Consider the following 49336-nt stretch of genomic DNA (forward strand, 5'->3'; position numbering starts at 1 on the left):
CCGAGGCGGATCTGCCCCGACTGTTCGACGTGGCGTTCCGGGGCGAGCCGGCGCGGACGCCACGCCCGGGCAACGGCGGCGTCGAGGGCTCGGGCGGGCTGGGACTGGCGATCGTGCGCGGGCTGATTGACGCGCACGGCGGTCGGGTAGACGTACAGAACATCACCGATGGCTGCCGGTTCGTGGTCCGGCTGCCGGCGGCGGGAACCTGACGCATCGATCCCGCGTCATATTCATTTCCATACATGTAAAACTTTTTCTGGGACGGTAATGGTCATGCCGAATCAGCCGAATGACCGGTACCAGCAGGACACCGAGCGCAGCTGGCAGGCCGTCGAGGGCGCCGGACGGTTCCCGGCGCAGCCCCGGTACCGGGAGAACCGCGCAGCGGCGACCCTCTCCTGGGCCGAACTGAACGCGCTGCCGGCCGGCGCCGCGAACCGGCGCGACCTCAACACCCGCTGACCCGGCGGGGAAACCGACGACACACCCGGGCAAGCCACCACCGGTCTTCGCACATGTGTCGGGTAGCGTCTTCTGGTCCGAAATCCCGGTCCACGACAGGAGAAAACCGACGCATGGGCAAGAAGACGATCCACGTCTCCGACTTCAGCGGCCAGGTGCTGCGCCCCGACGACGAGGTGGTCAAGGTCGTCGTACTGGAGCACCCGGACCTGGTGGCCGGGCCCGTGCAACTGGACGCCACCCCCGTCGAGGTGGAGAACATCGACGACGCGGCGTTGGACGTGGCGGTGGTGGAGATCCACGACCGGCACGCCGGCGGCGAACCGCGCCGGGTGGTGCTCACCGCCAGCGAGTTCGACGCCATGGCCACCGACGTGCCGATGGCACAGCTGCTGCGCACCGCCGAGCGGGTGAAGCCGCCGAAGGTGCGCCGCGGCGCCGAGAAGCTCGACTACGGCACCATCGAGCACGCCGGCAGGCCGCACCGGGGCAAGGTCACCGACGAGGAGGCCCGGCTGGTGCGCGAGCACCTCGACGAGGTCAACAAGCGGCTCGCCGACGCCGGTCTGCGCCAGGTCGACCCGGCCGACCCGGAGCACGCCGCCCGGTACGGCTTCCCCGCCGTCGACTGACCATCAGTCGGCCGGGCACGCGCCCCGTGGCGGGTGCCCGGCCCGACGGGCTCAGGCCATCTTCCGGGCGATCTCGGCGAGCGCCTCGGCGAGCGCCTCCTCCATCGTGCCCTTGTCCAGGCCGAGGCGGGTGAGCGGACCGTCGCCGCCCTCCTCCTCGATCAGGGCGAGCAGAATGTGCTCCGTACCGATGTAGTTGTGCCCGAGTCGCAGCGCCTCCCGGAAGGTCAGCTCCAGTGCCTTCTTGCCCCGCGCGTCGTACGGGATCAGGTCCGGGACCTGCTCGACCCGCGCCGGCAGCGTCGCGACGATCGCCTCCCGGAAGCTCTCCAGGGACATCCCCCGCGCCTCGATCAGCTTGGGGGCGAGCGCTTCCGGGTCGACCAGCAGACCCAGCGCCAGGTGTCCCGGACCGATCTCGGCGTTGCCGGCCGCCCGTGCCTCCTTCTGCGAGGCCATCACGACGTTGCGAGCCCGGGGGGTGAACCGGCCGAAGCCGGCACTCGGGTCCAGCGCCGCGGCCGTCTCCGCCTTGGCGGCGGAGCGCTTCTGCGCGGCCTGCTTGCTGACGCCCATGCTGCGGCCGATCTCCGTCCACGAGGCGCCGGAGCGGCGCGCCTGGTCCACGAAGTGGCCGATCAGGTGGTCGGCGACGTCGCCCAGATGGTCGGCGACCAGGACGGCGTCGGCGAGTTGGTCCAGCGCGTCGGTGTGCGCCTTCTTGATGCCCTCGATCAGGTCGTCGAGACGCACCGGGTGGGTCATCTTCAAAGGTTCGGTCATGCGTCAACCATAGGTTGACGAAACCTTGCCGTCAACCACTGGTTGACGGCAAGCCCCGGGCCACAGTTGCGGCCGGCCCCGCCCCGGTGGCGACGGGACCCGGACGTGGCGCACCGGTTCGATGTGGACACGCGAAAGCTGAATCCGGGTCGCGGCCCGGGCCGCCCGCTGCACCGACCCCCGTCACCCGTATGCCACCCTGGGAGCCCACGGACCCGACCACCGCCGATCAAGCGCGTGATCCCGCCCGGGAGGCAGCATGGCCAGACGCGTCTACCTGCACATCGGTGCCCCGAAGACGGGTAGCACCTACGTACAGCATGTGCTCTGGAACAACAGGAGTGGCTTGAAGCGGGCCGGCATCCTGCTGCCGGGGACCGCCAAGGCCCATGACCAGGCGATGACCGACCTGCGTCAGGTGTACTGGCGGGACGCCGACGTGCGCTGGACGTGGGACCGGCTGGCCACGAAGGCCCGCGCGTGGCCCGGTGACGTGATCATCAGCAACGAGGGGCTCGGCGCGGCCACCCGGGAGCAGGCGACCCGCGCGGTGGAGAGCCTGCAACCCGCCGAGGTCCACGTCATCGTGGCGGGACGCGATCTGTGGCGCACCTTCCCTTCGACGTGGCAGCAGAGCATCCGGGCCCGCAGCGCCTGGCGCTTCCAGGACTTCATCCGAGCCGTCGAGCTCGGGAAGTTCGACACCTTCTGGGACAACTACACCCCCGCCCGGATGCTTCGCCGGTGGGGCGACCTGGTCCCTGCCGAGCGACGGCACCTGGTGACGGTCCCTCGTCCCGGCGCCCCGCACGACGTCCTGTGGCACCGCTTCGCCGGCATCATGAACATCCCGGACGGGCTGTGCGAACTCGAGGCCCCCACCTCGAATCCCTCGCTCGGCGCCGCCGAAGCCGAGGTACTCCGACGCGTCAACCAGGCGTTGGGAGACAGGTACCCGCTCCGGACGCCGTACCAGAAGGTCGTCCAGCGTCACCTGGTCGACGCGGTGCTGAGGCAGCGTGAGAACGGGATCAAATTCGGCGTCGGCCTGGACAAGGCCGAGTGGGTGAGCGATCTCGCCGAACAGCAGATCAAGGAACTCCAGGACTACCCCTGCCAGATCGTGGGCAATCTCGACGAGCTCCGGCCGGCCGGCATGAAGCAGAGCCGCACCCCCGACGAGCTCGACGACGGTCAGATCCTCGAGACGGCGATCGAAACGATCGTCGCCATGCTCGGGCACGCCGAGTCCCTCAGCCAGAAGGCGGACCGCCGGTACGAGGAGGTCCTGTCGCGACTGAGGACCCGGGCGGGTGGGGGCGTCGAACGCAGGCTTCGGCACATCACCCGGCGCAACCGTTAGCCCGCTCCACCACGGACGCGGCGGGGGTGGGCACGCCACCCGCACCCCCGGCACACTGTGGTGACCACAGAGGAAGCTCCGACCCGGTGCAGAAACCACCGGGCCGGAGCCGTTGTCGCTGGTGCGCCGCGGCCGGCGGAGCGTAGGCGCCGGCCGTCGCTCGCCGACCACCCATCGGCGGACTTTCCAGCAGGGCGGCCAGCGACGCCGACCCGACCGACGACGTCTTGGTGTAGCTGGTGTCTCCTCCGTTTCGAGGCGTTCGGCCTCAAGACACCGGCGCGCCGGTCGCCATGACGGCGCGGGACGCTGATCACTGGCCGAGCACGCCACCACCGCCCGGGCATCGGTGTGCCACGCTGCGCGAACGCGGGTGGCACACCGATGCGCCACCGTCACCAGGGGCTGTGGTGGCCGAGGTTCACTGCCAGAGCAGCGACTTCGATCGCGAAGAACACGGCCCAGCCGACGAGCTTGCGCGAGCCCACCCGCAGGTGGGCGATGAGCGCGCCGATGAAGTAGAGGACGAGGCCGACCGCGGCCAGGTCGCCCAGCCATGGCAGGGCGAACCCGGCCAGCAGCCCCAGGGACCCCGCGGCGAGCAGGCTGCCCGAACCGGCCCCCACGACAGCGGCAGCCGCTTCATCCGCATCTGGGCCTTGGGATAGTCGTGGCCGATCAGGTACGTGACGGCGGCGCTGCCGGTGAAGACGGCGGCGAGGATGGTCACCGTGACATAGGCGATGGACATGGCTTCTCTCTCCTCGGGAACCCTGATCGTTGGTGATGTGCGTCGGCGGCGGGAGTCGCCGGGCGAGGAAACGCCACGTCGTCCAGCGCGTGCCGACCCGGTCAGCCGCGTACGTCGAGCGGGAAGTGCAGCGAGAGATGCGGCGACAGGGCGCGGAGGAAGTCTCCGGCGTCGAAGGCCGCGCCCGCGGAGGCGACGCCGGTGGTCCTGGTCCGGCCGGTGAGGATGCGGTCGACGGCCTCCACCGCGAGCGGCGCACTGATGGCGTAGATGTCCTGACCGGCGGCGACAACGCGGCGCTCCGTGCCGCCGGAACGGACGAGGACGTCGACGACGAAGGTCTGCGCGGAGCGGCCGCGCTCGTCGACGGCGGTCGGTGCGGACGCGCCCGGAGCGGAGAGCTCCTCGGCCGCCTTGGCGGTCATGTAGGTGCGGACCTCCGGGATGGCCAGGTGGCTGGGAATGGTGACGACGTCGGCCATGGTGAACTCTCCGATCACGCTCTGCGGGCCGAGCGGGGCCGGGAAGGGCCACTCCAGGGTCGGCAGAGCGTCGTCGTGGTATTCCAGCTGCCCGCCGGTGTAGCGGACCCGGCGGCCACTGCGTCGCTGCCCCGACACGACGCCGGAAGCGACCGTTCCGGCAGTGGGGTGCCAGCTGCTGAGGCCGTAGGCGACGTGTGCCTCGTCCGCCGCCGGCCAGTCGCCCATCGCGGCGGTGACCAGCAGGTCGCCGAGGCCGCCGTAGAAGGCCATCGCCGGGACCACCACGGTGCCCGCGGCGCGGGCGCGCTCCGCGAAGTGCGCGAACGTGTCGAGGTTCGCCTCGATCTCGGCCGCCACGTCGACATACGGGATGCCGGCGCGCACCGCCGCCTCGACGAGCGGGGCTGCGGTCGAGGCGAAGGGCCCGGCGCAGTTGATCACAGCGGCGGCGCCGTCCAGCGCGCGGTCGAGCGAGGCCGGATCGTCGACCGACGCCTGCCGCGTCTCGAGCCCCGGGTGAGCCCGCTCCAGCGTCAGCAGCTTGTCCGGGTCGCGACCGAGGGCCAGCGGGACGTATCCGCGCTCGCGCAGTTCCGCGACCACGAACCGCCCGGTGTGCCCGTAGGCGCCGAACACCGCTGCGTTCCGATCCGTTGCCATGCCTGCTCCTGAGTGCTGGAAGTGATCCACTGGGAAGATCCTGTCCCCGTCGACCCGGCGGTGCCAGTGTCCGGAACGACATGACCCGTACAATTCTCGACATGAGTTCTGCCCCGCGCTCCGTCGCGGTCGCCGCTACCGACGGGATGCTGCACTTCGAGCTGGCCCTGGCCTATGAGGTCTTCGGCTCCGCACCGGCCGCCCTGCCGGGCCCCTGGTACGACGTCACGGTGTGCGGCACGCACACCGTGAGAGTCGGCCGGTTCCTGCTGGAGCCGGACTGCGGGCTCGACCGACTGGTGCACGCCGGCACCGTGATCGTCCCGGCCCTCGCGGACGTCGACCAGGAGCCGCCGGCCGACCTGGTCGAGGCGGTACACGCGGCCCACGAGGCGGGCGCGCGGGTGGTCTCCCTGTGTACCGGCGTGTTCGTGCTCGCCGCCGCCGGCCTGCTGGACGGGCTCAGCGCGACCACGCACTGGGCCCACACCGGGCAACTGGCCGCACGCTATCCGCGGGTGAACGTCGATCCGGACGTGCTCTACGTCGACAACGGACGTGTACTCACGGCCGCGGGGAAAGCTGCGGCGATGGACCTGTGCCTGCATCTGGTCCGACGCGACCACGGCTCGGTGATCGCCAACGTCGTCGCCCGCCGCCTGGTCGTGCCGCCCCACCGCGCTGGTGGCCAGGCCCAGTTCGTCACCACACCGGTACCCGACCAGGACGGCCATCCCCTGGCCGAGCTGCTCCCCTGGGTGATGCGGCGACTGGACCAGCCGCTCACCGTCGAGGACCTGGCCCGCCACGCGAACATGAGCTCGCGCCACCTGGCGCGCCACTTCCGCTCGGTAACCGGCACCACCCCGCTGCAGTGGCTGCTGACGCAACGGATCCGCCGCGCGCAGGAGCTGCTGGAGACCACGGACGACAGCGTCGACACCATCGCCTCGGCCGCGGGCATGGGCACGGCGACGACGCTGCGCCGCCACTTCCACCGCACGGTCGGCGTACCGCCGGACGCCTACCGCCGGACGTTCCGGGGTGAGGCTGTGCCGGGACCACGCAGCACCACCGAGCCGACCTCGCGTCTCGTCGGCTCGACGTAGAGGCGGGGAGCGAGCCACCACACCGCACCAGGATCCAGGCCGCCGCCGGAACACGGAAAAGGCCCCGACCCGGCGTGGAACGCCAGGCCAGGGCCTTCATTGCTGGTGCGCCGCCAGGGACTCGAACCCCGAACCCGCGGATTAAGAGTCCGCTGCTCTGCCAGTTGAGCTAGCGGCGCTCGCTGGCAACGGGGAGGAACATTAACACGCGTCCGACCGTGCCGGCCGGGCAGGGCGGTCGTCGGCCGGGGTCGGGGTGGGGTCATGGCCACAGCACGGCATCAGGCATCCGGCTGGTGTCAGCTGGCGTCGAGGAACTGGTCGAGGGTCATCGCGGCGTTGATCAGTGCGAGGTGGCTGAACGCCTGGGGAAAGTTGCCGTTCTGGTGGCCGGTGGGTGCGATCTCCTCCGAGTAGAGGCCGACGGTGCTGCCGTAGGTGAGCATCTTCTCGAAGGTCAGCCTGGCGTCGTCGAGACGTCCGCAGTGTGCGAGGGCCTGGACGTACCAGAAGGTGCAGAGGGTGAAGGTGCTCTCGGCGCCGGCCAGGCCGTCGGGTGAGGCGCTCGGGCTGTACCGGTAGACGAGGCTGTCGGAGACGAGTTCCGCGTCTATGGCCTGCAACGTCGACAGGTACATCGGGCCCTGTGGTGACACGAATCCGGAGCCGGCCATGGCGAGCAGCGACGCGTCCAAAAGGTCGGTCTCGTAGTGCTGCACGAAGGTGCCGCGTCCGGGGTGGAAGCCACGCGCCATGATCTGCTCGTAGACGCGGTTGCGGGCGCTTGCCCACCGCGTGGTGTCGGCGGGTCGCCCATATCGGTCCGCGAGGCGGATGGCCCGGTCGAAGGCCATCCAGGAACTCATGCGCCCGGAGGTGAAGTTCCGGCGTTCGCCGCGAATTTCCCAGATCCCGTCCTCGGGCTGGTCCCAGTTGTCGCAGAGCCAGTCGATCATTCGCACCACGCGCAGCCACGCCCGGTGAGTCATCTCCACGCCGTAATCGACGGCGAGGTAGTACCCATTGAGCAGCTCGCCGTAGATGTCGAGCTGCAGTTGACCGGCGGCGGCGTTGCCTATCCGCACCGGTGCTGATCCGCGGTATCCCTCGAGGTGGTCCAGCACCTCCTCGGTGAGATCCGGTGAGCCGTCGACGCGGTACATGATCTGTAGTGGTGGGCCCTCTTCCCTGGCGTTTCGAAGTCGGTCGCCGAGCCACCGCCCGTACTGGACAGCTTCGTCGGTGAAGCCCAGTCGGAGCAGCGCGCTCATCGAAAGGGACGCGTCGCGGATCCAGCAGTAGCGGTAGTCCCAGTTGCGTGGACCGCCGACCTGCTCCGGCAACCCGGCGGTGGGGGCGGCGATCACCGCGCCGGTCGGTGCGTACGTCATGAGTTTGAGCGTCATCGCGGACCGCTCGACCGTCTCTCGCCAGCGGCCGGTGTACCGGGAGCGACCGATCCAGCGTCGCCAGAAGTCGCGGGTCTGCACGAACAGGTCGCGCACCTCCTCCGTCGAGATGGGGCGCGGCGGATCAGGCGACCCGGTTTCGAGGACCACCCCGCCGTAGTCGCCCTCGTGGAAGGTGCCGAAGATGCAGACGCCTCCCTCGCCGTGGCGGATCTCCGGGCCGACCTTGGTTTCGCCGAAACCGACGTGATTGAGGGTGAGGGTGAGGCCGGGACTGCGAAAGACCTCTCCATCCGGGTACGTGTCAAGCTCGTGCGGATCCCGCCCGTAGTTGAACCGGGGTCGGCATTCGGAGCGGAACCGCATGGTGCCTCGAACGATCCGGACCATGCGGATCAGGCGGTGGCAATCGGTCGGGCGCTCTCCCGCGACGGGCATGAAGTCCATGAGCTCACCCACCCCGTCGGCGCTGAGGAAGCGGGTGATCAGGATCGGCGTGCCGGGAAGATACAGCTGCTTGCTGTCGTATTCGACGCCCTCAGGAGAGATCTTGAAGTAGCCGCCCTTCCGCCGATCGAGCAGACCACCGAACACGCTCGGCGAATCGAACCGCGGAGCACAGAACCAGTCCACCGTCCCGTCCGTGGACACCAGCGCCGCGGTCTGCAGGTCGCCGATCAAGCCGTGGTCTTCCACCGCAGGGTACGAGTCCACCTGACCTGGCTCCCCCGTCCTCATCTCACCGACGGCTGCGCTTGCCCCTGAGCAGGTGGGGTAAACGTCGGGACGCTGACGGGTGGTCCGGGTGGTGACGCTCCGAACCGAAGTGGTCGCTGTCCCGAAGCTGGTCTACGTCGCGGGTTCGGATCCCACACCCTCCGCCGGTCAGCGTCCGAAAACGCCTCGCGCGGCGATGACGGCGGGGTCAGCATGAGGGATGCTCGCCGTCACCGAACCACTGTCGACACCTCGACTGCTGCTGCGCCCGTTCCGGCCGGATGACGCCGACGACCTGTACGAGATGCGCACCTGTCCCGACGTGCTCCGTCACCTCTACTGGCCGGCCGCCAGCCGAAACGAGGTCCGGGAGGTGATCAACGCCCGCCTCACCATGAACACGCTCGCCGCGGAGAACGACTACCTCGTCCTGGCGGTGGAGCGGCGGGACACCGGCCGGATGATCGGCGAAGTCGATCTGTGCTGGACGAGTGTGGAGCACCGGCATGCCGAGTTCGGCGCGATCCTGCATCCGGCCGGGCAGGGGCACGGCTACGCGCGAGAAGCGTCAGAGGCATTGCTCGGCCTGGCCTTTGACCGGCTGGGGCTGCACCGGGTCACCGCGCGCACCGATGCCCGTAACGCGGCGGCCGTACGCGGGCTGCGCCGGCTCGGGCTGCGGCAGGAGGGCCACCTGCGCCAGTGCGTGCGCTTCGACGGGAAATGGCACGACGAGCTGATCTTCGCGATTCTCGCCGAGGAGTGGGCTGCCGGTCGCCGGGGGACGGTTGTGGGCGCCTTCGGCGACGGGCCGAACGGTGAGCCCGGTTCGCCGAAGGGCGCACAGGAGGCATGAAAGGGCGCAGGATTCCGCGCGCACCCGGAAGGACCCGTTTCGATGACCCTGGAACGACCCCGATCGCCCCGGCACCGTACGGCCTGCTGCGGGGCGGCACGCGCACGGGAGCGCCGGGTGCCGGATACGGCGACCGGGACGGCTGGTTTCCCTTCGGTCTCACCTGGGGCCAAGAAAGAAGCTGCGCGCCCTTCCCTGAGGGAAGAACGCGCAGCTTCTTGCTGGTGCGCCGCCAGGGACTCGAACCCCGAACCCGCGGATTAAGAGTCCGCTGCTCTGCCAGTTGAGCTAGCGGCGCTCGTCGGCAACGGGGAGAAGATTAGCACGCCTGCGGACCGGCCCTCCAATCAGATCCCGGGCTCCTCCCTTCGGCCAGGCTTAGCGGACAAGCAATCACAAACCTCCCAGCACGGGCCGGGAGTGACGACGGTGATACGGCACCATGTCCGCCAGGCACGCGAGAACGGGGTGGGGATGGGCAGGTTCGCGCGGGCCGGGGCGATGGTGGTCGTCCTGGTCCTGACGGCGCCGCTGGCACTGACCGGATGCGGGGACGACGACCGGCAGAAGCCGACGTTCGTGGACGCGGCGGCACCGGCCGCGACCGCGTCGGCGGTCGCGACGGGCGTACCGGAAGGCCCCCCGTCGCCGCTGGAGGTGAGCCCCGCCGACGGGGCGGGCCGCCGCCCGGTCAGCACCGAGATCAGCGCGAAGATCCCCGGCGGCGGGAAGGTGTCGGAGGTCGTCCTGACGGCCGCGAACGGCAAGGCGGTCGAGGGCCGGCCGCGCCGGGACGGCTCGTCCTGGGTGCCGTCCGCCCCGCTGAAGTACGACACCCGCTACACCGCCACGGTCACCGGGACCGGCCCGGACGGCCGGACCTACGAGGGCAGCAGCACCTTCACCACGATGGCAAAGCCGAAGTCGATGATCGGTTCGGGCCTCTACCTGTTCAGCGACCGGACGTACGGGGTGGCGATGCCCGTGGTGGCCGAGTTCTCCCCGGGCATCCCGAAGAAGGATCGCGCCGCGGTGCAGAAGCGGATGTTCGTGCGGACGGACCCGCCGCAGCCGGGTGCCTGGCACTGGCTCGCCAACGGCACGCAGGCCTACTACCGCGCACCGGAGTACTGGCAGCCGGGCACCACCATCACGGTGCGGTTGGCGCTGGCCGGCATCCCGCTGAGCAACGGCCGCTACGGCAACGTCGACCGGACCGCGGCCGCGAAGATCGGCCGCGCCTTCGAGATGAAGGTCGACAACGCGACCAAGCGGATGACGGTGTACGAGAACGGCGCGCTGGTCCGCACCATGCCGGTCAGCCTCGGCAAGAAGAGCACCCCCTCCTCCAGCGGCACCATGGTGGTGATGGAGAAGAAGGAGTCGACGGTCTTCGACACCCGGGACGAGCCGGACCCCGACAACCAGTACGTCACGGAGATCGACTTCGCCCAGCGGCTGACCTGGGGCGGCGAGTACATCCACGCGGCCCCCTGGTCGGTGGGCGCCCAGGGGAACCGGAACGTCTCGCACGGTTGCGTGAACGTCTCGACGGCGAACGCGAAGTGGCTGTTCGCCCGGACCATGATCGGCGATCCGGTCACCGTCCGGGGCACCGAGCGGAAGCTGGCCCCGGGCAACGGCTGGACGGCATGGAGCATGAGCTGGCCGGAGTTCGTCGCCGGCAGTGCGCTGCCGGTACCCGACGGTGGCGACGCGGCGGCCCTCTGAGATCAACGGCTCACGACCCGGAGGTGATCTCGGTCACCGCCCGCCGCCGGAAGAGACGCGAGCCCCACTCACAAAGCGCGTCACGGTACCAGAATCGTTACATCGCGGGTGGGGTGTTTCGGTTCACTTCAAGCAACGGGTATCCGTACCGGTGCGTCTTTAGTGAACGATGGGACCAGGGACCACGACTGCGAGGGAATGATGCGAGCTAGCCAGGACGAGCTGATCCGGTCGGGCACCGCCCGGAGCGGCCGGCGACGCCGCGGGTTCGCGGCCGCCGTGCTCGCCGCCGCGCTGGCCCTGACCGCCGGCTGCACCAGCGACGGCGGGGACAAGGGGCCGAGCTGGGAGGGGGGCGGGGACAGCGGTCCGAAGGCGGCCGCGACCATCACCGAGCCCGCAGCCGACGCCAAGGACGTGCCGGCCTCCACCGCCATCTCCTTCACCACGAAGGAGGCGCAGGAGTCCGCCGTCGAGCTCAAGGACTCCGCGGGCAAGGACGTCGAGGGCGAGCTCCAGGCCGACGGGAAGACGTGGCTCCCCGACGGCGCCCTGGAGTACGGCGAGACGTACACCGCGACGGTGACCGCGACCGGTGACGACGGGAAGCCGGCGACGGCGACCAGCACCTTCACCACCATGGCCAAGCCCGGCAAGCAGGTGCGGATCAGCAGCTTCCTGGGTGACAACCAGGTGGTCGGTGTGGGCATGCCGCTGATCGTGAGGTTCAGCCGGGCGATCCCGGAGGACTACCGCGACGACGTGCAGCGCCGGATGACGGTCACCGCCAAGCCGGCCCAGGAGGGCATCTGGCACTGGGTGAGCCCGACCGAGGTGCGCTACCGGCCGAAGGAGTTCTGGCAGGCCGACAGCACCGTGACGTACCGGGTGCAGGCGGGCGGACTGCCGCTCGGCGACGGCTGGTACGGCCGCTCCGACATCACCGTCGACATCAAGATCGGTCCGTCTTTCGTGATGACCGTGGAGAACCGCACCAAGACGATGACGGTCACCAAGGACGGCCAGGTCGTCAAGAAGATCCTGGTGAGCCTCGGCAAGAAGACCACCCCGTCGTCCAGTGGGACCATGGTGGTGATCGAGAAGCTCCGCAAGACGGTCTTCGACACCCTGGAGGAGTTGGGCCCGGAGGACGGCTACCGCACCGACATCGACTTCGCCCAGCGGCTCACCTGGGGCGGCGAGTTCATCCACGCGGCGCCCTGGTCCGAGGGCGTGCAGGGCAAGGTCAACGTCTCGCACGGCTGCGTGAACGTCTCGATGAAGGACGGCGCCTGGCTCTTCGCGAACACCCGGATCGGCGACCCGATCACTGTCAAGGGCACCGAGCGCAAGCTGCAGAACGGCAACGGCTGGACCGACTGGAACATGAGCTGGGACGAGTACGTCAAGGGCAGCGCCCTGCCGTACGAGCCGCAGCAGGCCGGCGACGACGCCAGCCCGGACGCGGAGCCGAGCACCGAGCCGACCCCCTGATCCACGCTCCCTGGTCGTGACGGCCCCTCCCTCGGGAGGGGCCGCGGCGTTCCCGGGGCCGGAAACGCCGGAAGCCCCTCCCGAGGGAGGGGCTTCGTGACTGGGGTGACTGATGGGAATTGAACCCACGACAACCGGGACCACAACCCGGTGCTCTGCCAACTGAGCTACAGCCACCACGCTCTCCGCGCCGGCCAGCCGGGCGGGGTGCGGACTAATAATAGCCACACCACCGCCGACCCCGTCCAGCGGGTTCCGGCCCGGCCGCCGGGCGGGGCTCAGAGCTGTGCGGCGATCGCCTTGGCGCTGTCCACGTCCGGACCGGGCAGCGGGACGAAGATGGTCCGCCGGTAGTACTCCAGCTCCCGGATGCTCTCCCGGATGTCGGCCAGGGCGCGGTGGGCCAGCCCCTTCTGCGGCTGCCCGAAGTACACCCGCGGGTACCAGCGACGGCAGAGCTCCTTGATCGAGGAGACGTCGATCATCCGGTAGTGCAGGTGCGCGTCGAGGCGGAGCATGTCGCGGGCGATGAAGCCCCGGTCGGTGGCGATCGAGTTGCCGCACAGCGGCGCGGTACGCGGGTCCTTGACGTGGCTGGTGACATAGTCGAGGACCATGTCCTCGGCCTCGGCGAGGGTGACCGTGGAGCGGCGCACCTCCTCGGTCAGCCCGGACTTCGCGTGCATGGTCCGCACGATCTCCGGCATCCCGTCCAGCGCCGCGTCGTCGGCGTGGATGACCACGTCGACGCCCTCCCCCAGCACGTTCAGGTCGGGGTCGGTGACGAGCGCGGCGACCTCGATCAGCGCGTCACGCCCGAGGTCCAGCCCGGTCATCTCACAGTCGATCCAGACGAGAAGATCAGCCACCGGACCAGACTACGCGTCGCCGACCCGCCCGCGCCTCGGCACTGTCGCCGACGTGGACCGCTAGGGTTTCCCCGTGCCAGCCGAACCCGTCGCACCGCCCGCCGTCACCGACGACGACCCGGGCGGCCGCACGGCCCGCCGGCTCGTCACGGTGGTGGCGATCGCGGCGGTGCTACCCGCGCTCTACTGGCCGGGCCGGGTCCACAACTTCTTCGACCTGAAGATCTACATGCGGGCGATGGACTGGTGGTCCGCCGGCCACCCGCTCTACGACTACGTGCAGCCGGACCGGGTGCAGGGCGCGCTCTATTTCACCTACCCGCCGTTCGCGGCGCTGCTGCTGCGACCGTTCGCCCTGCTGCCGCTGGGCGCCACCGTGGTGATCTTCACGGCGTTGACCCTGCTGGGCGTGCTGGTCACGACGCGGTGGCTGGTGACGCCGGTGATCGAGCGGCACGACCTGCCCCGGCTGTTCACCCTCACCGTCGCCGTGCTGCTGGTCTTCGCGGTGGAGAGCACCCGGGAGACCATCACCTTCGGCCAGATCAACATGCTGCTGGTGGTGCTGATCCTGGCCGACCTCCTGTTCGCCGTACCCGGGGGGCGGCGCTGGGCCGGGGTGGGCGTGGGGCTGGCGACGGCGCTCAAGCTCTTCCCCGGCATCTTCATCCTCTACCTGCTGGCCACCCGGCGCTGGCGGGCGGCGATCGTCGCCTCCGCGACCGCGACGGCGGCGACCCTGCTGTCCGCGGCGGTGGCACCCCGCGACTCGTGGCGGTTCTGGACCCACGAGCTGTGGGCGACCGACCGGGTGGGGCGGACCGACTACACCGGGAACCAGTCACTGTTCGGCCTGCTCAGCCGGATCACCGCCCCGGAGAAGCCCAGCCAGTTGCCCTGGCTGCTGCTGGTCCTGGCGATCACCGGGTACGGGCTGTGGCGGGCGGCCCGCGCGGCGAACGCCGGCGACGAGTTGGCCGGGATCACCCTGACCGGTCTGGTCGGCGGCCTGGTCAGCCCGATCACCTGGACCCACCACCTGTACTGGTTCATCCCGGCAGTGGTCGTGCTGGTCGACACCGCGCTGGACACGGGCCCGGGCACGGTGCCGGGTGGCCGGCGCCGCCGCTGGCTGCTGACCCTCGCGGCCGGCACCGCCTTCGTGATCATTTACGGGGTGGTGACCTTTCTGGACTGGGGGATCGCCCCGACGCGTACCGACAGCCTCGGCCCGTTCGTCGCCCGCAACGCGTACGTGCTGCTCAGCCTTCTGCTGCTGGCGGCGCTGCCGTCCCGACGGGTCCGGCGGGCGCAGCCCGACGCAGCCTGAAACTTGCACCAAATGGACAGACGTCGCGAGCAGCAGCCTTCGGCGCTAATCTGGTCTCAACTACCTCAAGTTTCTCCCAGGTAGCACCGATTCCCCCGGTGACGGTGGCCCTCCGCGTCGGCAGCGCGGAGGGCCACCGCCGTTCCGGGCGGGACCAGGCGCCGACCGTCCGCCCGGGACGGTCCATCCCCGACGGCCGGGGCGGTCGCCGGCCGGGCCCGCGCCGGTCAGTCCGGCAGGTCGGCCAGGGTCTCCGGGCGGCGGCTCGGCACCGGGCCGATGGCCGCCCGCGGCCGCTCGGCATGCCCCGACCCCACCGCGACCAGTTGCCGCTCGGCCAGGTCCACGCGGTCTTCCCGGGAGCCCAGCCCGCTCAGCGAGCTGACCCCGAGCCGCCCGGCGAGCACCGGAACCTGGTCGGGCTCGACGACGAAGACCACCTCCCGCGGGCGGACCGGCCGCAGCAGCAGCACCACGGCGAGCACCAGCAGCAGCATCCCGCCGGCCAGCAGCGCCCACGCCACCCCGGGGAACCAGCCGGCACGCAGTTCGGCGCGCAGGTCCAGGGCCAGGTCGGGCCGCCCGTCCGGCCGCATCACCACCAGGCTCAGCGGGCGACCGGCCAACTCGGCCGGGTTCCACTCGAGCATGCCGATCCCCTCGCGTACCCAGAAGTCCTGCTCCAGCGGGGCGGTGGCGACGCCGGCGGTGGCCGGGCCGGCCGGCTCCACCCGCACGGGCAGCGGGCCGCGGGCCAGCGCGACGCGGCGGACGGTGGCGTGCGGCACGGCGGCCAGCCAGCGTCCCACCTGGTCGGTCGGGGCCAGGCCGAGGAAGGCCGGGCCATCGGCGGTCCGCGCGGTCAGCCGCAGCCGGGCCTGGCCGGCGCGGGCGAACGGGGCCTCCTCGCGGAGCAGGCGGTCCACGTCGCTGACCAGCACGGCCTGACCCGGGGTGCGGACCGTCTCGAAGCGGGCGCCGAACCCGCCGTCCGGGTCGGCGTGCCGGGCGGCCAGCCAGAGACCGGTGCCGGCGAGCAGCACCGGAATCCCCACGGCCAACAGCAGCATGCCGGCGATCGTCCGCACGAAACGCATCCGCGTCGTCCCCTTCGGTAGCCAAATTACCCGGCCGACCTTACCGACGCCGGCCGCACAATCGCCGGATATCCACGGCAGGCACCGCAAGGACCGTAAAAAGCCCGCCGGCCCGCCGGACGATCCGACGGGCCGGCGGCGACGGGGCGGGTCAGGGCTTCGGCGTCGGCTCCCGCCGGGTACGCAGGAAGGCCAGCCCGCCGAGGATCAGACCGGCCAGGCCGGCGATCAGGCCGGCGACCCCGAAGGCGGTCGCCGTGCCCGAGCCGGAGTCGTCGTCCCCGTCGGACGCGGCGGCCGGGGCGCTCGCGGCCGGCGAGGCGGACGCCGACGCGGCGGTCAGGGTGAGCACCGGGGCGGGGTTCTCCGGCTCCTCCTGGCCCGGCGTCGGCTCCTCGATCCAGCGCGACACGTTGCCGTCCGAGTAGGTCTGGAGCACCTTGAACACCATCTTGTCGGCCTGCGGCAGCGGGCCCATGGAGACCGGGAACTCCTGGAACTCGCCCGGCTTGACCCCGCCGCCGGCGGCCGCGGTCCAGGTCAGCTTCGACACCGCCTCGGTGAGCTGGCTGCCGTGCACCTCGATCGGCGGATCGACCTTGCGCTTCTCCACCTGCACCGTCCATCCGGCGACCGGCATGGTGGAGACCGAGCCGACCGGGGCGTTCTCCGGCAGCACCACCTCGATCTTGGTGGTCGACGCGGTGTCGCTCTCGTTCGGCACCCGGAACGCGAAGCGGCCGTAGCCGCCCTGGGTGGCCTCCTCCGGGTTGACCGTGACGTGCGCCGACGCGGCCCCGGCGAGGCCGAGCACCGCCGTGGCGACGGCGGTGAGGGTGAGCGCGGCGGTGGTTGCGGAACGCCGGATACGGATCATGGGTCGGGATGCCTTCCGTTACTTGATCGGCACGGTGGCGGTCACCGTGGCCTGGTCGATGTCCGACGTGCGGACGGTGATGCGCAGCTGCCACTGCCCCGCCGCCGGCAGGTTGATCTCCCCGGTGGCGTGGTTGTCGCTGAGCGGCAGCAGCGGGGCCTCGATCGGCTCGATCCCGGCCGACGGCAGCGCGGCGGTGACCTTCCACTCCTTGACCGGCTGCGGCCGGTTGTCCTTGGTGTACGCGTAGAGGTGCACCGAGTTGTTGCCGCGTTCGGCCGGGTCCACCTCCACCTGCAACGAGTAGAGGGGGCTGTTGAGCGTGGCGGAGAAGTAGCCGTCGGGCGCGCCGGCCACCTCGGCGGAGGCGGTCCGGGCCGGCGTGGTCTGCACCAGGGTCGCCGAGAGGCCGAGCACCACCGCGGTGATCACCAGCTCGACCAGCACCGCCCGGCGCATCGTGCCCGGCCGGCCGGCGGCGGTCCGCCCGCGCACGAGCGACCGGGAGTACGCGGCCACCGCGATCACGAGCGCGAACAGCACGATCTTGGCGAGCAGCAGCCGCCCGTAGGTGGTGTCGACCAATGCCTTCGGCGTGGCCACCTCGATCAGCCCCTGCACGGTGCCGGCGAGCAGCAGCGCCGCCACGGCCAGGGCCGCCCAGCGGGACCAGATCGGCAGGATCGCGTCCAGCTCACGCTCGTCGGCCCGGCGCAACAGGAAGGCCGCGAGCATCACCAGGCCGCCCAGCCAGACCGCCATGCTGCCGAGGTGCACCGCGTCCACCACCACCGAGACCGCCGGCGCCGGCGAGGCCGACGGGTGACCCGCGAGGGGCCAGGTGAACAGCGCCGCGCCGCCGAGCACGGCCAGGATGATCCCGTCGGTGCGGCCGATCGGCCCGGCGAAGAGCGGCCGGAGCAGGAACGCCGCCGCCGCGAGCAGGCCCAGCCGGACCAGGTGCGTCGTCCCGTACGCGCTGCCGAGCACGTCGCCGAGGCCCGAGCCGGTCACGTCGAACAGGCCGCCGCCGTTGGTGTACGGCACCTGCAACCACAGGTCGGCGAGGGTGGCGAAGGCCAGCAGGCCCAGCCCCGACCAGGCCAGCCGGGCCGGGCCGCGCCGGGGCAGGCGGCGCGGCCAGAGCGCGGCCAGCACCAGCGCCGGGCCGATCAGCAGCAGCAGCCCGAGGTAGCCGAGGTAGTTGGCCACCTTGACCGCGTTGTCCACCACCGGGTTGAGTCGGGAGTCCGTGCCGGAGTCGGTCGGCGGGGTGGACGGGGCGCCGACGGAGAAGGTGAACGCGCCCGGGACCGGGTGGCTGTCGGCCGAGATCACCCGGTAGGTGACCAGGTAGGTGCCGCGGGCGGTGGCGTCCACCGGGATGGTCAGCACCGCACCCTTGACGCTGGGCTCGCCCCGGTCCGCGCGCGACCCGTCGGGGGCGATCACCCGGATCTTGCCGGACACCGCCCGAACCCCCTCGCTGAAGGTCAACACCACCTCGGACGGCCCGCTGGACACCACGGACGAGGCGGTCGGGCTGGTGCTCAGCAGCACCGCGTGGGCGCTGGCCGGGGTGGCCGGGGCGAGCAGCAGCGCGACGAGCGTGACCAGCAGGCCGGCGGCGGCGCCCAGCCGGGCGGCCCAGCGGCGGTCGGCGGCGGCGCGCCGGTCGGCCCGGCGACGATCGGCGGCGGCATGCCGGTCGGCCCGGCGACGATCGGCGGCGGCCCCGGGCCGGCGGCGTACGGCAGCAGTCATGAGCATCATGCTTCCCGACCGCCCGACGGCCGGCGAACCCGCCTCATCCCCGTCCTGCGGCGAACGTCACGCGCCGGCCGCCGGCCGGCCGCCCGCCGCTGCGTCCCCACGCCGGCAACAGGCCCGCCCACACCGGGGCGGCCCGGCCGCCCGGCCCGGCGAGCACGGCGGAAGCCGGGTCGGCGACGTCCTCCACCCGCGCCCGGGCGAGCCGGGTCACCCGGGCGGCCGGGGCCGGCCGGAAGCGGCGACCCGCGCCGGACGAGGCGTACCCGTCCAGGGCCCCGGCCGGCGCCGGTCGCTCCTGCCCCACCAGAGCCGCGGAGCGCGCCACGCGTACGTCGCACGTCATGAGCGGGTAGTCGGAAGGCGGGCCGGGAAAGTTCCCGGCGTGGGCCGGACCACGGAAAGGGCCGAAGGGCCCTGTCCCACCCAGGTACGCCGCGTAACCTCGTCTGTCGTGATCCCCGGCCCGCGCGACACCACCGCCGACCGCCGTCCGGCGGCGCCCGACGCCGCGCGGGACCGGGTGACCGACTGGGCGCTGGCCGCCCGGGCCGGCGATCCGGGGGCACAGGCCGCCTTCGTCCGGGGCACCCAGGCAGAGGTGTGGCGCTTCGCCGCCGCGCTGGTCGACCCGGACAGCGCCGACGACCTCACCCAGGAGACGTACCTGCGGGCGTTCCGCGCGCTGCCCGGGTTCGAGGGGCGCTCCAGCGCACGTACCTGGCTGCTCGGCATCGCCCGGCGGGCCTGCGCCGACCACCTGCGCACGGTGGTCCGTCGGCGGCGGCTGGACGAGCGGCTCGCCGCGCACGCGGCCACCGACCGGCCGTACCCCGACCCGGCCGGACAGCTCGGTGCGGCCGACCTGGTCCGCCGGCTCCCCGCGGAGCGGCGCGGCGCGTTCGTGCTCACCCAACTGCTCGGCCTGTCGTACGCCGAGGCCGCCGCAGTGGAGGGGGTGCCGGTGGGCACCATCCGCTCCCGCGTCGCGCGGGCCCGCGGCGACCTGGTCGACGCCGTCGGCGACGCACTGGCCGGATGACCATGGAACCGTCGGCGGCTCCCCAACGACAAACAACCGTGAGCACAGTTCGCACCCGGGCCACCCGCTGGACGATCCTCCGGCCGTGGCTCGGCACCGCCGCCCGGCTCGGGCTGGCCGCCGTGTGGTTGATCGCCGGCGGCTCCAAGGTCGGTGACCTGGGCGCCGCCGGCCGGGCGGTCAACGCCTACCAGGTGATGCCGTACGACGTGGCCGCCGTGATCGGGGCCGCGCTGCCCTTCGTGGAGCTGGCGCTCGGCGTGCTCCTGCTGGTCGGGCTGGCCACCCGGTTGGCCGCCGGCATCTCCACGGCACTGCTGGTGATCTTCATCACCGGCATCGCCTCGGCCTGGGGACGTGGCCTGGCCATCGACTGCGGGTGCTTCGGCAGCGGCGGCCAACTCGCCGCCGGCCAAGCCCCGAGCTATCTCCCGGAGATCCTCCGGGACCTGGGATTCCTGGTACTGGCCGGGTTCCTGCTGATCTGGCCCCGCACCCCGTTCTCCGTGGACGGCTGGCTGGCGGGCGAACCACCCGTGGAGGGCGAGGATGAGTAGTCGCAAGGGGCAGAAGAACGCGGCCCGGGTGGTCCGGGAGCAGATCGCCCGGGAGAAGCGACGCAAGCGGACCCTCTGGACCTCCGTCGCCGCGGTGCTGGTGCTGCTCATCGCCGGCGGCATCGGCTGGGCCGTCTACTCCAGCCAGAAGCCGACGAGCTTCACCGCCCCACCCGGCGCCAACGCCGACGGCACGGGCATCGTCGAGGGCAGCGGACCGGTCACCATCGACCTGTACGAGGACTACCAGTGCCCGGTCTGCAAGCAGTTCCAGGAGGTCAGCGGCGCAACCATCAAGCAACTGGTCAGCGACGGCAAGGCAAAGGTCGTCTTCCACCCGGTCGTCTTCCTGAACCGCTTCTCCACCACCGAGTACTCCACCCGCTCCGCGGCGGCCGCCGGCTGCGCCGCCAAGGGCGGCAAGTTCCCCGAGTTCACCGACCAGCTCTTCGCCAAGCAGCCGCCGGAGAACAGCGCCGGGCTGAGCAACGCCGAGCTGATCGACATCGGCGCGGGTGTCGGGCTGAACAAGGACGACTTCGGCTCCTGCGTCAACGACGGCACGTACAAGTCGTGGACCGAGCACGTGACCGACGAGGCAAGCAAGGCCGGCGTCACCGGCACCCCGACCGTGAAGGTCAACGGCAAGGAGATCCAGGACAAGACCCCCGACGGGATCAAGGCGGCGGTGGAGGCTGCCGGCAAGTGATCCAGGTAGCACTGCGGCGGGCGGGGCTGATGGTCACCGCCGCGCTCGCCGCCCTGCTCGCCTCGGCCGGCCCGGCCCTGGCACACGGCGCGGACGCGCCAGACGGCACCGACTACCGGGCCGAGGTCACCGCGCTCACCCCGCCCCGGCCCGGGCTCACCGCGCGGATCGTCGAGGCGGGGGCCCGGCTGGAGGTCACCAACCGCAGCGGTCGGGACGTCGAGGTACTCGGCTACTCCGGGGAGCCGTACCTGCGGATCGGGCCCGGTGGGGTGTACGAGAACACCCGTTCACCCGCCACCTACCTGAACCGGACCATCACCGGGGACACCCAGCTCTCCCCCGAGGCCGACCCGGCGGCGACGCCGGTCTGGCGCAAGCTCTCGGACGACCGGTCGGCCCGCTGGCACGACCAGCGGACCCGGTGGCTGGAATCCGACCCGCCCGCCCAGGTCACCGCGGACCCGACCCGGCAGCAGCGGATCCGCGACTGGGTGGTGCCGCTGCGCGACGGCGACCGGACGATCGAGGTGCACGGCACCCTGGACTGGGTGCCGCCGCCGGACGCGTACCCCTGGTGGCTGGCCGCCGCGCTCGGCTCCCTGCTCCTCGGCGCGGCCGGCGTCGTCCCCGCCGGCACCGTGGCCGGGGCACGGGCGCTGCGCGGGGTCGGCGCCCTGCTCGCCCTCGGCGGCCTGGCCGCCGTCACGTTCACCGTCGGGCGGGCGCTGGACGCCGGCGCCGAGGGCGTCGGCGGGCTGCTACTGGGCCTGCTCAGCGGCCAGACGTGGGCGCTGCTCACCGGGCTCGGCGCGATCGCCGCGGGCGGGTACGCGCTGGCCCGCCGCCCGGCCGCCGACTTCGCGCTCGCCCTCGCCGGGGCCTGCCTGGCGCTCTTCGCCGGGGCGGCGAACCTGGCCGTGCTGTCCCGCTCGGTGGTGCCGACGCCCTGGCCAGCCGGGCTCGCCCGGGTCCTGGTGACCCTGGTCCTGGCCACCGGGACCGGCGCGGCAGCCGCCGGCCTCCTCCGCCTGCACACCGCCGCCCGCAGTACCCGCCGCCCGATGGCGCCGGCGCCCCACCCCGCCACCCCCGTCCCCCGCTGACTCCCTCGGGGCCAGCCCCGCCGGGCGCACAGCCGGCCATGATCGCCCTCCATCCCGGATGTAGTGCCCTCCTGATCGCTTGCTGACCACCAGATCCAGGATCGAGCACGATCTTGCGAAGTAATCCGGCGGCCGGCGGCGGACGTGGACCGACCAGCGGCCCGGGTCAGGGGCGGGGAGAGGTGTCGGGGTGTTATCGGATGACTGTGCATAAGCGTGCAACAGATTATTTTAGTGGTGTTATGATCTTCGGGTGAATTTGACTGAGTGGGCGCGGGCGCAGGGGATTAGTCCTCACACGGCGTATCGCTGGTTTCGTAACAGGACGCTTCCCGTGCCCGCTCAGCGTGTTGGGCCGCGCACCATACTGGTGAACGTCGAAGCGAACACCGCTGTGGAAGGTGTCGGTGGGCTGGGCTTGTATGCCCGTGTGTCCTCACACGATAAGAAGTCTGACCTGGAGCGCCAGGTCGCCCGGCTGTCGGCCTGGGCTGTGAAGGCCGGCCACCGCGTCGTGCGTATTGAGGCGGAGATCGGCTCCGGGATGGACGGCAGCCGCAGTAAGGCCCGTCGCCTCCTCGCCGATCCGGACGTGACCACCGTGGTGGTGGAGCACAAGGACCGCCTTGGGTGGATGAATGTGGAGTTGGTTGAGGCCGCTTTGTCGGCGCATGGCCGCCGCTTGGTCGTCCTTGATGATGGCGAGGTTGCCGACGATCTGGTGCGGGACATGGTGGAGGTGCTGACCGCATTCTGCGCTCGCCGGTATGGCCGCCGCTCGGCTCGCAACCGGGCGCAAAAGGCGCTGGAAGCCGCCCAGCATGGCTGACCTGCGCCCGATCGGTGCGCCGTTCGTCGCGCTCGGCCCGTCCGGTGTCGCGATCCGCGACCGGCTCAAGGGCCTCACCGGTGAGGATGAGAAGGTTCTGCGGCTGGTCGGTGATCATCTCGGCGCGCTCGCCGGGAGGGATCTCAAGGCTCGTTGCGTGACCGGTCTGGACCACGACACCGACGCGTGGGCCGGGCGGAAACGTGCCCTGACCCGGGAGTCGTCCTCCCGTTGGGCCGGGTCGATCACGAAGGCCACGCACGATCAGTGGGCGCTGTCGCGTCGCGCTCAGCTTGCCCACATCCAGGGACTCGAAGCCGGCATCAAGACGATCGCGCACCGTCTGTCGCTGCCGCTCTGCGAGAAGGGCAGCGGGCGGGCTCCGGGCGGTTACCGCACCGCACAGGAGTGGTTCGCCAAATCCCGGCGCCTGCATGTGCTCCAGGACCGGCTTGAGCGTGAGCGCGACGACCGCGCCGCGGGCCGGGTCCGTGTCGTGCGGGGTGGGAAGCGGCTGCTGCGCAACCGTCACAACCTCGACGCCGCCCGGCTCAGCGAGGCCCAGTGGCGGCAGCGGTGGCAGGCGCAACGGCGGTTCCTGCAGGCCGACGGCGAGTCGGGGAAGCGGTACGGGAACGAGACGATCCGCGTCACCTGCGACGGCGCGGTGTCGGTCAAGCTCCCGGCCCCGCTGGCGCACCTGGCCAACGCGGAGCACGGCCGGTACGTGCTCGCCGCGAAGGTGTCGTTCCCGCACCGCGGCGATGCCTGGCGTGACCGCGTCACTGCCAACCGGGCAGTGGCGTACCGCATCCACGAAGACGTGGAAAGGTGCCGCTGGTACCTGACCGCCTCGTGGACGATCCCGCCGTCCCGGACCACACCGCTGGCCACTGCCAGGCTGAACGGGATCATCGGTGTGGATACGAACGCCGACCATCTCGCCGCCTGGCGCCTGGACAAGCACGGCAATCCAGTGGGTGTCCCGCGCCGCTTCTTCTACGACCTGTCCAGCAACGCCGACCATCGCGACGCGCAGGTGCGACACGCCCTGATCCGGCTTCTGCACTGGGCCAAGAGGCACGAGCTGAGCATCGCGATCGAAGACCTCGACTTCGCAGCACAGACGACGCGGGAGAAGCACGGCCACCGCAAGCAGTTCCGCAAGCTCATCTCCGGCATGCCAGTGGCCAAGCTACGGTCCCGACTCCTCGCCATGACGGCCGAGTTGGGCATCACCGTCGTCGCTGTCGATCCCGCCTACACCTCCCAATGGGGCGCCCAGCATTGGCAGCGCCCACTGACCAGCACCAACCGCAAGACCACCCGTCACGACGCCGCCAGCGTCGCGATTGGACGACGCGCCCTCGGGCACCCGATCCGGCGACGGACGGCACCGCCCCACGACGACCAGAGCGAACGTCGCGGGCATCGGACCGCCCAGACCGGACCTGGCACCCGCAGGCGTGAGGGAACCCGCCCCCACATTCCCGGACCACGGACACGATCCGATGGCGCCGGATGCGGAGCGAACGCGGGGGACCAGTGTGCCCAACACCGTTCGGGGCACGCGGCTGAGCCTGCACAACCCATCCTCAGCCTTTAGGGACGGTGGAAGCCGTAGGGGAGTTCCAGGCGGTGCCGCGCCAACAGTTCCTCGTCGGCCAGCAGGTCGAGGGTGGGGGCGTCGGCGACGATCCGGCCGGCGTCGAGGATCACCGAGCGGGGGCAGAGCTCCGCCGCGTACGGCAGGTCGTGGGTGACCATCAGCAGGGTCACCGGGAGGTCCCGGAGGATCTCCGCCAGCTCCCGCCGCGCCGCCGGGTCCAGGTTCGACGACGGCTCGTCGAGGACCAGGATCTCCGGGTGCATGGCGAGCACGGTGGCCACCGCCACCCGGCGGCGCTGGCCGAACGACAGGTGGTGCGGGGCCCGGTCCCGGTGCTCGCTCATCCCCACCGCGGCGAGGGCCTCATCGACCCGGGCGGCCAGCTCCGCCCCGCGCAGCCCCAGGTTCGCCGGGCCGAACGCGACATCCTCGGCGACCGTGGGCAGGAAGAGCTGGTCGTCGGGATCCTGGAAGACGATGCCCACCCGGCGACGGACCTCGGCGAGGGTTTCCCGGTCCCGGCTGACCGTCAGGCCACCCACGCTGACCGTCCCCCCGGTCGCGGTCAGGATGCCGTTGAGGTGCAGCACCAGGGTGGTCTTGCCGGCGCCGTTCGGCCCGAGCAGCGCCACCCGGTCGCCGCGCGGCACCGTCAGATCCACCTCGTGCAGGGCGACGTGACCGTCCGGGTACGCGTACCGGACGCCACGGACGTCCAGGGAGGGCGGTTGCTGCACGTACCCGATCATGTCAGCACGACCGAGACGGCGGCGATGGTGCCCGCGATCGCCGGCACCGTCGCGGCGACCGCCCACTGCCCGGCGGTGGCCGCGCCCACACCCTGCCGGACCGCCGGCATCCGCCCGGTGTAGCCGCGCGACACCATCGCCAGGTAGACCCGCTCGCCCCGCTCGAAGGCCCGCAGGAACAGCGCCCCCACCCCGGCCGCGAAACCGCGCAGCTGCCAGAGGAACCGCGGGTCGTCGCCCCGGGACACCCGGGCCACCCGCATCCGCCGGGCCTCGCCCACCAGCACGTCCAGGTAACGCAGCATGAAAGTGGCGATCTGGGTGAGGACCTGCGGGCAGTGCAGCCGGTCCAGGCCGACGATCAGGTCACGCGTCGTCGTGGTCGCCGCCAGCAGGAGCGACGCGAGTACGCCGAGCGTGCCCTTGGCCAGGATGTTCCACGCGCCGTGCAGCCCGTCCACGGAGAGGCTCAGCCCGGCCAGCTCGATTCGGTCCCCGGTGCCGAGGAACGGCAGCGCGAACGCGAACAGCACGAACGGCAGCTCGATCAACGCCCGGCCGAGCAGCCAGCGCGGGCCGACCCGGGCCAGCGCGGCCACGGCGGCGACCAGCCCGGCGTACCCGCCGAACGCCCAGTACGCCTCGCGCGGGGTGGCGACCACCGCGACGGTGAACAGCACCATCGCCGCGATCTTCACCTCGGGTGGAAGGCAATGCACCGGGGAGGTGGACTCCCGGTAGAGGACGTGCGCGTGCCCGGCACCCATCGGTCGCGTACCCCCTCAGCCGGCGCTGCCGGCACGCGCCACCGGCTGGTCGTCGGCGCCCGGGCCGGCCGGTTCGTCAGCCGCCGGGGCGGCCGTGTCGTCGTCCGCCGGACCGGACGACGCCGGGCCGCCGCGGCGGCGGGCCAGCCAGAAGAGGCCGCCGCCGAGGGCGAAGGTGAGCAGCACGCCGAGCACTCCGGAGAGCCCCGTGGAGAGGAACCCGTTGCCGACCCCCCGGACGCCGTAGCCCGCCAGCGGGCTGTCGGACAGCTCATGGTTCCGGGTCTGCTGGGCCGGGCAGCTGCCGCCGGTGATCTCCCCCCCGGCGTTCACCGTGCAGCCCTGCAACAGGGACGAGTCCAGCCCGTCCGGGTGCGGGGAGGCGTAGTTGCTGGCCACACCGGCGAGCAGCAGGGCGGCCAGCAGGCCGCCCAGGACGAACGGCCAGGAACGCCGGCTCATCGGGCACCTCCGGGGACCGGGACGGCGGGTGCCGGCGCGGCCGGCTTCCTCAGGGCGCGCAGCGCGTACACCAGGTCGGGGCGGACCTTCGCGACGGTGACCACGGTGGTCGCGGTGATCAGGCCCTCACCGATGCCGATCAGCACGTGGAAGCCGGCCATCGTGCCGGCCAGCCCGGCCAGGTTGCCGCCGAGGTCGGTGGTGCCGCCCAGCCAGTACTCCAGGACGAAGCCCTGGCTGGCGACCACCACGCTGACCAGCGCGGCGACGAAGGCGGTGACGGCGAGGCCGGCGTTGGTGCGCGGCAGCGCCCGCAGCAGCAACGCGATCAGCAGGTACGCGGCGGCGGTGCCGATGATCGCCATGTTGGTGATGTTCAGGCCGAGCATGGCGACCCCGCCGTCCCCGAAGACCAGAGCCTGCACGACCAGCACCACGGCGACGCAGAGCGTCCCGACCCAGGGGCCGACCAGCAGCGCGGCGAGCGCGCCGCCGAGCAGGTGGCCGCTGACCCCGGCGGTGAAGATCGGGAAGTTGAGCATCTGCACGGCGAAGATGAACGCGGCCACCAGGCCCGCCATCGGCGCCAGCCGGTCGTCCAGGTCGCGGCGCCCGCGCAGCACACAGAAGGTGAGCACGGCGAGCGCGAGCGCCGCGAAGATCGCGGCGACGGGACCGTCGATGATCCCGTTCGAGATGTGCATCGCCAGGGTTTCCACTCGCTGAGCCTATTTGCGGCCGACCGTTGTTGCCAATCCCTTGCAACAAGGCATGGTGATCATCACGAGGGCGGCGCGTCGCCACCCGACCGACCGGACCCGGCGGCGGTATCGTCACCGCCATGACCGACCGCCTCAAGACCGGCGACCCCGCCCCCGAGTTCACCCTCCCGACCGACAGCGGCGGGACACTCTCCCTGGCCGACCTGCGCGGCCGCAAGGTCATCCTGTACGCGTACCCGGCCGCCATGACACCCGGCTGCACCAAGCAGGCCTGCGACTTCCGCGACTCCCTCGCCTCGCTCCAGGCCGCCGGCTACGAGGTGGTGGGCATCTCGCCCGACAAGCCGGAGAAGCTGGCCAAGTTCCGCGACCGGGACGCCATCACCTTCCCGCTGGTCGCCGACACCGACAAGGCGGTGCTGAGCGCGTACGGCGCGTACGGCGAGAAGCAGCTGTACGGGAAGACCGTCACCGGCGTGATCCGCTCCACCTTCGTCATCGACGAGGACGGGAAGGTCGAGCGGGCGCTCTACAACGTCAAGGCCACCGGCCACGTCGCCAAGCTGCGCCGGGACCTCGGACTCGACTGAACCTGCCGCACACCGCCCGTGATCGGTCATCGAACGTCCTGCTGATCCTCAAGGAAGCTGGCCTCACCACCCCGGAGGCTCGACGCTCTAGACTCAGCAGGTCCGCGGGAGTGGCGTAATGGCAGGCGCGATAGGTTTAGGTCCTATTGTCCGAAAGGACGTGGGGGTTCGACTCCCCTCTCCCGCACCGACGGCGTTGTCGTGAGGATCACGAAGGCGGGTGCACGCCACGCCACTCCCCCGAAGATGACGGGCGTGGACCTGCGCTTCATTCTCGACCCCGAGCTGACCCCGGCCCTGCGCGAGCAGCTCGTCGATCTGTGGGTGGCCGTCACCAACGCCGGCGGCGCGGTCGGCTTCGTAGCTCCGGTGAGCGCGGCCGAGGTCCGGCCGGTCGCCGAGCGGACCTTCACCGACGTCACCGACGGCCCGGACCGGCTGCTGGTCGGCTACGCGGGGGACCGCCCGGTGGCGGTGCTCGTCCTCGCGGACAACCGCTTCCGCCTGAAGTCCCACTGGGGCACGCTGAAGCGGGTCATGGTCCACCCGAACACCCAGGGCCGGGGTTACGGCCGCGACCTGATGCGCGAAGCGGCGCGGCGCGCGCCGGATCTGGGCTGGTCGGCGCTGCACGTCACGGTCCGGGGCGGCCAGGGGTTGGAGGCGTTCTACCGCCGGCTCGGCTACCGCGAGGTCGGGCGGCTGCCGGCGGCGCTGCGGATCGGCCCGGGCGACGACCGGGACGAGGTCTTCTTGTGGCTGGACCTGGCCGACGCGGGGGCCTGATTGGCCGACGACCGGCCCCGGCACCGCTGGTCCCCGGGCCGGTCAGCCGCCACCGGCGCGTACCGCCTCGGCAGTGGCCGGCGCGACGGCGGCGTCCAAGACGGCGGGTCCGGGGGCGCTGCCGGCGGTCCTGCCGGTCGATGCTGCCGGAGCGGCGGCGGACCCGACAAGCGCGCTGAGCGAAAGCCAAGGGTTCAGGACTCGCGGGCCCGGAGCAGGCCGACGGCGACGGCGGTGAAGGAGGACACCTGCCCGGCCAGTTCCGGCCGCTCCCGGAGCATGTCCTCCAGCCGGACCCGCCACAGGCCGGTCTCGACCGGCACCCGGGCGTCACCGGCGCGGCGCAGCCGGTCGCGAGTCTCGGTGAGGGCGTCCCGGGCGGAGGCTCCGAGGATGCCGCCGAGCTCCTGCCGGATCCAGGCGAAGAGCTGCTCGTCGGGGATCGCTTCGACGATCACCCGGGCGGTGTCCCAGGCGACCCGGGGGTGATGGATCACTGTCATCGCGACTCCTTCAGTGACGTGCCGCTTCGGTCATCATCAATCCTGAGGTCGACCGGGCACAAGGCCGTCACCAGGCGACGCCGATCCCGTCCCCCGGGTACCAGTGGCGGACGGGGGTCTCGCGGTAGGCGAGGAACCGCCGTCCGGTCCGTTCGGCGTGCTCGGCGAGGACGTTGGTCTTGGTGACGTTGTCGGTGAGCAGCATCGCGCCGGGGGCGAGCCTGGCCTCGATCTCCTCGAACTCGCGCTGCTCGTGGACCCGGCTGTGGTCGCTGTCGTGCAGGAAGAGGTCGACGGGCCGGTCGAGCGCGTTGATCGAGGCGACCGAGTCGCCGATGACCAGGTCGACCACGTCGGCCCAGGGGGTGGCGCGGGCGAGGTAGCCCGCCTCGGGGTTGATGTCCAGGGAGGTGAGCCGGCCGGGGTGCCCCTCGGCGGCGTTGCGGAGCAGGGCGGCGGCCAAAACGCAGCTGCCGAGCCCCTTGTCGACGCCGGTCTCGACGACATGGGCGGGCTTGCGGGCGCGGACGATGGCGTACCAGCCGACCCGGCGGGCGTAGCGGACCTGCCGGTCGGCGAGGCCGCGCCGGGATGCTGCGGCGGTGGCGGCCTCGATGTGCCGGCGCAACTCGTCGTCGCCCTCCAGCTCGGCGAACCAGCCCCGGACCTGCCGGACCGGTACGTCGCAGGACACGCTGACGAACCAGGCGAGGTGCTGGCGGCTCAGTCCGGTCAGGTCGTACGTGTAGTTGTGATGTTCGCGGGAGGTGAACAGCCAGCGGGCGGAGGTGCGCAGCACCTTGGCGTCGTGCCGGGCGACGCTGGCGAGCCGCTTCGGGAAGGCGGCGACCGGTGCCAACGGGGTGCGGGCCACGGCCCGCCGGAGCTTCGTTGCGTCCACGTGCGTGGTTGTACCAGCTCAGGGTTACCAACGGCGAGAAAAGTCTCCGATGCACCGTCCGGGTGGCCGGGGCTGACCACCCGGACGAGGGTCCCCGCGTCGGAACAGGAATCAGTAGCATCGCGACCATGTCAGATCGCCCTCAGCTCGCCGGCCCCGACGCCCGCTTCCCGGCATCCGAAGTGGAGCCGGACGGGGTGGAGGAGAACGCCGAACCGGCTCCCCGACGCCGCCGCGGCCGCCGTATCGCACTGATCATGCTGCTCGTGGCGGTGCTGCTCGCCGGTGGTGGGCTTCTCGCGGGCGGGCTCTACTATCGGTCGGTCAACAACTCCATCGCGCGGGTTGACGCCTTCAACGACGTGCCCGAAGAGTCGCGTCCGCAGGTCGTGGCCAAGGGCGCCATGAACATCATGATCCTGGGCAGCGACTCCCGCGACCCGGAGAACACCGGTGGCTCGCGCAGCGACACGATCATCCTGGCCCACCTGCCCAAGGACCGGTCGAGCGCCCAGCTCATCTCGATCCCCCGGGACACCTGGGTGCCGGTGCCGCGGTCAAAGGAGGGCCGGGGCGGCCGGGACGCCAAGATCAACGCGGCGTACGCATGGGGCGGCGTGCCGCTGATGGTGCAGACCGTGGAGAAGTTCACCGGCGTCCGCATCGACCATGTGACGATGGTCGACTTCTCCGGCTTCAAGGAGATCGTCGACGCCCTGGGCGGCATCGAGATCGACGTCGAGCAGAGCTTCACCTCGACCCACTCACTGAACCCGGACGGCCGGCGGGAGTTCGTCAAGGGTCGGCAGACGATGGACGGGGCCGCAGCGCTGGACTACGCCCGCGAGCGGTACGCCTTCGCCAACGGCGACTTCACCCGGATCAAGCACCAGCAGCAGGTCATCAAGGCAATCCTCGACAAGGCGGCCTCCGGCGGCACGCTGAGCAGCCCCACCAAGCTGAACTCGTTCGTCAAGGCCACCGCGACCTCGGTGGCGGTGGACAAGTCGATGTCCCTCGTGGACCTCGCGATGGAGCTGCGCCACCTGCGCAGTGGCAACCTCGGCTTCTACACCTGCCCGGTGAAGGGAACCGGCAGGGTGGGCACCGAGAGCGTGGTGTTCGCGGACACGGCGAAGGCCAAGGGACTCTTCGACGCGGTCCGTCGCGACTCGGTCCAGGAAATCCTTTCCGCCGAAAAGTAGGACCCCATATTGTCGTGCTGGTTCTGGTGGCACGGCTGACCCGGTCGTATCCTTCGATCGCCCGGGGCCTGCGTGATACGGGCCCCGGGCTGCCACGGGGGAGGATCGACCATGTCAGGCCAATCGGCGACAAGGGACCCTGCTGCGGTGTCAGCACCGCTCGCGGGTCCGCCGCGACCGGGTACGACGTCGCCGAGGGAGGCGACCGGCGGGGACGAGATGCTCGGGGTGCTCCCCGTCCGGCTGCCCGGCGAGCCCACGACCGCCGCCTCGCTACGGCCCGGCCTCGACACCACCGCGGTGCTGCCGTACGCGAGTTCCCGGGCCTCTCAGCGGACCCGCTGGCTACGGGCCTGGATGATGGCCGTTCCGGTCGACCTCGCCGCACTGCTGACCCCGCTGCTGGTGACCCAGAACTACTGGCGTGGAACCCTGGCCAACGCCGCTCTCACAGTGGCCGTCTTCGCCACCGGTGGGCTCTACCGGGCCCGCCGTCATCTGAGCATCCTGGACGAATTGCCGAGCCTTGGCGGCCGGCTGCTGGCCAGTGGCGCGGTCGTGGCCATCATCGCGGCCTACCGGCATGACTCGGTGCCATACGTCAGCGGCTTCATGCACGGGCTCGCGCTCTCCGCGGCGCTGGTGATCATCGGCCGGGGCGTGACCCGTAAACTCACCATCTTCGCCAGGAAGCGTCGGTGGCTAGAGCACAACGCCATCGTCGTCGGCGGCGGCCCAATCGGCGCGGAGCTGGCCCGGCTGCTGCGCCGTTACCCGCAGTACGGGCTGCGGTTCGTCGGCTGCGTCGACACGGCGTCCCGGCCGGAGGCCGGCGGCCTGCCGCTGATCGGCACTCTCGACGATCTGGAGCATTTGCTCCGGCTGCTGGAGTGCGACGTCCTGGTCATCGCCGACCCGAACTGTCGAGAGTCGACGTTGATGGAGGTGCTGCTCCGGCCGGGCAGCTCGCGCTGCGACCTGTGGGCAGTGCCCCGCCTCTGGGGCTCCCGGTCCCAGGGTGGCTACCCGGATCACGTCGGCGCCATCCCGATCGTGCACATCGGCGACACCACGCTGACGGGGCCGCGGTGGGCCATCAAGCGCGCCTCCGACGTGGTCCTCGCCGGGTCGGCGCTGCTCCTGCTGAGCCCGCTGCTGCTGCTCTGCGTGACCGCGACGTTCCTCGACGGCGGCCGGGGCGTCTTCTTCCATCAGGAGCGGATCGGCCGGTACGGCAAGCCGTTCCAGGTCATCAAGTTCCGGTCGATGCGCCCGGCGGACGAGCACGAGTCGCAGACGAACTGGTCCATCGCGCACGACCGGCGGGTCGGGCCGATCGGGCGGTTCATGCGCCGTACGTCGCTGGACGAGCTGCCCCAGCTCTGGAACATCCTGCGCGGCGAAATGAGCGTGGTCGGGCCGCGGCCGGAGCGGCCGTACTTCGTGGAGAAGTTCTCCGCCGAGTACCCGAACTACGCGATGCGTCACCGGGTGCCGGTCGGACTGACCGGGCTCGCGCAGGTCAGCGGGCTGCGCGGTGACACGCCGATCTCCGACCGGGCCCGGTTCGACAACTACTACGTCGAGAACTGGTCGCTCTGGCTGGACATCAAGGTGGTCCTGCGCACGGTCGCGGAGGTCTTCCGCGGCGGGGGTGGCTGACCGGGCAACGTGGACGGAGCTAGTTGTCCCCCTAACCGACGTCGGTCCTCGGGGCGTGGGTCCGCACCGACTCACCGCACGCTACGGCACGTAACACCCGGGCGTGCCCGGCGAGGGACTCGGCCGGAGAGAATAGACGGATCGCCTCGTCGCGCAGACGCTGGCGGGCAGCCGCCCACGCCGCACGGTCACGGACCATCGACGACATGGCTGCGACCAGCTCTGGGCGGTTCCCCTGCGGCCGGTACCGAAGGCCGTTGATCACCTGCCAGTCGAGCTCGGCGTTCCCGGCCGGGTTCGCCACCAGATGACCCCGCCGGCCGCCGCTCAACTGCTCGCGAGCGCCACCGACGTCGGTGAGAACGACAGGTACGCCCGCCGCGAGGGCCTCCATCGACGCCAGCGACCAGCCCTCGAAGAAGGAGTCGAGGACAAAGGCATCCGCGGCCGCCAGCAGCGCCGACGGGTTGGCGCAGTGTCCACGCAGGTGGATCCGGTCGGCGCCGGGCAAGGACGCGGCGATCTGACGGGTCTGCTCGTAGTACAACAGGTCGTCGTCGGCACGGCCCGCCATCAACAGGTGCGCCTCCGGATGCTGCGCCGCCACGTCGCCGAAGGCGGTCACCAGGCCGAAAGTGTTCTTCTGCAGGCAGTACCGTGCCAGGGAGACGAACAGGAACTCGTCCGTCAGCCCCAGCGCCGCCCGGGCCCGGTCTCGGTCGATGAGCAGGACACGCGATCCGTCCACGCCGTTCGGCACGGTTACGACGCGGTCGCCGGGATAGGTCTGGATACGCGCGAGGTACTGCTGCCGGACGAGGTCGCTGACCGCGACCTGCGCGGAGACCCGCTGTGCCCGCTGGCGCTCCGGCACCCAGGAATCGGGATGGTAGAAGCGGTGCATGTCGTGCAGCGTCTCCACCCACGGCACCCCGAGTTCGGTGGCCACGTCGAGCATCCAGTCGCGGGCGTTGTGCGCGCTGATCACGTCGGGCCGCCACGAGCGCAGCCACGCCGCGGCGTTCTCCGGTGTCAGCTGCTGGGTCGCGACGCCTTCGGCCGCGAGGATCGAGCCGAGCCGCCCCCCCTCGCCCTCCTGTCCGGGCAGGCGCGTGTCCGCGTAGACGACCACGGTCTCGAAGCGGTGGGCGGGAAGCCGGCGGGCGAGGAACGCCGCGACCTCCTCCGCGCCGCCGACGTCGAGAACACCCACGGCGACTGCACAACGCACCGGCGGGAGCTCGGTGACCTCGGCGGTGGACGCGGGTTCCACCGGACCGGTGTCAACGGTGACCGGTTGGAGTGCCTCCAGGTCACCGCCGGCTCGCCCGGGAACCAGCGGGACGGACCAGTCCTCGCTCGGTCCCGACGTGTCGGTGCCGGGCCTGGCGAGTTGCCGGAGGGTGCGTCCGGCCAGCCGGCGGAGCGGCGCCGGGACGACGTGCGCCTGACGCTGGGCCCAGAGGGTGAACCGCAGCGCACGTGGCGTTGTGTCGGTCATTCAAGTCCCCTTCGCTAGGCCCCGGACGGGGATCCGCCCCGCGCGGGCGGATGTGTCCGCAGGCAGCACGGTCCCAGCCGGCCGCGTCGGGCCAGCGCTGATGCGCAAAGCCGTCGGGACCAGGGCGTCAGCAACACGACGGTCAGGGCCTCGCATCGGCCGGCGACAGGGGCCCGGTTTCGTTCCGCGACGCCGGTGACCCGCTCGACCGGGTGCGCCGATCGACCTGGTTCAAATCCAGGAAGTGCGCAACGATCCCCGCCGCGATGCCGACCACCAGCGGCCACCGGCTCGTCTCGGACAGGAACGGCGCGGTCATCACACACAGCGGTGTGATGAGGCAGAAGGCGGCGGCGGACCGGACAGTGCGGTCACCGGCGGGATCGCGGATCGCTCTCAACGCCAGCAGCGCGACGGCCGAGAGGAAGAGAACCACGAGCAGCGGGGCCAAGGGGCCATACCGCAGCCATTCCTGCAGCAGTTCGTTGTGCACGTACACACGCTCGGCGTTCTGGGCGGCCATCCCGGGAATTTGGGGCGCGAGGGGCCCCACCCCGGTCCAGGGGTTCGCCTGTACCTGCTCCCATCCGAGGCGGAGGTCGCTGAGGTGTCCACTCGTCGACTCCGCCTGGTGCATGGCGCTCTCCTGCGTCGGCACGGAACGGCTGGGATCGGCTGCCGCGCTCGCCGGCCCGCCCGGTCCGCTGCTCGCAGTCGGCTTGGTGCTCGCGCTCGGCTTTGCATTCGCGCTCGGCTTGCCGCTCGCAGTCGATGCACCGGTCGCAGTCGGCTTGGCGCTCGCGCTCGGCGCACCGCCAGCACTCGGCTTGGCGCTCGCGCTGGGCTCGGCGCTACCGATCGCGAAGCTGCCCACGCTGCGAAGGCCGAGATCCGCGGCGAAGCCTGGCGCGGCGAGCACCACGACTGCCACGACGACGGCCGCGAATGCCAACTGCAGGGTCACCGGTCGCCATCGCCGCCAGGTGAGCACGACGACGACGACGAGGGCAGCCAGGGCCGCCAGCCAGACGCTACGGCGAAAGCTGATCAGGACAAGCAGTGGTGCGGCGGCGACCACGCTCAGGTGCCGCCAGTCCCAACGCCACTCCTTGTCCCCGAGCACACCGATGAGCACCGCCGCAGCGATCGCGGGCAGCGCCGAGTCGTAGTACACAAAGTAGGAGCTGAGCCGATCATCAGCGGCTTCGCCGAGGGGAATGGCGACGGCCGCCGCGACCACCAGCGCGACCAGCGCCACGCCGACCGCCACGGTGAGCGGTCTCCATTCGCGGCGGAGTCGCCGCAGGCTCACGCCGACGACAAGGCCCAGAACCAGCATGACGAAGGGCCGGGCGTTCTGGTTGACGGCGGAAACGACCGACTGCCCGTGGAGCAGACCGACGCCGCTGCTCACCAGGACAAGAGCGACAGCGAGCCCGAGCAGGGTGCCGCTGGCCGAGCGGAGACGGGGACGCTCGCCCGGCCACCACTGCGCGGCGGCTGCGAGCGCCGCGGTCGCGGCGAGCGGCAGGACGACTGGGATCTTCCCCGTGCCGAAGTAGGCCTGGTACCCCAGGGTGGTCAACTCACCGAAGCGCCCGTTCGGCTTGATCTCCTGCGCGAGCACCGCCACGAGCACGATGCCGGTCACCGGAAGACGAAGCACCAGTAGCGGCACTGCGATCGCGAAGAGGATCCCGACGGGCGACGGCACAGTCCAGGCGAAATACGCGGCCGCCAACGCCGCGGCCACCCAGGTGGCCCACACGAGCGGCCGCGGCGCGGTGCTGGTGGGCGGCAGGGCGGCGCGAGGCAGCCAGGCAGGAACGCGGACCGGAGGCTGCCGCTGTTCCGCTTCAACGCCGGGACCCGGTCGGTCAAAGGATTGTCGAGGAGGACCGGCCTCCTTCGCGTCGGTGCCCGAACCAGTCACAGTTCCTCTGGAACCCATCGCTGCCTTTGCCCCGAGATGGGGTTCCGACCAGTCCTCGCTGACCGGAACCCCGCCGACAAGAACGCCGAACCGGTTGCCGTGACAGTCGGGGAATGACCACAGCGAAAGCAACCCTGTGACCAGGACGGCCGTGCAATGTGGTAGGTCGAACATCACGGCGCGACGGTAGTCGCGGCACACAGTATCAGGAAAGACCACCAGGGGCGCTAGCCCCGAGCCAGGGCCGATGGGGTGAACTGGGGATGTGGTCCGACGGACACGGGAGCGCAGATGATGTTGTCGCTTTCGGATGGATAGCACTGCTGGTGCCCACTTTGCGTCGTCGCAGTCGGTGGTCATCACCCGGTAGGGTCATCCGCGATCACCCCCGGAGCCGCAGATGATCGCCCGCCGTACTCTCCTCGCTGCCGCCAGCAGCATGGTCCTTGCCGGTGACGGCCCGCGCCTCGCGCGAACCCTGCTGTTACCGCCGCCGTCCGGTGGCGACGACACAGCCGCGCTCAACGCCGCCCTCCTCGCCGGTGCAGGCACCCTGGTCCGAGGGCCGCGCGGCGCCAGCTATCACGTCAGCGCCCCCCTGGTGGTGCACAGCGGCACCACCCTGACCATGTCGGGGTGCACGGTGACCCTGGCGGCCGGCAGCGCCTGCAACCTCCTCGTGAACAGGGCGGTCACCGGCGGCGGCCGGGATCGGGACATCACCGTCATTGGCGGCACCTGGGTCCGCGCGGAGGGGGTCGGCGGCGCCGGCCCCGATCTGCACACTCTGCGGTGGCGACGCGTGGACAACCTGGCACTCACCGGGCTGGCGGTGGAGACCACCGGTGACAAGTACGCCATCTCCCTCGGCGATGTCACCGACACCACCGTCACCCGGATCAGCCTCGCCGTGCAATCCGACGGGGTCCACCTCCAGGGGCCGGCCGCGCGGACCAGGATCTCCGGGATCCGGGGGTCAACGGGCGACGACACCGTCGCCATCACCCCTCGAGACTGGCAGGCCTACGACGACGTCTCCGGGCCGGTGACCGACACCGTCATCGAAGACATCAGCGCGGCCTCCCTGGCGGCGCTGGTCAAGGTGCTCGGGGGGTCACCGGAGACAACGGCGGCACGTACCACGGTCCGGGGGGTCACCGGCATCGCCGGCAACAACGTCGTCTGGATCGGCGACGACATCGCCGACTGGCGCACCGCCGGCGGCCGGGTCGACGACCTGCTGGTGGAGCAGATCAGGGCCGCCACGCTGCCCGGACGGGGCGGGGTGGTGCGGATCAGCGGCTCGTCCGTGGGGCGCATCCACCTCCGCGGGCTGGCGTTCGAGGGTCCCGGCGCGAACCTTCCCCTGGTGCAGGTCACCCCGTCGTCCGCTCCCGCCTCCGTCGACGCCCTCACCATCGAAGACGCCGACGTCGCGCGGCTCGGCACCGCGCCCCTGCTGTCGGTGGACGGCAGGGCGAGGATCCGCCGGCTGCGGATGGACCGGGTGACGGTGGGCGGCACGGTGCCCGGAGCCGTCGTGGCGCGCATCGCCGGCGTCGTGGACGAATTGACCGTCCGGACGGTCGACATGCGGGCGACCGGCGACAGCTACCTGCTCGAACTGCCGAAGTGGGCGGCGGACGCCGCAGTACGGCAGGCAAAGCTGTCCGGGGTGCGGGCCGTCGGCAGCCGCGGCGGTCTGATCACCGCGCCGGCAGCCACCCAGCGGCTGCCGCGGTTGACCGTCGACGATGTGCGGACGGTCGGGGTGGCGTGGCTGGCCGACCTCAACACCGAGACGGAGCTGCGGTTGTCGAACGTCAGCATCGACGGCACCACCGGCGGCTTCGCGAACGTGCACGGGTCGGGCGCGGTGGTGGTGCGCGGCGACGGGCTAACGTCCGCGACGGGCTCGCGTGGCGTGGCGATCGCCTCCGGCGGTTCGGTGGTCTCGTACGCGCCGGAACTTGCGGTCGACGTCAGCAAGCTCGCCCGGGTGGACGGCAGTCGGGCCACGAACACCAACGCCCGGCTGCCGTGCGGGACAGGGCCGGTGGTGTGTACCGGGTTGGTCTGGCAGCACCTGCGGACCGGCGCGACCTACTGACGTCGCCAGCTCTACAGGGCCTTGCGCGACAGCACCCGCTTGAGGTCCACCGGAGTGATCGCGCGCGAGGCCAGCGCCGCCGCACCGAACATGCCGGCGGCCAGCACCGCCTCGACCGGCCACGGCAACCGGAGCAGCCAGAGCACGAGGATCGTGGCGGCACCGAGGACCACGACGCCCGCGACCTGCCGTACCGGCAGTCGGGACGACATCGCCCGGGCGGCCAGCAGGCAGGTCGTGACGCCGATCACGAACTCCGTCGCGGCGGCGACCGCCGCTGCCCCGGTGGCTCCCCACCGGGCACAGGCCCAGAACTGTGCCGCGAGGTTGACCACCGCCACAGAGACGGTCAACACCGCAATCGGGCGTACGACGCCCAGCGCGGAGCAGATCGTCGTGCCGACGTAGCCGAGGGTGACGCCGACGAAGGCCACGGCGAGCAGGATCAAGGGCGTGACCGCCGGGCCGAAGTCGTCGCCGTAGAGGTAGTCGACGAGGGCGGGGGCGAGCGCGATCAGCATGACCGCCGTGCCCACGCCGATCACGGCTCCGGTACGCGTCGCCAGACTGAAGATCAGGCTCCGGCGGTGGGCGTCCATCGCCGCACTGGTCGCCACGATCGGGAGCAGCGGAGCCACGAGCATGGCCGGGCCGAGCTGAGCGACGTCGAGGAACTTGTAGGCGGCCGAGTAGTAGCCCACCTCGGCAGCGCCCTGCAGGTGGAACAGGATCACCGAGCCGAGGCGGTAGTAGGCCATGACCGCCAGCGAACTGATCGCGAGCGGCCAGCTCAACGCGAAGATCCGGCCGGCCTCCGTCCAGGACGGCCGGCCGAGTGGCACCAGCCGCCGGTTGATCATCACGCCGACGCAGGTCTGCACCGCGACGACCGCGACGAAGAACCAGGCGAGCAGCACGACGTCGCCGCCGGTACGCGCGATGGTCACGACCGCGACCAGCCAGAGGACGCCCTGGAGGAGGGCGAGAACGGACGACACCTCGGGACGGAAGCGGGCCGTCGCGCCGGCGGTGAGGATCGACGCCGCTGACAGCGGCGTCGCGACGGCGACGACACCGATGACCGAGCCGGATGCCCCGAACAACCCACCGGCGGCGGCGATGAGCAGGACGGCGGTCGCGGCCAGCGCCACCGACGTCCGGATTACCAGGCCGGTGGTCAGGATCCGGCCGGCGGCGGCCTTCTCCCGCGCGATGCGGGAACTCACGGTGATCGTGGTGCCCATGTCGGCGACCTGTGCCGCCGCCGTGCCGAGGGTGAGCGCGAGGGCGAAGATGCCGAACCCGTCGGGGTTCAGGTAGCGGGCGAGGACGGAATTGGTCGCCATGCCCACCACCATTCCCAGCAGCCGGAGGCCGAGGGAGACGGCGGTGGCCATGCTGAGCCTGCGGGCCGATCGCGAACCGCTCGCTGGTCCGGCCGGATCGAGGTCCACCGGCACCGCACCGGCTTCACCCGGCTTGTTCGTGGTCTGTGCAGGCGAGGTCACCGGAGGCACTCCCTGAGGATCCGTTCATATGCGTCGAGCCAGGTCTCGCGGCCATGGTGCTTGTCCACGTACGCGACGCCGCCACCGCGCAGCTCCAGGAGCGCCGACGTCTGCGCGGCCGTCAGCTCCCACGGCTCCCCGACCACCAGGCCACCGCAGTCGGCGATCAGCTCCGTCCCGGGGTCGCCCCGGAACCCGACGACAGGCAGCCCGACGGCGGCGGCCTCGAGTACGCAGGTCGGCGTACCGTCGGTCGCCGCCCCACAGTAGAGGTAGAAGTCGCTGGCCGCGAGGAGGTCGGGCACGTCCTCCCGATGACCGGTGAAGTGCACGTCGGGGTTGCCCGCGCTGAGCCGCTCCAGCCGCTCGCGGTCGGGCCCGTCACCGACGACGAGCAGCGCACTGCCGCTGGTCACCGCCGCCGCGATCGCCCGGTCGTGGCGCTTGGCACCGTGCAGCCGGGCGGCGAGCACCGCGACCCGGCGGTTGCGGAACCGGTTCGGCAGGAGCCGTCGGCGCAGCGCCACGCGGGTCTCGTCGGACGGGGCCGCGTAGCGCCGGGTGTCGATCGCGTTGGGCACCACGACGAGCTTCTCCCGGCCGACCACGGGCTCGAGGTCGCCAGCCACGGCCGCGCTGACGCACACCACCCGGGAGACGTGCTCGGCTGCGCGCGCGTAGCCCGCGAGGAGCAGCCGGCCGGCCGGGCCGCCCAGCCATCGCCCGTGCTCCGTCCAGACCACCGGCGCGCGGCGGGACAGGGGCGCGGTCAGGGCGATCTGTTCCCGCTTGAACTGCAGGTAGTAGACCGAGGAGTCGGCAATGGCCTGCGCCCGGTGCCGCTCCAGGGGCACCCGCAACAGCCCGGTGGCCATCGTCCTGCGCGACCACTTCGGCCCGAGCCCGATGTCCCGACGGGTGAGGCCGTGCTCGTCCCAGCCCGGGCAGCGGCCGTACAGGACGACGTCGTGGCAGCGGTCCCGCAGTCCCGTGGCGAGCGCGACGGTGTGCGCCTCGGCACCACCGGCGGTGTCCGAGACGGAGACCATCGTGACGGTCAACCTGGACAATGCGGTCCCCTCCTCAGTGGCCGCGCGGCCGGCCGTTGGTCCGGCCCTGCCGGGCGGTGGCGTACTCGTGCAGATAGCTGTTGGCGGCGTCCACCGTGTCGGCCGGCTTCGCACCGAGTGCATGGGCAGCCACGATGGCGTCCCGGACCGCCTCGACGCTGGTGTCCCTGGCCACGGCGGTTGCCAGCTCGCCCAGACCGCCACACGGGGCCACCGCGGTCGGCACACCGAGGCGGGCCGCCACCGCGAGGACGCCGGACTGACTGGCGACCTCGTACGGCGCCACAACGACATCGGCGGCCGCGACCAGTGCGGTGAACTCGCCGACGTCGAGGTAGCGGTAGGTGGTCGTCACCGCCGCCCCGGTCCGGGCGATCAGCTCGTCCACCTGCCGCCCCGGTCCGAGGTCCGCGCCGACCACCGCACCCCGCCAGTCCGGCAGCTGCGCAACGGCCCGGACGAACAGCTCCGGATTCTTGTCCGCCCGGAGCTGGCCCGGCAGCAGGGCGAGCTTGCCGCCGTCCGGATTCAGCTCGGCGCGCCAGCGCTCGACGAGGGCCGGTTCCACGGGCGGGGTCCACTGCACCAGCGGAACCCGGCCGACGTTGGTCACGCCCCGGGCAGCGAGGCTCCGACGGTCGGCGTCCGAGTAGACGAGGACCCGGTCGGCGTCCTGGAGCGCGCTGCGCAGCGCCCGGCCGCCCCCTGGGGCGTTCGACCGGACGAAGGTGTTGTGCGGGCTGGTCACGACGGTCGCGTTCCGGTGCCGGGCGACCGAGACGAGTTCCGGGGTGAGCGCGAACATGCCCTGGATGTGGACGACATCCTCCGGGCCGATCACCCGGTGCAAGTGCGGCAGGGTACGCAGGACGTAGCGCGCCGACGTCCGGGCCTGACGGACCATCCGGCTGGGTGAGGCCCGGTGCCAGGTGACGCATCGGCAAAGGGCCACCGGGGCGGGTGCCTCGTCGCAGTCGTCGGCGGTGTGCAGGACCACGTCCAAGCCGAGCTCCGTCAGACCGGCGGCGACCTCGACGGAGTGGTTGAAGACTCCGCCCCGGCCACCCGACTCGATGAGATGGATGCGCCGGATCATGACACCGCCTTCCGGTCGGCGAGGGTCGAGATGGCGGCGACGAGGTCGCGAACCGTGTGGGACCAGCCGAGCGTCTCGCAGCGCTGCCACCCCGCGCGCTCCCGCGCCTGCCGCGCGGACGGGTCCCGCAACCCGTCGATCACCTCGTCGGCGAAGGAGCGCGGCCCGTCAGCCACCTGGTACGCGTCGGAGTCGCGCACGGCGTCCGGCAATCCCCGCGCGGCGAACGCGCTCATCACGACGGTACGTCCACGCGACAGCGACTCGGTCAGCTTGAGCTGGGATCCACCGCCGGTGGTGGCGGGGGCGACGGTCAGCGCGGCCCCGGCGTAGGCGTCCGCCACGTCGTCAAGCGTGCCGAGTACGGTCACCCCGGGAACGGTGGCGAACTCCTGACTCAGCGCCTCGCTCCGCCGGCCCGCCACCACCAGCTGCGCGGCGGGCAGCTCGGCGCGCACGAGTGGCCAGGTGTCCCGGACGAACGTGCGCAGCGCCTGCACGTTCGGCTCGTAGTCGTACGAGGCCAGCGCGAGGACGTATCCATCAGGTGGCGACGGGGTGTAGGGCCAGACGTCCACCCCGTTCGGGGCCAGGACGACATCGCGGGTCCAGCCGCGCAGCACGTCCACGTCCGGCTGGGAGAGCGCGACGCAGATCGCGGCGTGCGCAGCCACTCTAGGCTCCCAGAAGGCCGCCTTGGTCGCCTCGGCCCGGCGGGCCACCCGTTGCAACCCGTGCGCCGACCGCACCAGGGTCTGCAGGCGCCGGCTCTCGATGTTGGCGAACTCGACCACCTGCGGGATCTGGCGGAACGACGGCGGCGCCCACGCCGCCAGGTAGGAGTGGGACCAGTACACCGCGTCGGGCGGGAACTCGTCGACGAGCACGCTGAGGGCGCCGGCGACCGGCAGCATGTAGTGGCCGCCCAGGTGTGGGCGACCCGAGGCCCGGGTACGCACGGCCGACGGCGGCGACCAGGACAGCGGCACGGTCGCGACCGGCCCGTCCAACCGCCGCTTGCCGTGATCGGGGTAGGCGACGAGCACCTCCAGATGACGGTTCAGCGCCTCCGCGACCCGGGCGGTCCGGATGCGCCCACCATGCTGCGCCGGCCAGGGTGGTTCGACACTGACGACGAGCACCCGCTTCATTGCGCGCGGACCAGTTCGGTCTCCAGCAGTTCCCGCAGCAACGCGCCACGGCCGGCCCAGCCGTGCTCGGCCGCGCTCGCCATCCGGTCATGCACCATAGGGTCGGTGACCGGCTGCAACAGGTCCCGTAGACGGGCCGGGAAGTCGTCGGCCTCGGCCGCCGTCACATGGGCGTTGGTGCGGGCCAGCTCGGTGACCGCCGGCAGCGGGGTGCTCAGCACCGCCAGACCGGAGGAGAGGTACTCGAAGCACTTCAGGGGGCTCACCCCCCGGGTGTAGTCGTTGATCTCGTACGGGATGAGCCCGACGGCGCAGGTCCCGGCCAGCTCGGCGAGCTGGGCGGGGGTGAGCGTGCCGACGTGGCGGGCGCCGAGCTCTTCGAGCCGCCGCAGCTCCGCGTCGAAACTTCCCCCGCCAGCGGCGAGCGGGCCGGCCAGCAGCAGCTCGCCGTGCCCCCGCAGGGCGGTGGCGACCGACTCGAGGAGCCGGATGTCGAGCTTGTGGACGGTGAGGTTCCCGGAGAAGAGGGCGACGGGGTGGCGCTCGGCCGCCGGCCTGCTCGCCGCGGTGAAGACCGAAACGTCGGCGACGTTCGGCAGCAGCTCGACCCGGCGGAAGCCAGCGGCGACGAGATGCTCGTGGACCGCCTTGCTGGTGGCGATGGCGACGGCGGTGCGTGACGACAACGACCGCTCCCCACGGGCCACGGCGACACCGTCCACACCGGGAAAGGTCGCCAGCAGGTCCACGCAGTGGTAGATGACGACGTCCGCCGCCTGTTCCAGCCCGTAGGTGACGGGCGTGAACGTCCAGAGCACCCGCGGACGGGAACTCGCGAGCCATGTCGCGGTGGCGCGCCGGAGCAGCGCCCGGTTGATCGGACGGGTCGGCGTACGATGCACCGGCACCACGAGCGGCGACACGATCCGGGCCCCGGCTGGCCGGGGCCGGTGTGCCGGCGCCGGCCGGTCGCCCATGGCCTTGCGGACGCGCCCGGCCATCCGGACGACGTCGTCCCGGCTGAGCCGGGGCCGGCGCAGCCCCAGCGACTCCACGAAGGTGACGTTGCTCGTGTCGGCGAGTTCCCGGGCGACGTAGTGCTGGTTCGTCGCGATCGGGGAGTCCCACTCGGCGGTACCCAACATCAGCACGTTCGGCACGGGCGACGCCGTCCCCATAGATCAATCCCCCGCTCGCAGTGCACTGAGCCCGGCAAGATTATGCGAAGCTCCGTTCCGGGCCAATACCCGTACTAGATCCGGGAAGGCACTTGGGCGGCTACCCCTGTTCGGTCAGCCACGCGGCTACGTTCGCCTGGAAGACCTGCGGGGTGAACCGCTGGGCGTTGCTCATCGCCGCCCGAGGGGAAAGCTCCGACGCTTGGCGGATCGGGTCCACGTACTCGGCCGGGTCGGTCGCGTCGAGGAGGAAGCCGGTCTCGCCCGTGACCACGGTCTCCAGCAGTCCGCCACGGGCCCAACCCACGACGGGGGTGCCGCATGCCTGCGCCTCCACCGGGATCATGCCGAAATCCTCGAGCGCCGGGTAGAGCAGCGTGACGGCTCCCCAGTACAGCTCGCGCAGCCGTTCCCTCGTCGGCCTGATCTCGAACTCGACCGGTACGTCGACCCGGGCGGCGAGCCGGCGCAGGTTCTCCTCCTCCGGGCCACCACCGGCGATGACCAGCGGCAGGCCGGCCGCTGCGGCGATCTCGATCATCAGGTCGAAGTTCTTGTACGGGACCCAGCGGCCGACGCCCAGCAGGTAGCGGCGGTCCTGGTCGCGCACCTCCGGCGGGGCCGCCCCGAAGTAGTCCACCTCCACCGGCGGGTTGATCACCCGGGCGTCGCGTCCCCAGAAGCGGCGAATCCGGGCCTGCACCTCCCGCGAATTCGCGGCGTAGCTGTGTACGTGCCGGCTCAGCCGCCGGTCCCCCGCCTGCAGGACCGCGCGCATCGGTGCCAGCACCGGGTTCGCGCCCCGCTGGTCGAGGTCGGGGCTCCAGACGTAGCGGGCGGGCGAGTGCACGTAGCTCAGGTGGCGGGTCTGCTCCGGGTCCCCGATCCGCACCGTGTGTGCAAAGGCGTGGCTCGACGAGATGACGAAGTCGTACTTCTTGCGGGTCAGGGTCCGCCAGGTGAGCGGCATGAGCGGGAGCGCGAGCGCCTTGCTGTGCCGCAGTGGGGTCCTCGCCATCCAGGACTCGTGGATCTCCTGGTCCACCGTCGCGTCGTGGTCCTTCCAGAGCACGAAGCGTTCCGCGTGCGGCACGACCTCGGCCATGCTCAGGAAAACCTGCTCGGAACCGCCGGTTGCGCCGAACCACTCGTGGATCAGCGCCACGGACCGGTCGGCGAGAGGGCGGAGGGTGGCGTCCGAGGTGGACGAGGCGAGACTCACGGCACCGTCCTCAGAAGATGACCACGTCGCGGATGTAGTTGGCGAAGCGGCGCAGCTGGTACGCCTCGGGCACGGGAGAGGTCATCCGGATCACCAGCTGCCGGTCGAGCGCGCCGTTTTCCCCGCTGCGGAAGTAGGCCACCACGACCAGGCCGTGCCGCTGCCCACCGTCGACGTCGAGGATCTTCTCGGCGTAGCTCGCGTACTCGCCGCTCCGGATCCACTGGGCGCCCCACGCCTCCTCGACACCGCGCATGGCCTGCTGCCACTGCCCGTTGCACGGCTGGGGGCAGTTGCGCACGATGACCTCGCCGCCGACCGCTTGGAGGCCGGTGGCGGACGTGCCGCACTGGTACTTGACGAAGCCCTCGGCCCGCTCGGCCAGGGCGCACTGCCAGGTGGTGGGCATCTTCACCGGGAAGCCCAGGCCGTCGAGGTTGAGCGTGCGTACGGTGTCTCGCTCCTTGAACTTCGGCCACTGGGTCGGCCACGCGCCGAGCTTCGGCGGCTCGAGGCCGGGCGACTCCGGCGGCGTCGTCGGCAACAACGGTGGGGCGCTGCTGGTGCTGGCGATGTTCTGCGGCTCCTCCTTGTCCCCCGAGCTGGCCAGGACGGCCAGCACACCAGCGCCGGCGAGGACCACCAGAACGAGGGCGGCGACGCCGATCCAGAGCCCGGTTCGGCGGCGGGGCGGCTGGGAGGGCGTGATCCGGCGGGCCGGCGCGGCGAGCGGGTCCTGCGGCGGGACGCTGGCCGGCCGCGGCTGCTCCGGCAGCGGCGCGGGGGACACCTGCTGGGGTGCGGGGGACATCTGCTGCGGCGGGGACGACACCTGATGCGGCACTGCGGCGTGCATCGCCCACGGCAGCGGCGCCCCGGAGGTGGGGTTGGGCGTGCCGGAGGTCGGCACGCCGGAGACCGGCTGCGGCGGCCCGGCGACCGTGCCGCTCTCGGGGACCAGGACCTCCGCCTCGGACTCCGCCGGATGCAGGTCCATGCCGAGGGTCTGGAACAGCCGCTGCGCCCCCATCCCCTCCTCGGAGGGATAGGCCACCCACGGCTTCGCGGCGGCGAAGTCGGCGTTGACGTACCGCTGGCCCCCGGGGGTCAGCGCCATGGCGTTGGCCGCGTTGGCAAAAGCCTCCCGCCAGGGCTGGTCGGCGGCCGCGGCGCCGTCGAGCACCGCCACCGTCACCAGTCGGTCCTGCCCGTCGATGGCCCACCACGCCGTGCCCACCTGGCATACGCCGAGTGCCTCGGTGAACCTGTACGGACCGACCGGCTGCATGCCACCACTCCTCTGTTCCTCCGCCGTGCGGATAGTACAGAGGAGAGGCTCGCCTCCTCGTCCTCCGGTCAGTGCCTGCCGACCCGCCGGACGGCCCGGCGCAGGTGACGGCAACGGCCGGGCCCCGGAGTACTCCGAGGTTGCGTTGTGAAAGTTTTCATGCATAGAGTCACCACATGAATGAAAGCAGTGCGGCGCCCACCGACCGCCTGCTCGACCTCTTCCACGGCGTACGGCTCACCCCCACCCAGCGCCGGATCGCGCACTGCCTGGTGCAGCACGCGGGCGCGGCGGCGTACCTGTCGGCGGCCGAGGTCGCCGAGCTGGCCGGGGTCAGCCAGCCGTCGGTGACCCGGTTTGCCATGGCGCTCGGGCACGACGGCTACCCCGCGCTGCGCCGCCGGCTGCGGGAGCTGGGCATCGGCGGGGGCAGCCGGCCCGCCGACGGGGGCAATCCCCTCCAGCGGGCCGTCCGCGCCGAGATGGGCAACCTCGACCGGCTAACCGGCGAGCTGGCCGACGCCGACCGGCTAACCGAGGTGGGCAAGCTGCTCGCGGCCAGCCGTCCGCTGCCGGTGCTCGGGTTGCGCGCCGCCGCGCCACTGGCGGCGTACTTCGCGTACTTCGCCGCGAAGGTGCACCCGGACGTCCGGGTGCTCGACGACGGCGGCAGCCTCCTCACCGACCGGCTGGAGCAGGCCGCCGCGTCCGGGGCGAGCGCGCTGCTCGCCTTCGTGCTGCCCCGCTACCCCCGGGAGACCCTGGACGCGCTGCGCGAGGCCCGGGCCGCCGGGCTCACCGTCGTGGCGATCACCGACTCCCCGGTGAGCCCGGCGACCGACCACGCCGAGGTGGTGCTTCCCGCCGCCGTCGGCACCGACCTGGTCTTCGATCTGCACACCGCCCCGATGACCCTGGCCATGGTGGTGCTCCAGGCGATCTGCGACGCCACCCCGGCCGAGACCCAGGCCCGGCTCGAGGCGTTCGAGTCGTCGGCCGCCCGCCGCCAGTTGTTCCTCGGCTGAGAGGAGTACGAGATGCACCAGCCCGTCCGCGCCGCCCGCGGCACCGCACGCACCGCGAAGGGGTGGCCGCAGGAGGCCGCGCTGCGGATGCTGATGAACAACCTCGACCCGGAGGTGGCCGAGCGCCCCGAGGACCTGGTGGTCTACGGCGGCACCGGCAGGGCCGCCCGGGACTGGCCGTCGTACCACGCGCTGGTGCGGACGCTGACCGAGCTGCGCGAGGACGAGACCATGCTCGTGCAGTCCGGCCGACCGGTCGGCGTCATGCGCACCCACGAGTGGGCGCCCCGGGTGCTGCTGGCCAACTCCAACCTGGTCGGCGACTGGGCCACCTGGCCGGAGTTCCGCCGGCTGGAGCAGCTCGGCCTGACCATGTACGGGCAGATGACCGCCGGTTCGTGGATCTACATCGGCACCCAGGGCATCCTCCAGGGCACGTACGAGACGTTCGCCGCCGTCGCGGCGAAGCGCTTCGGCGGGAGCCTGGCCGGCACGCTGACGCTCACCGCCGGCTGTGGCGGGATGGGCGGGGCGCAGCCCCTGGCGGTGACCATGAACGGCGGCGCCTGCCTGATCGTGGACGTGGACCGCAGCCGGCTGGAGCGGCGGGCGCACGACCGCTACCTGGACGAGATCGCCGACTCCCTCGACGACGCGGTCGAGCGGGTGCTGGCCGCCCGGCGGGACCGGCGGGCGCTGAGCGTCGGCGTGGTCGGCAACGCCGCCACCGTCTTCCCGGAGCTGCTGCGCCGGGGCGTCGCCATCGACATCGTCACCGACCAGACCAGCGCCCACGACCCGCTGTCGTACGTGCCGGAGGGGGTGGAGCTGGCCGACGCGCGGGACTACGCGGCGGCGAAGCCGGCCGAGTTCACCGACCGGGCGCGGGCGTCGATGGCGAAGCACGTCGAGGCGATGGTCGGCTTCCTCGACGCGGGCGCGGAGGTCTTCGACTACGGCAACTCGATCCGCGGCGAGGCGAAGCTCGGCGGGTACGAGCGGGCCTTCGAGTTCCCCGGCTTCGTGCCGGCGTACATCCGGCCGCTGTTCTGCGAGGGCAAGGGCCCGTTCCGGTGGGCGGCGCTCTCCGGCGACCCGAAGGACATCGCGGCCACCGACCGGGCCATCCTCGACCTGTTCCCGGAGAACGAGTCCCTGGCCCGGTGGATCCGGATGGCCGGCGAGCGGGTCGCCTTCCAGGGCCTGCCGGCGCGGATCTGCTGGCTCGGCTACGGCGAGCGGGACAAGGCCGGGGTGCGGTTCAACGAGATGGTCGCCTCCGGTGAGCTCTCCGCGCCGGTGGTGATCGGCCGGGACCACCTGGACTGCGGCAGCGTGGCCAGCCCCTACCGGGAGACCGAGGCGATGGCCGACGGCTCCGACGCGATCGCCGACTGGCCGCTGCTCAACGCGCTGGTCAACACCGCCAGCGGCGCGTCCTGGGTGTCCATCCACCACGGCGGCGGGGTGGGCATCGGCCGCTCCATCCACGCCGGTCAGGTCTGCGTCGCCGACGGCAGCGCCCTGGCCGGGCAGAAGATCGAGCGGGTGCTCACCAACGACCCGGCGATGGGCGTCATCCGGCACGTGGACGCGGGCTACGACGCCGCCCGCGAGGTCGCCGAGCGCACCGGCGTCCGGGTGCCGATGACGGAGG

45 protein-coding genes, 4 tRNA genes and 1 pseudogene (1 of these 50 only partly in view) are annotated in these 49336 nt (G+C 71.7%); 23 read left to right on the top strand and 27 right to left on the bottom strand.

What is annotated here, in order from left to right; genetic code table 11:
• From ACL02O_RS07760 to ACL02O_RS07770, 3 genes are all read left to right on the top strand, one after another.
• Positions 1 to 212 carry the final stretch of a sensor histidine kinase gene (locus ACL02O_RS07760; RefSeq protein ID WP_412817291.1) on the top strand. Its footprint begins 817 nt before the window's first position, so 212 of the gene's 1029 nt are visible here — the last part of the coding sequence; the start codon falls outside the window, past its left edge; the stop codon is at positions 210 to 212.
• Positions 213 to 276: 64 nt separating this feature from the next.
• Complete coding sequence (locus ACL02O_RS07765; protein WP_412817292.1) at positions 277 to 465, top strand: DNA repair protein; 189 nt, start codon at positions 277 to 279, stop codon at positions 463 to 465.
• Positions 466 to 578: 113 nt separating this feature from the next.
• Entirely contained in the window at positions 579 to 1097 is a 519-nt protein-coding gene (locus ACL02O_RS07770; protein ID WP_412817293.1) for a hypothetical protein, read from the top strand.
• Between the two features lie 51 nt (positions 1098 to 1148).
• Here ACL02O_RS07770 and ACL02O_RS07775 read toward each other — a convergent pair whose 3' ends face one another.
• Complete coding sequence (locus tag ACL02O_RS07775; protein WP_412817294.1) at positions 1149 to 1880, bottom strand: Clp protease N-terminal domain-containing protein; 732 nt, start codon at positions 1878 to 1880, stop codon at positions 1149 to 1151.
• 259 nt (positions 1881 to 2139) lie between these two features.
• On the opposite strand from ACL02O_RS07775, the gene ACL02O_RS07780 reads away from it, so the two are divergent.
• A complete protein-coding gene (locus ACL02O_RS07780; RefSeq protein ID WP_412817295.1) occupies positions 2140 to 3243 on the top strand; it encodes a hypothetical protein in 1104 nt (367 codons plus the stop codon).
• Between the two features lie 395 nt (positions 3244 to 3638).
• Here the strand turns inward: ACL02O_RS07780 and ACL02O_RS07785 are convergent.
• Positions 3639 to 3994 (bottom strand): annotated as a pseudogene (locus ACL02O_RS07785) (DoxX family protein).
• A gap of 101 nt (positions 3995 to 4095) precedes the next feature.
• The gene (locus ACL02O_RS07790; RefSeq protein ID WP_412817296.1) at positions 4096 to 5139 is read right to left on the bottom strand and encodes a saccharopine dehydrogenase family protein; all 1044 of its coding nucleotides are present in this window, start codon (positions 5137 to 5139) and stop codon (positions 4096 to 4098) included.
• A 101-nt stretch (positions 5140 to 5240) separates the two neighbouring features.
• Here ACL02O_RS07790 and ACL02O_RS07795 point away from each other — a divergent pair, with 101 nt between their 5' ends.
• Positions 5241 to 6248: a helix-turn-helix domain-containing protein gene (locus ACL02O_RS07795; protein ID WP_412817297.1), complete on the top strand. Its 1008-nt coding sequence runs from the start codon at positions 5241 to 5243 to the stop codon at positions 6246 to 6248.
• Between the two features lie 103 nt (positions 6249 to 6351).
• On the opposite strand, the gene ACL02O_RS07800 is transcribed toward ACL02O_RS07795, so the two are convergent.
• Positions 6352 to 6427: transfer RNA gene (locus ACL02O_RS07800), tRNA-Lys, on the bottom strand.
• A gap of 120 nt (positions 6428 to 6547) precedes the next feature.
• The gene (locus ACL02O_RS07805; RefSeq protein ID WP_412817298.1) at positions 6548 to 8371 is read right to left on the bottom strand and encodes a glycoside hydrolase family 15 protein; all 1824 of its coding nucleotides are present in this window, start codon (positions 8369 to 8371) and stop codon (positions 6548 to 6550) included.
• A 223-nt stretch (positions 8372 to 8594) separates the two neighbouring features.
• Between ACL02O_RS07805 and ACL02O_RS07810 the strand changes: the two genes are divergently transcribed.
• Positions 8595 to 9230 (top strand): GNAT family N-acetyltransferase, encoded by a 636-nt coding sequence (locus ACL02O_RS07810; RefSeq protein ID WP_412817299.1) that lies wholly within the window; start codon positions 8595 to 8597, stop codon positions 9228 to 9230.
• 222 nt (positions 9231 to 9452) lie between these two features.
• Here ACL02O_RS07810 and ACL02O_RS07815 read toward each other — a convergent pair.
• Positions 9453 to 9528, bottom strand: a tRNA-Lys gene (locus ACL02O_RS07815).
• Between the two features lie 176 nt (positions 9529 to 9704).
• Between ACL02O_RS07815 and ACL02O_RS07820 the strand changes: the two genes are divergently transcribed.
• Complete coding sequence (locus ACL02O_RS07820) at positions 9705 to 10961, top strand: L,D-transpeptidase (RefSeq protein ID WP_412817300.1); 1257 nt, start codon at positions 9705 to 9707, stop codon at positions 10959 to 10961.
• 201 nt (positions 10962 to 11162) lie between these two features.
• Positions 11163 to 12455: a L,D-transpeptidase gene (locus ACL02O_RS07825; protein WP_412817301.1), complete on the top strand. Its 1293-nt coding sequence runs from the start codon at positions 11163 to 11165 to the stop codon at positions 12453 to 12455.
• Between the two features lie 101 nt (positions 12456 to 12556).
• On the opposite strand, the gene ACL02O_RS07830 is transcribed toward ACL02O_RS07825, so the two are convergent.
• Positions 12557 to 12632 (bottom strand) — tRNA-His (locus tag ACL02O_RS07830).
• 101 nt (positions 12633 to 12733) lie between these two features.
• Positions 12734 to 13324, bottom strand: a complete 591-nt coding sequence (orn, locus tag ACL02O_RS07835) for an oligoribonuclease (RefSeq protein WP_412817302.1) — start codon at positions 13322 to 13324, stop codon at positions 12734 to 12736.
• A 73-nt stretch (positions 13325 to 13397) separates the two neighbouring features.
• Between orn and ACL02O_RS07840 the strand changes: the two genes are divergently transcribed.
• A complete protein-coding gene (locus ACL02O_RS07840; RefSeq protein WP_412817303.1) occupies positions 13398 to 14654 on the top strand; it encodes a glycosyltransferase 87 family protein in 1257 nt (418 codons plus the stop codon).
• 227 nt (positions 14655 to 14881) lie between these two features.
• On the opposite strand, the gene ACL02O_RS07845 is transcribed toward ACL02O_RS07840, so the two are convergent.
• The 4 genes from ACL02O_RS07845 to ACL02O_RS07860 all read right to left on the bottom strand — a co-directional run bounded on the left by ACL02O_RS07845 (position 14882) and on the right by ACL02O_RS07860 (position 18726).
• Positions 14882 to 15751 (bottom strand): hypothetical protein, encoded by an 870-nt coding sequence (locus tag ACL02O_RS07845; protein WP_412817304.1) that lies wholly within the window; start codon positions 15749 to 15751, stop codon positions 14882 to 14884.
• A 151-nt stretch (positions 15752 to 15902) separates the two neighbouring features.
• Entirely contained in the window at positions 15903 to 16628 is a 726-nt protein-coding gene (locus ACL02O_RS07850) for a YcnI family copper-binding membrane protein (RefSeq protein ID WP_412817305.1), read from the bottom strand.
• Positions 16629 to 16646: 18 nt separating this feature from the next.
• Entirely contained in the window at positions 16647 to 18392 is a 1746-nt protein-coding gene (locus ACL02O_RS07855) for a copper resistance CopC/CopD family protein (RefSeq protein ID WP_412817306.1), read from the bottom strand.
• 43 nt (positions 18393 to 18435) lie between these two features.
• Positions 18436 to 18726: a hypothetical protein gene (locus ACL02O_RS07860; RefSeq protein ID WP_412817307.1), complete on the bottom strand. Its 291-nt coding sequence runs from the start codon at positions 18724 to 18726 to the stop codon at positions 18436 to 18438.
• A 126-nt stretch (positions 18727 to 18852) separates the two neighbouring features.
• Between ACL02O_RS07860 and ACL02O_RS07865 the strand changes: the two genes are divergently transcribed.
• The 6 genes from ACL02O_RS07865 to ACL02O_RS07890 all read left to right on the top strand — a co-directional run bounded on the left by ACL02O_RS07865 (position 18853) and on the right by ACL02O_RS07890 (position 24247).
• Positions 18853 to 19440, top strand: coding sequence for a sigma-70 family RNA polymerase sigma factor (locus tag ACL02O_RS07865; protein WP_412817308.1), 588 nt, complete (start codon positions 18853 to 18855; stop codon positions 19438 to 19440).
• Between the two features lie 38 nt (positions 19441 to 19478).
• The gene (locus tag ACL02O_RS07870; protein WP_412817309.1) at positions 19479 to 19997 is read left to right on the top strand and encodes a MauE/DoxX family redox-associated membrane protein; all 519 of its coding nucleotides are present in this window, start codon (positions 19479 to 19481) and stop codon (positions 19995 to 19997) included.
• Entirely contained in the window at positions 19990 to 20706 is a 717-nt protein-coding gene (locus ACL02O_RS07875; RefSeq protein ID WP_412817310.1) for a DsbA family protein, read from the top strand. Before ACL02O_RS07870 ends, ACL02O_RS07875 begins: the two co-directional genes overlap by 8 nt.
• Positions 20703 to 21812 (top strand): hypothetical protein, encoded by a 1110-nt coding sequence (locus ACL02O_RS07880; protein WP_412817311.1) that lies wholly within the window; start codon positions 20703 to 20705, stop codon positions 21810 to 21812. The genes ACL02O_RS07875 and ACL02O_RS07880 overlap by 4 nt, the downstream gene beginning before the upstream one ends.
• Before the next feature lie 253 nt (positions 21813 to 22065).
• Entirely contained in the window at positions 22066 to 22641 is a 576-nt protein-coding gene (locus tag ACL02O_RS07885) for an IS607 family transposase (RefSeq protein ID WP_412817312.1), read from the top strand.
• Positions 22634 to 24247: a hypothetical protein gene (locus ACL02O_RS07890; RefSeq protein ID WP_412817313.1), complete on the top strand. Its 1614-nt coding sequence runs from the start codon at positions 22634 to 22636 to the stop codon at positions 24245 to 24247. Before ACL02O_RS07885 ends, ACL02O_RS07890 begins: the two co-directional genes overlap by 8 nt.
• Here ACL02O_RS07890 and ACL02O_RS07895 read toward each other — a convergent pair.
• From ACL02O_RS07895 to ACL02O_RS07910, 4 genes are read right to left on the bottom strand one after another with little or no spacing between them, the layout of a single operon-like run.
• Positions 24244 to 24999: an energy-coupling factor ABC transporter ATP-binding protein gene (locus ACL02O_RS07895; protein WP_412817314.1), complete on the bottom strand. Its 756-nt coding sequence runs from the start codon at positions 24997 to 24999 to the stop codon at positions 24244 to 24246. The genes ACL02O_RS07890 and ACL02O_RS07895 overlap by 4 nt on opposite strands.
• A complete protein-coding gene (cbiQ, locus tag ACL02O_RS07900; protein ID WP_412817315.1) occupies positions 24996 to 25766 on the bottom strand; it encodes a cobalt ECF transporter T component CbiQ in 771 nt (256 codons plus the stop codon). The genes ACL02O_RS07895 and cbiQ overlap by 4 nt, the downstream gene beginning before the upstream one ends.
• 15 nt (positions 25767 to 25781) lie before the next feature.
• Complete coding sequence (locus tag ACL02O_RS07905) at positions 25782 to 26228, bottom strand: PDGLE domain-containing protein (RefSeq protein WP_412817316.1); 447 nt, start codon at positions 26226 to 26228, stop codon at positions 25782 to 25784.
• On the bottom strand, positions 26225 to 26947 hold the full coding sequence (locus ACL02O_RS07910; RefSeq protein WP_412817317.1) for an energy-coupling factor ABC transporter permease: 723 nt from the start codon (positions 26945 to 26947) through the stop codon (positions 26225 to 26227). Before ACL02O_RS07910 ends, ACL02O_RS07905 begins: the two co-directional genes overlap by 4 nt.
• Before the next feature lie 122 nt (positions 26948 to 27069).
• On the opposite strand from ACL02O_RS07910, the gene bcp reads away from it, so the two are divergent.
• The 3 genes from bcp (at position 27070) to ACL02O_RS07925 (ending at position 28326) form a co-directional block, all read left to right on the top strand.
• On the top strand, positions 27070 to 27540 hold the full coding sequence (gene bcp / locus ACL02O_RS07915; RefSeq protein ID WP_412817318.1) for a thioredoxin-dependent thiol peroxidase: 471 nt from the start codon (positions 27070 to 27072) through the stop codon (positions 27538 to 27540).
• A 104-nt stretch (positions 27541 to 27644) separates the two neighbouring features.
• Positions 27645 to 27727 (top strand) — tRNA-Leu (locus ACL02O_RS07920).
• A 68-nt stretch (positions 27728 to 27795) separates the two neighbouring features.
• Positions 27796 to 28326 carry a GNAT family N-acetyltransferase gene (locus ACL02O_RS07925; RefSeq protein WP_412817319.1) on the top strand — a complete coding sequence of 177 codons (531 nt, stop codon included), beginning with the start codon at positions 27796 to 27798 and terminating at the stop codon, positions 28324 to 28326.
• A gap of 194 nt (positions 28327 to 28520) precedes the next feature.
• Here the strand turns inward: ACL02O_RS07925 and ACL02O_RS07930 are convergent, their stop codons facing one another.
• Positions 28521 to 28829, bottom strand: a complete 309-nt coding sequence (locus ACL02O_RS07930) for a hypothetical protein (RefSeq protein WP_412817320.1) — start codon at positions 28827 to 28829, stop codon at positions 28521 to 28523.
• Between the two features lie 67 nt (positions 28830 to 28896).
• Positions 28897 to 29730 (bottom strand): class I SAM-dependent methyltransferase, encoded by an 834-nt coding sequence (locus tag ACL02O_RS07935; protein WP_412817321.1) that lies wholly within the window; start codon positions 29728 to 29730, stop codon positions 28897 to 28899.
• 128 nt (positions 29731 to 29858) lie between these two features.
• Here ACL02O_RS07935 and ACL02O_RS07940 point away from each other — a divergent pair, with 128 nt between their 5' ends.
• Both ACL02O_RS07940 and ACL02O_RS07945 read left to right on the top strand, forming a co-directional pair.
• On the top strand, positions 29859 to 30935 hold the full coding sequence (locus ACL02O_RS07940) for an LCP family protein (protein ID WP_412817322.1): 1077 nt from the start codon (positions 29859 to 29861) through the stop codon (positions 30933 to 30935).
• Positions 30936 to 31292: 357 nt separating this feature from the next.
• On the top strand, positions 31293 to 32597 hold the full coding sequence (locus tag ACL02O_RS07945; RefSeq protein ID WP_412817335.1) for a sugar transferase: 1305 nt from the start codon (positions 31293 to 31295) through the stop codon (positions 32595 to 32597).
• A gap of 31 nt (positions 32598 to 32628) precedes the next feature.
• Here ACL02O_RS07945 and ACL02O_RS07950 read toward each other — a convergent pair whose 3' ends face one another.
• Complete coding sequence (locus ACL02O_RS07950; RefSeq protein WP_412817323.1) at positions 32629 to 34098, bottom strand: glycosyltransferase; 1470 nt, start codon at positions 34096 to 34098, stop codon at positions 32629 to 32631.
• Positions 34099 to 34240: 142 nt separating this feature from the next.
• Positions 34241 to 36205: an O-antigen ligase family protein gene (locus ACL02O_RS07955; protein ID WP_412817336.1), complete on the bottom strand. Its 1965-nt coding sequence runs from the start codon at positions 36203 to 36205 to the stop codon at positions 34241 to 34243.
• A gap of 226 nt (positions 36206 to 36431) precedes the next feature.
• On the opposite strand from ACL02O_RS07955, the gene ACL02O_RS07960 reads away from it, so the two are divergent.
• Positions 36432 to 38141, top strand: a complete 1710-nt coding sequence (locus tag ACL02O_RS07960) for a hypothetical protein (protein ID WP_412817324.1) — start codon at positions 36432 to 36434, stop codon at positions 38139 to 38141.
• 11 nt (positions 38142 to 38152) lie between these two features.
• On the opposite strand, the gene ACL02O_RS07965 is transcribed toward ACL02O_RS07960, so the two are convergent.
• The 7 genes from ACL02O_RS07965 to ACL02O_RS07995 all read right to left on the bottom strand — a co-directional run bounded on the left by ACL02O_RS07965 (position 38153) and on the right by ACL02O_RS07995 (position 46654).
• The gene (locus tag ACL02O_RS07965; protein ID WP_412817325.1) at positions 38153 to 39649 is read right to left on the bottom strand and encodes a flippase; all 1497 of its coding nucleotides are present in this window, start codon (positions 39647 to 39649) and stop codon (positions 38153 to 38155) included.
• Complete coding sequence (locus ACL02O_RS07970; RefSeq protein WP_412817326.1) at positions 39646 to 40719, bottom strand: glycosyltransferase family 4 protein; 1074 nt, start codon at positions 40717 to 40719, stop codon at positions 39646 to 39648. The genes ACL02O_RS07965 and ACL02O_RS07970 overlap by 4 nt, the downstream gene beginning before the upstream one ends.
• 13 nt (positions 40720 to 40732) lie before the next feature.
• Entirely contained in the window at positions 40733 to 41815 is a 1083-nt protein-coding gene (locus ACL02O_RS07975; RefSeq protein WP_412817327.1) for a glycosyltransferase, read from the bottom strand.
• Positions 41812 to 42957 (bottom strand): glycosyltransferase, encoded by a 1146-nt coding sequence (locus ACL02O_RS07980; RefSeq protein WP_412817328.1) that lies wholly within the window; start codon positions 42955 to 42957, stop codon positions 41812 to 41814. The genes ACL02O_RS07975 and ACL02O_RS07980 overlap by 4 nt, the downstream gene beginning before the upstream one ends.
• Positions 42958 to 42962: 5 nt before the next feature.
• Complete coding sequence (locus ACL02O_RS07985) at positions 42963 to 44144, bottom strand: glycosyltransferase family protein (protein WP_412817329.1); 1182 nt, start codon at positions 44142 to 44144, stop codon at positions 42963 to 42965.
• A 100-nt stretch (positions 44145 to 44244) separates the two neighbouring features.
• A complete protein-coding gene (locus ACL02O_RS07990; RefSeq protein ID WP_412817330.1) occupies positions 44245 to 45366 on the bottom strand; it encodes a glycosyltransferase in 1122 nt (373 codons plus the stop codon).
• Positions 45367 to 45376: 10 nt separating this feature from the next.
• Entirely contained in the window at positions 45377 to 46654 is a 1278-nt protein-coding gene (locus tag ACL02O_RS07995; protein ID WP_412817331.1) for a hypothetical protein, read from the bottom strand.
• Positions 46655 to 46830: 176 nt separating this feature from the next.
• Between ACL02O_RS07995 and ACL02O_RS08000 the strand changes: the two genes are divergently transcribed.
• A complete protein-coding gene (locus ACL02O_RS08000; protein WP_412817332.1) occupies positions 46831 to 47679 on the top strand; it encodes a MurR/RpiR family transcriptional regulator in 849 nt (282 codons plus the stop codon).
• A gap of 12 nt (positions 47680 to 47691) precedes the next feature.
• The coding region (gene hutU / locus ACL02O_RS08005; protein ID WP_412817333.1) for a urocanate hydratase at positions 47692 to 49336 on the top strand (1645 nt) is incomplete at its 3' end.

Origin of the sequence: Micromonospora mangrovicola (assembly GCF_047200535.1) — a bacterium.
Lineage (GTDB): Bacteria > Actinomycetota > Actinomycetes > Mycobacteriales > Micromonosporaceae > Micromonospora.

Bases quoted from the DNA above. Each gene is read 5' to 3' on its own strand.
- ACL02O_RS07765 (WP_412817292.1), top strand. From the start codon at position 277: ATGCCGAATCAGCCGAATGACCGGTACCAGCAGGACACCGAGCGCAGC.
- ACL02O_RS07770 (WP_412817293.1), top strand. From the start codon at position 579: ATGGGCAAGAAGACGATCCACGTCTCCGACTTCAGCGGCCAGGTGCTG.
- ACL02O_RS07775 (WP_412817294.1), bottom strand. From the start codon at position 1,880: ATGACCGAACCTTTGAAGATGACCCACCCGGTGCGTCTCGACGACCTG.
- ACL02O_RS07780 (WP_412817295.1), top strand. From the start codon at position 2,140: ATGGCCAGACGCGTCTACCTGCACATCGGTGCCCCGAAGACGGGTAGC.
- ACL02O_RS07790 (WP_412817296.1), bottom strand. From the start codon at position 5,139: ATGGCAACGGATCGGAACGCAGCGGTGTTCGGCGCCTACGGGCACACC.
- ACL02O_RS07795 (WP_412817297.1), top strand. From the start codon at position 5,241: ATGAGTTCTGCCCCGCGCTCCGTCGCGGTCGCCGCTACCGACGGGATG.
- ACL02O_RS07810 (WP_412817299.1), top strand. From the start codon at position 8,595: ATGCTCGCCGTCACCGAACCACTGTCGACACCTCGACTGCTGCTGCGC.
- ACL02O_RS07820 (WP_412817300.1), top strand. From the start codon at position 9,705: ATGGGCAGGTTCGCGCGGGCCGGGGCGATGGTGGTCGTCCTGGTCCTG.
- ACL02O_RS07825 (WP_412817301.1), top strand. From the start codon at position 11,163: ATGCGAGCTAGCCAGGACGAGCTGATCCGGTCGGGCACCGCCCGGAGC.
- ACL02O_RS07845 (WP_412817304.1), bottom strand. From the start codon at position 15,751: ATGCGTTTCGTGCGGACGATCGCCGGCATGCTGCTGTTGGCCGTGGGG.
- ACL02O_RS07850 (WP_412817305.1), bottom strand. From the start codon at position 16,628: ATGATCCGTATCCGGCGTTCCGCAACCACCGCCGCGCTCACCCTCACC.
- ACL02O_RS07855 (WP_412817306.1), bottom strand. From the start codon at position 18,392: ATGACTGCTGCCGTACGCCGCCGGCCCGGGGCCGCCGCCGATCGTCGC.
- ACL02O_RS07875 (WP_412817310.1), top strand. From the start codon at position 19,990: ATGAGTAGTCGCAAGGGGCAGAAGAACGCGGCCCGGGTGGTCCGGGAG.
- ACL02O_RS07890 (WP_412817313.1), top strand. From the start codon at position 22,634: ATGGCTGACCTGCGCCCGATCGGTGCGCCGTTCGTCGCGCTCGGCCCG.
- ACL02O_RS07895 (WP_412817314.1), bottom strand. From the start codon at position 24,999: ATGATCGGGTACGTGCAGCAACCGCCCTCCCTGGACGTCCGTGGCGTC.
- cbiQ (WP_412817315.1), bottom strand. From the start codon at position 25,766: ATGGGTGCCGGGCACGCGCACGTCCTCTACCGGGAGTCCACCTCCCCG.
- ACL02O_RS07905 (WP_412817316.1), bottom strand. From the start codon at position 26,228: ATGAGCCGGCGTTCCTGGCCGTTCGTCCTGGGCGGCCTGCTGGCCGCC.
- bcp (WP_412817318.1), top strand. From the start codon at position 27,070: ATGACCGACCGCCTCAAGACCGGCGACCCCGCCCCCGAGTTCACCCTC.
- ACL02O_RS07930 (WP_412817320.1), bottom strand. From the start codon at position 28,829: ATGACAGTGATCCATCACCCCCGGGTCGCCTGGGACACCGCCCGGGTG.
- ACL02O_RS07940 (WP_412817322.1), top strand. From the start codon at position 29,859: ATGTCAGATCGCCCTCAGCTCGCCGGCCCCGACGCCCGCTTCCCGGCA.
- ACL02O_RS07945 (WP_412817335.1), top strand. From the start codon at position 31,293: ATGATGGCCGTTCCGGTCGACCTCGCCGCACTGCTGACCCCGCTGCTG.
- ACL02O_RS07950 (WP_412817323.1), bottom strand. From the start codon at position 34,098: ATGACCGACACAACGCCACGTGCGCTGCGGTTCACCCTCTGGGCCCAG.
- ACL02O_RS07955 (WP_412817336.1), bottom strand. From the start codon at position 36,205: ATGTTCGACCTACCACATTGCACGGCCGTCCTGGTCACAGGGTTGCTT.
- ACL02O_RS07960 (WP_412817324.1), top strand. From the start codon at position 36,432: ATGATCGCCCGCCGTACTCTCCTCGCTGCCGCCAGCAGCATGGTCCTT.
- ACL02O_RS07975 (WP_412817327.1), bottom strand. From the start codon at position 41,815: ATGATCCGGCGCATCCATCTCATCGAGTCGGGTGGCCGGGGCGGAGTC.
- ACL02O_RS07985 (WP_412817329.1), bottom strand. From the start codon at position 44,144: ATGGGGACGGCGTCGCCCGTGCCGAACGTGCTGATGTTGGGTACCGCC.
- ACL02O_RS07995 (WP_412817331.1), bottom strand. From the start codon at position 46,654: ATGCAGCCGGTCGGTCCGTACAGGTTCACCGAGGCACTCGGCGTATGC.
- ACL02O_RS08000 (WP_412817332.1), top strand. From the start codon at position 46,831: ATGAATGAAAGCAGTGCGGCGCCCACCGACCGCCTGCTCGACCTCTTC.